At 67.2% G+C, this 54,793-nt stretch carries 56 protein-coding genes and 1 tRNA gene (1 of these 57 cut by a window edge); 29 read left to right on the forward strand and 28 right to left on the reverse strand.

Features of this window, described 5'->3' with window-relative positions; translation table 11 throughout:
- Positions 1-321: autotransporter outer membrane beta-barrel domain-containing protein (locus AC07O0_RS05215; protein ID WP_494620687.1), on the forward strand; the 321-nt coding region annotated here is incomplete at its 5' end.
- 26 nt (positions 322-347) lie between these two features.
- Here AC07O0_RS05215 and AC07O0_RS05220 read toward each other — a convergent pair.
- Positions 348-878, reverse strand: a complete 531-nt coding sequence (locus AC07O0_RS05220) for a dihydrofolate reductase family protein (protein WP_494620689.1) — start codon at positions 876-878, stop codon at positions 348-350.
- A gap of 167 nt (positions 879-1,045) precedes the next feature.
- On the opposite strand from AC07O0_RS05220, the gene AC07O0_RS05225 reads away from it, so the two are divergent.
- Together AC07O0_RS05225 and AC07O0_RS05230 are read left to right on the forward strand one after the other, a co-directional pair.
- The gene (locus AC07O0_RS05225) at positions 1,046-1,699 is read left to right on the forward strand and encodes an alpha/beta fold hydrolase (protein WP_494620691.1); all 654 of its coding nucleotides are present in this window, start codon (positions 1,046-1,048) and stop codon (positions 1,697-1,699) included.
- A 158-nt stretch (positions 1,700-1,857) separates the two neighbouring features.
- Positions 1,858-2,448, forward strand: a complete 591-nt coding sequence (locus AC07O0_RS05230; RefSeq protein ID WP_494620693.1) for a DUF1989 domain-containing protein — start codon at positions 1,858-1,860, stop codon at positions 2,446-2,448.
- Positions 2,449-2,462: 14 nt separating this feature from the next.
- On the opposite strand, the gene AC07O0_RS05235 is transcribed toward AC07O0_RS05230, so the two are convergent.
- The 3 genes from AC07O0_RS05235 to AC07O0_RS05245 all read right to left on the reverse strand — a co-directional run bounded on the left by AC07O0_RS05235 (position 2,463) and on the right by AC07O0_RS05245 (position 6,462).
- A complete protein-coding gene (locus AC07O0_RS05235; protein WP_494620695.1) occupies positions 2,463-3,488 on the reverse strand; it encodes a CorA family divalent cation transporter in 1,026 nt (341 codons plus the stop codon).
- A 159-nt stretch (positions 3,489-3,647) separates the two neighbouring features.
- Complete coding sequence (locus tag AC07O0_RS05240) at positions 3,648-5,279, reverse strand: inorganic phosphate transporter (protein ID WP_494620697.1); 1,632 nt, start codon at positions 5,277-5,279, stop codon at positions 3,648-3,650.
- 190 nt (positions 5,280-5,469) lie between these two features.
- Positions 5,470-6,462: a glycoside hydrolase family 25 protein gene (locus AC07O0_RS05245; protein ID WP_494620699.1), complete on the reverse strand. Its 993-nt coding sequence runs from the start codon at positions 6,460-6,462 to the stop codon at positions 5,470-5,472.
- A gap of 105 nt (positions 6,463-6,567) precedes the next feature.
- Between AC07O0_RS05245 and AC07O0_RS05250 the strand changes: the two genes are divergently transcribed.
- Both AC07O0_RS05250 and AC07O0_RS05255 read left to right on the forward strand, forming a co-directional pair.
- Complete coding sequence (locus AC07O0_RS05250; RefSeq protein ID WP_494620701.1) at positions 6,568-7,287, forward strand: CDP-alcohol phosphatidyltransferase family protein; 720 nt, start codon at positions 6,568-6,570, stop codon at positions 7,285-7,287.
- On the forward strand, positions 7,287-7,856 hold the full coding sequence (locus AC07O0_RS05255; protein WP_494620703.1) for a hypothetical protein: 570 nt from the start codon (positions 7,287-7,289) through the stop codon (positions 7,854-7,856). The genes AC07O0_RS05250 and AC07O0_RS05255 overlap by 1 nt, the downstream gene beginning before the upstream one ends.
- Positions 7,857-7,925: 69 nt before the next feature.
- Here the strand turns inward: AC07O0_RS05255 and AC07O0_RS05260 are convergent, their stop codons facing one another.
- The 4 genes from AC07O0_RS05260 to AC07O0_RS05275 form a co-directional block, all read right to left on the reverse strand.
- Positions 7,926-8,855 (reverse strand): glycoside hydrolase family 25 protein, encoded by a 930-nt coding sequence (locus AC07O0_RS05260; protein ID WP_494620705.1) that lies wholly within the window; start codon positions 8,853-8,855, stop codon positions 7,926-7,928.
- Between the two features lie 115 nt (positions 8,856-8,970).
- Entirely contained in the window at positions 8,971-10,377 is a 1,407-nt protein-coding gene (mgtE, locus tag AC07O0_RS05265; RefSeq protein ID WP_494620707.1) for a magnesium transporter, read from the reverse strand.
- Positions 10,378-10,556: 179 nt separating this feature from the next.
- Positions 10,557-10,641: transfer RNA gene (locus AC07O0_RS05270), tRNA-Leu, on the reverse strand.
- Between the two features lie 123 nt (positions 10,642-10,764).
- Positions 10,765-11,034, reverse strand: a complete 270-nt coding sequence (locus AC07O0_RS05275; protein WP_454027996.1) for a FliM/FliN family flagellar motor switch protein — start codon at positions 11,032-11,034, stop codon at positions 10,765-10,767.
- Positions 11,035-11,170: 136 nt separating this feature from the next.
- On the opposite strand from AC07O0_RS05275, the gene lipB reads away from it, so the two are divergent.
- From lipB to AC07O0_RS05290, 3 genes are all read left to right on the forward strand, one after another.
- Positions 11,171-11,875: a lipoyl(octanoyl) transferase LipB gene (lipB, locus tag AC07O0_RS05280; protein ID WP_494620710.1), complete on the forward strand. Its 705-nt coding sequence runs from the start codon at positions 11,171-11,173 to the stop codon at positions 11,873-11,875.
- Between the two features lie 64 nt (positions 11,876-11,939).
- The gene (locus AC07O0_RS05285) at positions 11,940-12,140 is read left to right on the forward strand and encodes a hypothetical protein (protein WP_494620712.1); all 201 of its coding nucleotides are present in this window, start codon (positions 11,940-11,942) and stop codon (positions 12,138-12,140) included.
- A 114-nt stretch (positions 12,141-12,254) separates the two neighbouring features.
- Complete coding sequence (locus AC07O0_RS05290; protein ID WP_494622348.1) at positions 12,255-13,853, forward strand: carboxyl transferase domain-containing protein; 1,599 nt, start codon at positions 12,255-12,257, stop codon at positions 13,851-13,853.
- Between the two features lie 33 nt (positions 13,854-13,886).
- Here AC07O0_RS05290 and AC07O0_RS05295 read toward each other — a convergent pair whose 3' ends face one another.
- Positions 13,887-14,852: a Bug family tripartite tricarboxylate transporter substrate binding protein gene (locus AC07O0_RS05295; RefSeq protein ID WP_494620714.1), complete on the reverse strand. Its 966-nt coding sequence runs from the start codon at positions 14,850-14,852 to the stop codon at positions 13,887-13,889.
- A 221-nt stretch (positions 14,853-15,073) separates the two neighbouring features.
- Here AC07O0_RS05295 and AC07O0_RS05300 point away from each other — a divergent pair, with 221 nt between their 5' ends.
- Positions 15,074-15,499: a GNAT family N-acetyltransferase gene (locus AC07O0_RS05300; protein WP_494620716.1), complete on the forward strand. Its 426-nt coding sequence runs from the start codon at positions 15,074-15,076 to the stop codon at positions 15,497-15,499.
- 8 nt (positions 15,500-15,507) lie between these two features.
- Here the strand turns inward: AC07O0_RS05300 and AC07O0_RS05305 are convergent, their stop codons facing one another.
- Complete coding sequence (locus AC07O0_RS05305; RefSeq protein WP_494620718.1) at positions 15,508-16,356, reverse strand: LysR family transcriptional regulator; 849 nt, start codon at positions 16,354-16,356, stop codon at positions 15,508-15,510.
- A 111-nt stretch (positions 16,357-16,467) separates the two neighbouring features.
- Between AC07O0_RS05305 and AC07O0_RS05310 the strand changes: the two genes are divergently transcribed.
- A complete protein-coding gene (locus AC07O0_RS05310) occupies positions 16,468-17,778 on the forward strand; it encodes an aspartate aminotransferase family protein (RefSeq protein WP_494620720.1) in 1,311 nt (436 codons plus the stop codon).
- A 27-nt stretch (positions 17,779-17,805) separates the two neighbouring features.
- Here AC07O0_RS05310 and AC07O0_RS05315 read toward each other — a convergent pair whose 3' ends face one another.
- Complete coding sequence (locus AC07O0_RS05315) at positions 17,806-18,258, reverse strand: Lrp/AsnC family transcriptional regulator (RefSeq protein ID WP_494620722.1); 453 nt, start codon at positions 18,256-18,258, stop codon at positions 17,806-17,808.
- 114 nt (positions 18,259-18,372) lie between these two features.
- Between AC07O0_RS05315 and AC07O0_RS05320 the strand changes: the two genes are divergently transcribed.
- Together AC07O0_RS05320 and AC07O0_RS05325 are read left to right on the forward strand one after the other, a co-directional pair.
- Complete coding sequence (locus tag AC07O0_RS05320; protein ID WP_494620724.1) at positions 18,373-19,332, forward strand: nucleoside recognition domain-containing protein; 960 nt, start codon at positions 18,373-18,375, stop codon at positions 19,330-19,332.
- 244 nt (positions 19,333-19,576) lie between these two features.
- Positions 19,577-24,043, forward strand: a complete 4,467-nt coding sequence (locus tag AC07O0_RS05325; protein ID WP_494620726.1) for an autotransporter domain-containing protein — start codon at positions 19,577-19,579, stop codon at positions 24,041-24,043.
- Between the two features lie 31 nt (positions 24,044-24,074).
- On the opposite strand, the gene AC07O0_RS05330 is transcribed toward AC07O0_RS05325, so the two are convergent.
- Positions 24,075-25,160: a Kelch repeat-containing protein gene (locus AC07O0_RS05330; RefSeq protein WP_494620728.1), complete on the reverse strand. Its 1,086-nt coding sequence runs from the start codon at positions 25,158-25,160 to the stop codon at positions 24,075-24,077.
- 172 nt (positions 25,161-25,332) lie between these two features.
- Between AC07O0_RS05330 and AC07O0_RS05335 the strand changes: the two genes are divergently transcribed.
- The 5 genes from AC07O0_RS05335 (at position 25,333) to AC07O0_RS05355 (ending at position 31,550) form a co-directional block, all read left to right on the forward strand.
- Complete coding sequence (locus AC07O0_RS05335) at positions 25,333-26,094, forward strand: SDR family oxidoreductase (protein WP_494620730.1); 762 nt, start codon at positions 25,333-25,335, stop codon at positions 26,092-26,094.
- A 135-nt stretch (positions 26,095-26,229) separates the two neighbouring features.
- A complete protein-coding gene (locus tag AC07O0_RS05340) occupies positions 26,230-26,958 on the forward strand; it encodes a cation efflux transmembrane domain-containing protein (RefSeq protein ID WP_494620732.1) in 729 nt (242 codons plus the stop codon).
- 156 nt (positions 26,959-27,114) lie between these two features.
- The gene (locus AC07O0_RS05345; protein ID WP_494620735.1) at positions 27,115-28,050 is read left to right on the forward strand and encodes a sulfurtransferase; all 936 of its coding nucleotides are present in this window, start codon (positions 27,115-27,117) and stop codon (positions 28,048-28,050) included.
- Positions 28,051-28,058: 8 nt separating this feature from the next.
- Positions 28,059-29,309: a YeeE/YedE family protein gene (locus AC07O0_RS05350; protein ID WP_494620737.1), complete on the forward strand. Its 1,251-nt coding sequence runs from the start codon at positions 28,059-28,061 to the stop codon at positions 29,307-29,309.
- 255 nt (positions 29,310-29,564) lie between these two features.
- Positions 29,565-31,550: an acetyl/propionyl/methylcrotonyl-CoA carboxylase subunit alpha gene (locus AC07O0_RS05355; RefSeq protein ID WP_494620739.1), complete on the forward strand. Its 1,986-nt coding sequence runs from the start codon at positions 29,565-29,567 to the stop codon at positions 31,548-31,550.
- Positions 31,551-31,552: 2 nt separating this feature from the next.
- Here the strand turns inward: AC07O0_RS05355 and AC07O0_RS05360 are convergent, their stop codons facing one another.
- Positions 31,553-32,329 carry a MerR family transcriptional regulator gene (locus tag AC07O0_RS05360; protein WP_494620741.1) on the reverse strand — a complete coding sequence of 259 codons (777 nt, stop codon included), beginning with the start codon at positions 32,327-32,329 and terminating at the stop codon, positions 31,553-31,555.
- Between the two features lie 57 nt (positions 32,330-32,386).
- Positions 32,387-32,968: a helix-turn-helix domain-containing protein gene (locus tag AC07O0_RS05365; RefSeq protein ID WP_494620743.1), complete on the reverse strand. Its 582-nt coding sequence runs from the start codon at positions 32,966-32,968 to the stop codon at positions 32,387-32,389.
- Positions 32,969-33,062: 94 nt separating this feature from the next.
- Between AC07O0_RS05365 and AC07O0_RS05370 the strand changes: the two genes are divergently transcribed.
- Positions 33,063-34,031, forward strand: a complete 969-nt coding sequence (locus AC07O0_RS05370; RefSeq protein ID WP_494620745.1) for a threonine ammonia-lyase — start codon at positions 33,063-33,065, stop codon at positions 34,029-34,031.
- Here the strand turns inward: AC07O0_RS05370 and AC07O0_RS05375 are convergent.
- Positions 34,028-34,867, reverse strand: a complete 840-nt coding sequence (locus tag AC07O0_RS05375; RefSeq protein ID WP_494620747.1) for an aminoglycoside phosphotransferase family protein — start codon at positions 34,865-34,867, stop codon at positions 34,028-34,030. The two genes, AC07O0_RS05370 and AC07O0_RS05375, sit on opposite strands and share 4 nt — an antisense overlap.
- Before the next feature lie 105 nt (positions 34,868-34,972).
- Positions 34,973-35,752 (reverse strand): SDR family NAD(P)-dependent oxidoreductase, encoded by a 780-nt coding sequence (locus AC07O0_RS05380; RefSeq protein WP_494620749.1) that lies wholly within the window; start codon positions 35,750-35,752, stop codon positions 34,973-34,975.
- 151 nt (positions 35,753-35,903) lie between these two features.
- Between AC07O0_RS05380 and AC07O0_RS05385 the strand changes: the two genes are divergently transcribed.
- Complete coding sequence (locus AC07O0_RS05385; protein WP_137881131.1) at positions 35,904-36,341, forward strand: DUF1489 family protein; 438 nt, start codon at positions 35,904-35,906, stop codon at positions 36,339-36,341.
- A 25-nt stretch (positions 36,342-36,366) separates the two neighbouring features.
- Here the strand turns inward: AC07O0_RS05385 and AC07O0_RS05390 are convergent, their stop codons facing one another.
- The 3 genes from AC07O0_RS05390 to panC are packed head-to-tail and all read right to left on the reverse strand — an operon-like array spanning position 36,367 to position 38,540.
- Positions 36,367-36,885 (reverse strand): YcxB family protein, encoded by a 519-nt coding sequence (locus AC07O0_RS05390; protein WP_494620752.1) that lies wholly within the window; start codon positions 36,883-36,885, stop codon positions 36,367-36,369.
- The gene (locus tag AC07O0_RS05395) at positions 36,882-37,685 is read right to left on the reverse strand and encodes a hypothetical protein (protein WP_494620754.1); all 804 of its coding nucleotides are present in this window, start codon (positions 37,683-37,685) and stop codon (positions 36,882-36,884) included. Before AC07O0_RS05395 ends, AC07O0_RS05390 begins: the two co-directional genes overlap by 4 nt.
- 6 nt (positions 37,686-37,691) lie before the next feature.
- Positions 37,692-38,540 carry a pantoate--beta-alanine ligase gene (gene panC, locus AC07O0_RS05400; RefSeq protein ID WP_494620756.1) on the reverse strand — a complete coding sequence of 283 codons (849 nt, stop codon included), beginning with the start codon at positions 38,538-38,540 and terminating at the stop codon, positions 37,692-37,694.
- 87 nt (positions 38,541-38,627) lie between these two features.
- Between panC and AC07O0_RS05405 the strand changes: the two genes are divergently transcribed.
- Positions 38,628-39,377: a VWA domain-containing protein gene (locus AC07O0_RS05405; protein ID WP_494620758.1), complete on the forward strand. Its 750-nt coding sequence runs from the start codon at positions 38,628-38,630 to the stop codon at positions 39,375-39,377.
- Positions 39,374-40,102 carry a DnaJ domain-containing protein gene (locus AC07O0_RS05410; RefSeq protein WP_494620760.1) on the forward strand — a complete coding sequence of 243 codons (729 nt, stop codon included), beginning with the start codon at positions 39,374-39,376 and terminating at the stop codon, positions 40,100-40,102. The genes AC07O0_RS05405 and AC07O0_RS05410 overlap by 4 nt, the downstream gene beginning before the upstream one ends.
- A gap of 17 nt (positions 40,103-40,119) precedes the next feature.
- On the opposite strand, the gene AC07O0_RS05415 is transcribed toward AC07O0_RS05410, so the two are convergent.
- Entirely contained in the window at positions 40,120-41,754 is a 1,635-nt protein-coding gene (locus tag AC07O0_RS05415; RefSeq protein WP_494620762.1) for a serine hydrolase, read from the reverse strand.
- 385 nt (positions 41,755-42,139) lie between these two features.
- On the opposite strand from AC07O0_RS05415, the gene AC07O0_RS05420 reads away from it, so the two are divergent.
- From AC07O0_RS05420 to AC07O0_RS05455, 8 genes are all read left to right on the forward strand, one after another.
- Positions 42,140-42,484 (forward strand): phasin family protein, encoded by a 345-nt coding sequence (locus tag AC07O0_RS05420; RefSeq protein WP_038118787.1) that lies wholly within the window; start codon positions 42,140-42,142, stop codon positions 42,482-42,484.
- Positions 42,485-42,682: 198 nt separating this feature from the next.
- Positions 42,683-43,768 (forward strand): Rieske 2Fe-2S domain-containing protein, encoded by a 1,086-nt coding sequence (locus tag AC07O0_RS05425; RefSeq protein ID WP_494620765.1) that lies wholly within the window; start codon positions 42,683-42,685, stop codon positions 43,766-43,768.
- 270 nt (positions 43,769-44,038) lie between these two features.
- Positions 44,039-44,380, forward strand: coding sequence for an ATP-dependent Clp protease adapter ClpS (clpS, locus tag AC07O0_RS05430; RefSeq protein WP_454028037.1), 342 nt, complete (start codon positions 44,039-44,041; stop codon positions 44,378-44,380).
- A 43-nt stretch (positions 44,381-44,423) separates the two neighbouring features.
- Complete coding sequence (gene clpA / locus AC07O0_RS05435) at positions 44,424-46,931, forward strand: ATP-dependent Clp protease ATP-binding subunit ClpA (protein WP_494620767.1); 2,508 nt, start codon at positions 44,424-44,426, stop codon at positions 46,929-46,931.
- A 4-nt stretch (positions 46,932-46,935) separates the two neighbouring features.
- Positions 46,936-47,211, forward strand: a complete 276-nt coding sequence (locus tag AC07O0_RS05440) for a hypothetical protein (protein ID WP_494620769.1) — start codon at positions 46,936-46,938, stop codon at positions 47,209-47,211.
- Positions 47,212-47,430: 219 nt separating this feature from the next.
- Positions 47,431-48,165, forward strand: a complete 735-nt coding sequence (locus AC07O0_RS05445; RefSeq protein ID WP_494620771.1) for an AzlC family ABC transporter permease — start codon at positions 47,431-47,433, stop codon at positions 48,163-48,165.
- The gene (locus AC07O0_RS05450) at positions 48,162-48,518 is read left to right on the forward strand and encodes an AzlD domain-containing protein (protein WP_494620773.1); all 357 of its coding nucleotides are present in this window, start codon (positions 48,162-48,164) and stop codon (positions 48,516-48,518) included. Before AC07O0_RS05445 ends, AC07O0_RS05450 begins: the two co-directional genes overlap by 4 nt.
- Before the next feature lie 229 nt (positions 48,519-48,747).
- Complete coding sequence (locus AC07O0_RS05455) at positions 48,748-49,293, forward strand: hypothetical protein (RefSeq protein WP_494620775.1); 546 nt, start codon at positions 48,748-48,750, stop codon at positions 49,291-49,293.
- A 113-nt stretch (positions 49,294-49,406) separates the two neighbouring features.
- Here AC07O0_RS05455 and AC07O0_RS05460 read toward each other — a convergent pair whose 3' ends face one another.
- The 8 genes from AC07O0_RS05460 to AC07O0_RS05495 all read right to left on the reverse strand — a co-directional run.
- Entirely contained in the window at positions 49,407-50,249 is an 843-nt protein-coding gene (locus tag AC07O0_RS05460; RefSeq protein ID WP_494620777.1) for a M48 family metallopeptidase, read from the reverse strand.
- 105 nt (positions 50,250-50,354) lie between these two features.
- On the reverse strand, positions 50,355-51,242 hold the full coding sequence (locus tag AC07O0_RS05465; RefSeq protein ID WP_494620779.1) for a sigma-70 family RNA polymerase sigma factor: 888 nt from the start codon (positions 51,240-51,242) through the stop codon (positions 50,355-50,357).
- Positions 51,243-51,252: 10 nt separating this feature from the next.
- On the reverse strand, positions 51,253-51,726 hold the full coding sequence (locus AC07O0_RS05470) for a carboxymuconolactone decarboxylase family protein (protein WP_494620781.1): 474 nt from the start codon (positions 51,724-51,726) through the stop codon (positions 51,253-51,255).
- A 69-nt stretch (positions 51,727-51,795) separates the two neighbouring features.
- Positions 51,796-52,263: a carboxymuconolactone decarboxylase family protein gene (locus tag AC07O0_RS05475; protein WP_100959637.1), complete on the reverse strand. Its 468-nt coding sequence runs from the start codon at positions 52,261-52,263 to the stop codon at positions 51,796-51,798.
- A 64-nt stretch (positions 52,264-52,327) separates the two neighbouring features.
- A complete protein-coding gene (locus tag AC07O0_RS05480) occupies positions 52,328-52,756 on the reverse strand; it encodes an HIT family protein (RefSeq protein WP_494620783.1) in 429 nt (142 codons plus the stop codon).
- A 33-nt stretch (positions 52,757-52,789) separates the two neighbouring features.
- Positions 52,790-54,010, reverse strand: coding sequence for a GNAT family N-acetyltransferase (locus AC07O0_RS05485; RefSeq protein WP_494622350.1), 1,221 nt, complete (start codon positions 54,008-54,010; stop codon positions 52,790-52,792).
- An 11-nt stretch (positions 54,011-54,021) separates the two neighbouring features.
- Positions 54,022-54,771 carry a glycerophosphodiester phosphodiesterase family protein gene (locus AC07O0_RS05490; RefSeq protein ID WP_494620785.1) on the reverse strand — a complete coding sequence of 250 codons (750 nt, stop codon included), beginning with the start codon at positions 54,769-54,771 and terminating at the stop codon, positions 54,022-54,024.
- On the reverse strand, positions 54,771-54,793 hold the 3' portion of the coding sequence (locus AC07O0_RS05495) for a RidA family protein (protein ID WP_494620787.1). Its footprint extends 451 nt past the window's final position; only the last 23 of its 474 coding nucleotides appear in the window; the start codon falls outside the window, past its right edge; the stop codon is at positions 54,771-54,773. The genes AC07O0_RS05490 and AC07O0_RS05495 overlap by 1 nt, the downstream gene beginning before the upstream one ends.

The following is a 54,793-nucleotide window of genomic DNA, read 5'->3' on the forward strand; positions in this document are numbered from 1 at the left end:
TCCGACCAGACGCTCGGCTTCACCACGCTCGGCCTGCGCGCCGAGGCGCAAATCGGGACGATGCCGCTGTTCGCCCGCGCCATGCTCGGTTGGCGCCATGGTTTCGGCGAGCTGACCCCGCAGGCCCGCACGGCCTTCGCTCTCGGCACCAGCCCGGCCGTGGTGTTCGCCGCCCCGATCGACCGCAACGCCCTCACCGCCGAGGCCGGGCTCGACTGGCGCATCTCGCAGGCCACCGCGCTCGGCTTGACCTACTCCGCCGCCATCGGCGAGCGCTCACGCGATCACGCCCTCAAGGGCAGGGTCGAGATGCGGTTCTGAAAACGGAGCAGGCCAAGGTTGTGCGATCAGGCTGGAACGTATGTCAGCCTGATCACGTCCGCGCCGATCCGGTCGCTGGCGACGAAACGGAGCGGTGGCCGGGGACCGGCGAAGAACGGCGTGCCGCGGCCGAGCACGACAGGGTGGAGGTAGAGGCGATACTCGTCGACAAGGCCAAGCTCGGTCAGGCTTTGCGCCAGCTCTGGTCCGGAAACCGAAATCTCGCCGGTCAGCTCGTCTTTCAGCCGGCGGATCGTCGTCTCCAGCTCATCCGCGACAAGCGTGGCGTTGGGGCCGACGGACTTCAGCGAGCGCGACACGACCCATTTTTGCAGGCTCCGCCAGGCCGCCGCGAAATCGCGCCGATCAGGCGTCCACTCGGGATGGTCTTCGTCCCAATAGCGCATGATCTCGTACATGCGGCGACCGTAGACACTGCCCGTCAGGCCGTGCACGTGCTCGATCCAGTGATGGAAGAGCGTGGCATCAGGCGCAAAAGCCTCGTGATCGACATAGCCGTCGAGGGACAGGTTCATTCCGAAGACGAGTTTCGCCACGCCAGCAATCTCCATCCCAGAGTTCTCAGCATAGCCTGAACCGCGGCGGGTCAGGATCGGTCAGGAGCCGCGTGGAGGTGAGCCTCCTTCGCGGACCAGCGTCGTGGTCTTGATGTTGGCCAAAAGGTGCTGAAAGTCCGCGGACGTCGAAGCCAGGGATGATCGCGATGGCCAGCTTTATCCTGATACCCGGCGGTTGGCAGGGCGGCTGGGTCTACCAGAAGGTGGCCGATCTGCTCGCTGCGCAAGGGCACACCGCATTGCCGATCACGCTGTCCGGGCTCGCTGACGAGCCTGCCCCGACGGCCAATCTCGAAACCCATATCAGCGAGGTTGTCGCTGTCGCGAGGGCGCAGCGCGACGAGGTGGTCCTTGTCGGGCAGTCCTATGGCGGAATGGTCGTGAGCGGTGCGGCCGATGCCGTGCCGTCGCAGATCCGGGCCCTGGTCTATGTCGACGCCTATGTGCCTGATGACGGCGACTCTCTCTGGTCGCTGACGACGCCGCGCTTCCGGGATGTCTTCATCGAGGGAGCGAAGGCCGGCGGGCTGACCTGCGCGCCGCCTGCCCATCTCGACCCGCGCTGCCGGCCGCATCCGATCGGGACGTTTCTGCAAGCGATCACTCTCAGCGGACGCTGGCGCGAGGTGCCGCGCAAGACCTTCATCGGCGCGTTCGGATGGGAGGGAAGCCCGTTCCGCGACCTCCATGAACGCTTGAGCCGCGATCCTGAGTGGTCGACCTTTGCCTTCGATTGCGGACACAACGTCGCGCGGCTTAATCCGGAGGCGCTGGTCGAGGTCCTGCTGGCGCAGGTTTGACGCTCGACGACTGCAATCAATCTGCATCAGCGAGAGACGGGGCCCGCCATGGTACGGTTGCCCGCCAGATCAGCGGGCGCGAAGCGGTAGATGGTTCTGCGCCGATCGCTAACATGGCGGTCGGATCCCAACCTGGTTCCGCGAGAGTTGGAGTAGCCATGCCCGAGCGCCAGATCATACCCGCGGCCAGCGCTGTCGGCGTGCGCTTGCGTCAAGGCGAGATATTGCGCGTGATCGACCCTCAGGGAGGCCAGTCGGGAGACGTTTTCGCACTCTCCGCCGACGGGACCGAACGTCTCTCGAACGGCCGAACCTTCGACTATCAAGGCAAGGTTCTGCTTTCGACCGGCGATGTCTTGTGGTCCGACCGCAGCCGAAGGATGCTCACGATCGTTGCCGACGATGTCGGCCGGCATGATTTTCTCTACGCCGCCTGCACGGCTGAGATGTATCAGCTCCAGTATGGTCTGGATGAGCATCCAAACTGCGCCGACAATCTGGGCAATGCCCTGCGCAGCCTGGGGCTCGATCCCGGCCCGCCGCCTACGGCGTTCAACATCTTCATGTGCGCCGACATTGCCGCTGATGGCAGGTTGAGCTTCAGGCCGCCGCCCTCGCGCGCCGGCGCGGCCATCACGTTCAGAGCGGAGATGGACCTGGCAGTGGCGATATCCTCCTGTCCCGCATCGCTCTGCAATGGCGGGCAGCCGCCACGACCACTAGCCTTTGAGATTGTCGCGGCCGCCTAGTTCCCCCTTCGTCGCTAGCGCCCGATCACGCCGCGCCGGCGCAGCAGGAACAGGGTCAGCATCGAGGCGGCGAGGCAGGCGAGGGCGACCAGCGCCGCGCCGACCTCCGACTCGACCCAGGGCAGGCCCTTCACATTGATGCCGAACAGTCCGGTGATGAAGGTCGCCGGCAGGAACAGCGCCGTCAGGATCGAGAGCGTGTAAAGCTGTCGGTTGGTCTGGTTGGCCGAGCGCACGGCGATCTCGTCCTGGAGCAGGCGGGCCCGGTCCTGCACCGACTGGATGTCCTGGCGCAGCGTGTCGACCCGCAACAGCAGCCGCAGCGCGCTGGCCCGCACTGCTTCCGGTGCCGAGCGCCCCGAGGGCGTTTCGGCGAAGCGCCGGAACAGCAGGTGCAGGCCGGCGAGCTGACGGTGCAATTGCACGGCGGTGCGGCGGACGGCGCCGACGCGCTGCGGGCCGTCCTCCAGCCTGTCGAGCAGGATCTGATCCTCGATGCTGTCGGTCTCGTCGGAGAGCCGCACCACCGCGTCGGTGACGTCGTCGATCAGATATTCGATGAGGTGCTCGAACAACTCGGCCGGGGAGCCGATCGGCTCGCCGGCATTGAGGGCCTCGACGGCCTTGCGGACCGATTGCAGCGCCTCGCGCCGGCCGGTCAGCAGGAAACGCTCGCCGACCGCCCAGGCGAGGGTGCCGACGTTGTCGGTGCGGTCGACGATGTCGCGGGTGAGGTCATGGGCGATGCCCCAGACCAGGCTGGCGGAATGGTCGAGCCGCTGATGCGTCTCGCGCGAGAGCAGGAGCTCGCGCGCCGCCGGCGGCAATTCCTTGCGCTCGTCGATCCAGGCCTGCGCCCTGGTGTGGACGAGGTCGAGATGCAGCCAGACGAAGCCCTGCTCCGGCGCCAGCGTCGGTACTTCGTCGCGCGGCATGAGCGTAGGCGTGCCATCCGCTGCGAAGCGATAGGCCCAGACGATGCCGGTCTGCGAATGGAGGTCAGGCCTTTGGGATGTGCGGGCGTCGGTGCGCAAGGTCATGCCAGAAGCCTCGCTTCTGCCCGGCTGGACCGAGCTCGCGCCGCCGATGATGCCGGGCGGATTATCGCCTCGCGCGATATTGCGCAACCGCTTCTGCGGCTGTCGATCTCATACCGCATCGGCGGCGCGAAAGGCCGCGCCGCCGAGCAGGCGTCGTGCTCAGAAGATCTGGCGGAAGAGGATGAACAGGGTGCCCGAGAGCGCGATGGCGCAGGGCAGGGTCAGCACCCAGGCCATCAGCATGTTGCGCACGGTCGACATCTGCAGGCCCGACCTGTTCGCCGCCATGGTGCCGGCGACGCCGGAGGACAGGACGTGGGTGGTCGAGACCGGCAGGCCGAGTACGTCGGCGGCCCCGATGGTGGCGGCTGCTACCAGCTCGGCCGAGGCGCCCTGAGCATAGGTCAGATGCTGCTTGCCGATCTTCTCGCCGACGGTGACGACGATGCGCTTCCAGCCGACCATGGTGCCGAGGCCGAGCGCGATGGCGACCGCGACCTTGACCCAGAAGGGGATGAACTTGGTCGTGTTGTCGAGCGATTCCTTGTACTTCTTCAGCACCTTGCGGTCGGCGTCGTCGAAGACCTTCTCTTCCTTGGCCTCGTTCTTGAAGATGCGGTTGAGCGCTTCCGAGGCGAGGTACATGTCGTTGCGGATGTTGCTCACCGCCTCGGCCGGCATCTTGGCGATGCCGCCTTCGAGTGCCTCGATCTCCTTGACGATGTCCTTGTTCAGCAGTGCCAGCGCCGGGAAGGTGGCGTCGTCGAGCTTCCTCGCGTTGATGTAGTTGGTGACGTTGCTGCGCGGGTTGCCGATGATGTTGTAGCCGAAGCCCTTCTTCTCGAAGACCTCGCCGGCCGCGACCGCCTGGGTCCGGACAATGGCGATCTCGCTGGTCGGAATGGCGCGGTTGAGCGCATAGGCGGTCGGGGCGCAGCCGATCAGGATCAGCATGATCAGGCCCATGCCCTTCTGGCCGTCATTCGAGCCATGGGCAAAGGAGACGCCGGTGCAGGTGGCGATCAGCAGGCCGCGGATCCAGGTCGGCGGCGGCTGGTTGCCCTTCGGCTCGGCATAGAGCTCCGGGTTCTTCACCAGGACCTTGAGCGTCAGGAACAGCAAAGCGGCGGCGCAGAAGCCGAACAGCGGTGAGAGCAGCAGCGACCAGCCGATCTCGATCGCCTTCGACCAGTCGACGCCGGCGGTCTTGCTGTCGGTGAAGAACAGCTGGTTGGCGAGGCCGACGCCGATGATCGAGCCGATCAGCGTATGCGAGGACGAAGCCGGCAGGCCGAGCGCCCAGGTGCCGAGATTCCAGATGATCGCGGCGATCAGCAGGGCGAAGACCATGGCGAAGCCGGCGCTCGAGCCGACGTTCAGGATGAGCTCGACCGGCAGCAGCGAGATGATGCCGAAGGCGACGGCGCCCGAGGCGAGCAGCACGCCGAGGAAGTTGAAGAAGCCCGACCAGACCACCGCGACCTGCGCCGGCATGGCATGGGTGTAGATCACGGTCGCGACCGCGTTGGCGGTGTCGTGGAAGCCGTTGACGAATTCGAAGCCGAGGGCGATCAGCAGCGCGACGCCGAGCAGGATGAAGGGCAGCCAGGTCGTTGCCGGCATCCCCGCGCCGCTGATGTCCTGGTAGAGCGACCAGACGGTGTAGGCGAGGCCGGCGGTCATGATCGCGACAAAGATCAGGCCAGCGATCACCCCGCTCGGCGCGTCGAGCTTCGGTTTTCCGGCCCCGGGCTCGAGGCTCTTGTCCTGATCCAGCGTGATGGTGCTCATCGCGGCGTCCCCACAACTCGGTTGAGATGCGGAGGAAGCTGAGCGGTGTTGCCGACAGTCTGATGACGCCGAGCGTATTCTTTTGGTCTCTGTATGTCTTCGTTTCTCTTAGATAAGCTTAGTTGTACGACTTTTGTCTAATGACTTGGCTTGCCACAAGTCTATGCCCTTGCGTCGCAAGCTGGCCTTGTCAGTCGTCATCGCGTTTTGCCAGCGAACCTGTCGTCGTGGCGTCGCGGGAAGCTGCGCGCGGAATCTTGCCAGGCGGCAGGAATTTCAACGGCGTTCCGCCAGCCGCTTTCGGTGTGCGCAGGCCGGCAGGGCTGGCGGGCGGCTTGGGCGTGGTCGCAACCTTGGGCTCGTCGCCTCGCCATTTGCGTGCGCCGATGTCGAACCGGCCGTCGCGCCAGGCGGCGAACTCGTGCTCGCTGCCGAAGAAGGCGTTGCGGTCGACGTCGCCGCCGATGCCGGGCACGCGGCCGGTGGTGGTGAACTGCCAGAACTCCCATTGCTTGCGCTCATAGCGGTGGTGCAGCGGAGCGGCCGTCGAGCGCAGCCAGTAGGGATGGTCGTTGAACTCGCCTTCCAGCACATCCTCGTGGAAGGTGATGTCGGTATAGATGATCGGCTTCTTGCCGGTGTGCTCCTGCAGGCCCTTCAGCATCTCGCGGATCTTGGCGAGCGCCTTTTCGCGCGGGATCTTCTTGCCGCACTTGCTGGATTCGCCATTCCATTCGACGTCGAGCACTGGCGGCAGGGCGTCCGGGTCACGCGGGACATTGCGCTTGAACCAGCGGACCTGGTCCTTGGCCGGCCGGCACCAATAGACGAAATGGTAGGCGCCGCGCGGCACGCCGGCCCTCTTCGCCTCGGCCCAGTTCTTGCGGAACATCGGGTCGAGATGGTCGCCGCCCTCGGTCGCCTTGATGAAGGCGAAGCGGGTGCCGGCGTCCTTGACCTTCTGCCAGTCGATATCGTCCTGCCAGCGCGAGACGTCGATGCCCTGGATGACGCGGCGGCGCGCGTCGCGCACGCCGGCATGGGGATCGGTGTCGCCCTTCTTGGGATAGAGCGCGAGCGCCGGCTCGGCGCAAAGCGCGCCAAGCACCGACAGCACGGCAAGGCGTAAGCGAAGCTTGTGGGCCGGCCGCGCTTCTGGACTGGTCTCAGCGCGCCGCGCCATGCTTGTCTCCTGTTCGCGAGAAAAGGATAGGCGGCCGCCGGGTTAAGAGGTGGTTAGCATTCGAGCGACCGGCTTCAGACTTGGTTAACCGGCGGGAGGCTGGCGATGGACGGTCAGGAGGGCGAAGACAGGAGCCAGGGCAGCCGGGTCCTGGCCTATGGCGTCCATGTGCTGACGGCGCTCGGGGCCGCGCTCGGATTCCTCGCCTTGCGGGCGGTGTTCGCCGGTGACCTGACGGAGGCCTTCGCCTGGCTGGGCGTCGCCCTGGTGGTCGATGCGATCGACGGGCCGCTGGCGCGGCACTTCGCCGTGACGGAGCGGGCGACGCGATATGATGGCGCGCAGCTCGACCTCGTCGTCGACTTCGTCACCTATGTCTTCGTGCCGGCGGCGATGCTGCTGCGTCCGGAGGTGATGGGCGAGCCCTATGGCGTGATCGCAGGTCTCGTCCTGACGCTGGCGAGCGCGCTCTATTTCGCCGACACCGCCATGAAGACCGATGACTGGTGGTTCCGCGGCTTCCCGGCGGTCTGGAACATCGTCGTGTTCTACATCGTCGCCTTCGCGCCGCCTTCCTGGCTGGCGCTGGCGATCATCCTTGTCGCCACCGTGCTGATGTTCCTGCCGGTCGTGTTCGTGCACCCGGTGCGCGTGCGGCGCTGGCGCGGGCTGACGATGGCGATGCTGGTGCTGTGGGCGTTCGCCGCAGCGGCGACGCTCTGGCAAGGGATGGTGCCGGGCGTTGCGACCAAGGTGGTGCTGACGGTGGCGGCGGTCTACTTTGCCGGGCTCGGTCTGTCGCGGGCGTCGATGAAGCGGTCCTGATGAAACAGATTGCCGAAGCCCCTGTCGGACACACCATGCTGACGCTGCCTCGAGGAGAGGAGCGGGGCATAGAGATCAGCCCGCGCTGGCCGTCATCAGAGGTGAATGTCGATGAGCGCGCTTTCAGGCAGTTGCTGGACGTTCAAGCCAAGCTTCCAGCGCAGGTCCGGCTGATCCTCACGCGAGGGTATGAGGCGCCCCACGCAAAGCTCGGTCATCTCAGAAAGCTATTCCGTGGACTGGGAGTAGGTCTTTTTCGCGCCATGTATTCCAAGCGCCGGGCCGAGATTCCCGAGATCTTTGGCGCGAACGGTCACGACGTCGATGGAACGCATGTCGATGTTTCGATCAGAATCAACGGCAGAAGGCTGAGATTCCTCCGCCTCGGCGTTTTCACTCCGAGGGCCTGGCAAGAAAATGCCGTCAGACAATATCAGCCCTTCGTAGCCATCGTGAAGAACGCGCTGAGGGAATGCGGCTTTCATATCCATCGGAATGAGACGGAAAGCCTCCAGATTCACTGCGATCTGATCGCTTCGTCACATCCTCAGGCGAGCCGGGCGAGCTAGCACAGCTGCCTGTAAGGCCGCCGGGATGTGGTCGTGCTTGCGGGGTTTCTATGCGGCCCCGAAACGGAGTTAGTCCGCTGCCGGCTCGTCCTCGACGACCTCACCGAGCGGTGCCGGCTGGAAGGCAGCTGCGGCCACCGTCCTGCTGGCGCCCGGCATGGTCGCTACCGGCGTATGCTCCGGCCCGGGAGCCGGCTGTGGCGGCACCTTGCGCTCGCGGGTCCAGGTCCTCGTGCCGATGTCGAAGCGGCCCTCGCGCCAGCCGGTGAACTCGCCCTCATTGCCATAGAAGGCGTTGCGGTCAACATCGCCCTTGATGCCGGGGATGCGGCCGGTGGTGGTGAACTGCCAGAAGGCCCAGGGACGGTTGTTGTAGCGGACCTCGGGCTTGGCCGCGGTCGAGCGGATCCAGTAGGGATAGTCGTTGAACTCGCCTTCCAGAATGTCCTTGTGGAAGGTGATGTCGGTGTAGATCACCGGCTTCTTGCCGGTGAGCTGCTCGAGTTCGGTCAGCATCAGCCGGATCTTCTCCAGCGCCAGCGAGCGCTCGACCTTCTTCGGGCAGGTCTTGGAGTGGCCGTTCCATTCGAGGTCGAGCACCGGCGGCAGCGCCTCGGGATCGTTCGGGATGTGCTGCTTGAACCAGACCGCCTGCTCATGCGCTGGGCGGCACCAGTAGACGAAATGATAGGCGCCGCGCGGGATGCCGGCGCGCCGGGCGCCTTCCCAGTTCTTCAGGAAGGCCGGATCGATATGGTCGCCGCCCTCGGTCGCCTTGATGTAGACGAAGCGGGTGCCGGCGGCCTTGACCGAGGCCCAGTCGATCTCGCCCTGCCAGCGCGAGATGTCGATGCCCTGGATCGGATAGCGCCTGGCAGCCTCGACGCCCGGATGCGGGCGGGCATCGCCCTTGGACGGGTAGTTGTCCAAAGCGACGCAGCCGCCCAAGGCCGTCAGGGCGGCGAGCAGCGCGAAAGGGGCCAGGGAAAGGGTTTTCATGCGGCGGGCGGTCATTTCCCGGACAATTGCGGAGAAAGCTTGACGCCCGGTTTACGTTACCGGTTTTTTCGTGGCTGTCGCTTTGAGATTGAGAGCGTTTTCGTTCGAGCTGCGTCTAGGCGAGGCGTAGCAGCAATGTCGCGATGCCGAGGAAGGAGAAGAAGCCGACCACGTCGGTGATGGTGGTTACGAAGGTGCCGGACGAGATCGCCGGGTCGATGCCGGCCTTCTCGAGCGTCAGCGGCACAGCGACGCCGGCAAGCGCAGCGATGATCAGGGTCGCGACCATGGCGAGGCCGATTACCGCGCCGAGCATCGGATTGGCGAACCAGAAGCCGGCGACGAGCGCGGTGATCAGCGCGAAGGCGACGCCGTTGAGCACGCCGACGATCATCTCGCGCCGGAAGAAGCGGCCCATGTTCCAGCCGCCGAGTTCGCCGGTGCCGAGCGCGCGCACCGCGACCGTCATCGTCTGCGTTGCGGCATTGCCGCCCTGGCTGGCGACGATCGGCGCCAGCACGGCGAGCGCGACGAGCTTGCCGAGCTGCTCCTCGAACATCGCCATGACGGAGGCGCTGAGGAAGGCGGCGATCAGGCTGATGAAGCGCCAGCGGAAGCGGCCGAGTGCGACCTGGCGCACCGAATCCGAAATCTCTTCTTCGGCATCGACGCCGGCGAGCTGCTTGACGTCGTCATCGCCGGCTTCCTCGATCACGTCGACGATGTCGTCGATCGTCATGACGCCGACCAGCCTGCCGGCGGAATCGACGACCGGCGCGGCGACGAGGTTGTAGCGCTGGAACATGCGCGCCACGTCCTCGACGTCATCGGTTGCCTGCACGACGCGGCGGTCGTCCTCAACGAGATCGACGACACTGACCGGGCGCTTGGTGCGCAGCAGCCGGTCGAGCCTGACCGTGCCGACGAAATGATGGCTCGGGTCGGCGACGAAGATCTCGAAGAAGCGCTCGGGCAGGTCCTCGGTGTCGCGCAGGAAGTCGATGGTGTGGCCGACCGTCCAGAACGGAGGGACCGCGATCACCTCGGGCTGCATGCGCCGCCCGGCCGAGCCCTCGGGATAGTCGAGGCCCTGCTGCAGCACAGTCCGCTCGGCCGGCGTCAGCTTGTCGAGGATCTCGCGCTTGTCGGCCTCGTCGAGGTCCTCGAGGATGTAGACCGCGTCGTCGGTGTCGAGATCGCGCACGCCCTCGGCGACCGTCTCCGGCGAGAGCTCCTCGAGAATCTCCTCGCGGACGGCGTCGTCGACCTCGGTCAGCGCGGTGAAGTCGAAATCGCCGCCGAGCAGCGAGATCAGCTTCGGCCGCTCCTCGGCATCGAGCGCCTCGATCAGGTCGCCGAGATCGGCTTCGTGGAGTTCCGCGACGAGTTCGCGCAGCGTGGTGACGTCGGAGAGCAGGACGGCCTGCGAGACCTGCTCGACAAAGCCGGCGTCGATCGCGCCGTCCTCGTCGCGGACCTTGCGCTCCAGCGTCTCGCCGGCAGCGGGCTCGGCTTCCACCATGGGTCGCTCCGCGATTCGAGGGCAGGGGCTTCGGGGGCAGGGGATTCGCGACCGGAGACGCTGCGCTCTTGTGTCAGCGCCCCGGCTTCATGGCAACGCGCCACAAGCCAATTCGATGCAATCGCAACGAAAAACGGCGATCCTCGCGGATCGCCGTTTCACGGACCTTCGTCCTAAACTGGTGCGGTCAAGAGGACTCGAACCTCCACGGGTCTCCCCGCTACCACCTCAAGGTAGTGCGTCTACCAATTCCGCCATGACCGCAGCGGCTCCAAGGGCGCCGCGCTGTGGCGGTGAACTCTTGGAGCGGCGCGGGTCTAGCAAATCAGGTTCCCGGCTACAAGAGCCGCGATCAGGAAAATCGTCAGGGCTGTGGGAAGGGGCCGCTCAGGCGGCGTCGGCGACGGTTTCGAGCGAGTAGACGGTCGGCCGCATCAGCATCTCGGTGATCTCGACCGAGATTCGGGTGCCGGCGACGACGACATGGCCCTTGGCGAAGGGGTGGTTGTTGGCGAGAATCTGGACCTCGTCGTTCTCGGTCGCATTGAGCTCGATGATCGCGCCGCGGCCCATGCGCAGCAGCTTGTAGATCGGCATCTGCGCCGAGCCGAGCACCACCGTGAGCTCTACCGCGACGTTGTCGAGATCGGCCTTCAAAACCTGCCTCCGCAGACTTACCTGAAAACAATTCCACGAACTTGCCAGCGGCGCGCAAACCGGCGCATGAGCAGCGGCGAAGCGAAACGGGCGCGGCACCGGTTTCCAAGAGTTGAACGGACAGGGTTAAGGCAAGGTGAAGACGCGCGAGGCGCTTTCGGTCTCGTTCCTGCCGGAGGCGGGTTCGGAGCCGGTCGAATGGGTGATCGCCGACGAACCGGTCGGCTACGAGGCCGCCGTCGCCGAGATGGAGGCCCGCGCCGCGCTGATCGCCGACGGCAAGGCGCGCGAGCGCGTCTGGCTGGTCGAGCACCCAGCGCTCTATACCGCCGGCACCTCGGCCAAAGATGAGGATCTGCTGACGCCGGAGCGCTTTCCGGTGCATCGCACTGGGCGGGGCGGGCAGTTCACCTATCACGGTCCCGGCCAACGCGTCGCCTATGTCATGCTCGACCTGAAGCGGCGCGAGCCGGATCTGCGCCGCTTCGTCTCGGCGCTGGAAGCCTGGCTGATCGGCACGCTCGGAGCCTTCAACATCCGCGGCGAGCGGCGCGAGGAGCGCGTCGGCGTCTGGGTGCGCCGGCCGGAGAAGGGAGCGAATGCCGAAGACAAGATCGCTGCGCTCGGCATCCGCGTCCGGCGCTGGGTCTCGTTTCATGGCATCTCGCTCAATGTCGAGCCGGAGCTGGCGCATTTCGACGGAATCGTGCCCTGCGGCGTCTCCGACCAGGGCGTGACCTCGCTGGTCGATCTCGGCCTGCCAGTGACGATGCCCGAGATCGACAGCGCGCTGAAGGCGCAGTTCGAGCAGATTTTCGGCCCGACGGTCGCCGTTTCCTGACGTTTACCTTGCGTTGACCATCCGCCCGGATGCTTGCCCCGTGACATCAACCATGGGGACGATGATGACGAGGCTCATCTTCGCGGGCTGCCTGGCAGCTCTGCTTTCAGCCTGCTCGACCACCGAGGAGCGCATCGCTGGCGCTGCTGCCGGCGCGGGCACCGGCGCGATCATCGGTGGGCCGATCGGCGCCGTCGCGGGTGGTGCGGTCGGCGCCTTCGCGGCTCCGACCGTGACCGGCTCGGTCAAGCGCATGCGCGAGTAGCGCTCGCCAAATTCACGCACGGCGCATCTGCGCGCCGTCGCCTGTTTGCCTTTTGCGCCCGGCGCGCCATAACCCGAGCAGACAAGTGTCGTGAGGGAGCGCGCCGTGGCGGTCATCGAGAGCAAGGTCGATCTCAACTCGGCCGAGGCGCGCACCAATGTCGCGGCCTGGAGCACGCTGCGCGATCAGCTGCTGGAGCGCCGCGCCACCGCCGCGCTCGGCGGCAATGCCCGCTCGCGCGAGCGCCACACGGCGCGCGGCAAGCTCCTGCCGCGTGAGCGCGTGCTGCGCCTGCTCGATCCCGGCTCGGCCTTCCTCGAGGTCGGCTCGCTCGCCGCCTTCGACATGTACGACAAGGACGTGCACGGCGCCGGCATGATCGCCGGAATCGGCCGAGTGGCCGGACGCGAGGTGATGGTCGTCTGCAACGACGCAACCATCAAGGGCGGCACCTATTACCCGATGACGGTGAAGAAGCATCTGCGCGCCCAGGAGATCGCGCGCGAGAACAAGCTGCCCTGCATCTACCTGGTCGATTCGGGCGGCGCCAACCTGCCGCACCAGACCGAGGTCTTCCCCGATCGCGAGCATTTCGGCCGGATCTTCTACAACCAGGCGACCTTGTCCGGCCTCGGCATCCCACAGGTCGCGGTGGTGATGGGCTCCTGCACCGCCGGCGGCGCCTATGTGCCGGCGATGTCGGACGAGACCGTGATCGTCAGGAACCAGGGCACGATCTTCCTCGGTGGCCCGCCTTTGGTGAAGGCTGCCACCGGCGAGGTGGTCTCGGCCGAGGATCTCGGCGGCGCCGATGTCCATGCCCGGCTCTCGGGCGTTGCTGACCATTACGCTGGCGACGACACCCATGCGCTCGCGATCGCGCGGCGCATCGCCAGCAATTTCAACAGCGTCAAGCGGCCGGACATCGACATCGCCGAGGTGGTCGAGCCACTCTACGGCGCCGACGAGCTCGACGCCGTCGTGCCGACCGACCTCAAGAAGCAGTACGACATCCGCGAGGTCATCGCCCGGCTGGTCGACGGCTCGCAGCTCGACGAATTCAAGCCGCTCTATGGCTCGACCCTGGTCACCGGCTTTGCCCGCATCCACGGCATCCCGGTCGGCATCATCGGCAATAACGGCATCCTGTTCTCGGAGAGCGCGCTCAAGGGCGCACATTTCATCGAGCTCTGCTGCCAGCGCCGCATCCCGCTGCTCTTCCTGCAGAACATCACCGGCTTCATGGTCGGGCGCGAGGCCGAGACGCGCGGCATCGCCAAGGACGGTGCCAAGCTGGTGACGGCGGTCGCCTCGGCGCGAGTGCCGAAGATCACCGTGCTGGTCGGCGGCTCGTTCGGCGCCGGCAATTACGGCATGTGCGGGCGTGCCTACAGCCCACGCTTCCTGTTCGCCTGGCCGAATTCGAAGGTCTCGGTGATGGGGGCCGAGCAGGCCGCGAGCGTGCTCGCGACCGTGCGCGGCGACAATCTCGAAGCGGAGGGCAAGCCCTGGACGGCGCAGGATGCCGAGGCCTTCAAGGCGCCGATCCGCGACAAGATCGAATCCGAGGGCTCGCCCTATTACGCCACTGCCCGGCTCTGGGACGACGGCATCATCCTGCCCTCCGAGACGCGCCGCGTGCTGGCGCTCGCCTTCTCCGCTTGCCTCAACGCCGAGGTGCCGGAGACGCGCTTCGGCGTGTTCAGGATGTAAGGGCGCGGCGGGTGTCCGCCGCGCGCTTCTCCATCAGTTCTTGGTCAGCCCGAGTTCCTTCAGCACGCCGTTGCCGCGCTCGGTGAAGGCTTTCACATAGGCGGCGAACTCCTCCGGCTTGTCCCAGACCGGGGTGATGCCGCGCTCGGCCATGCCCTTGCGGACGTCCTCGCGCGCCATGGTGCGCTGGGCGGCGTCGAACAGGATCTTGCGCCGGTCGGCCGGAATGCCTTTGGGCGCGGCGAGGGCGAACCAGTTCTGATAGGTCCAGTCGAGCCCGGCCTCCTTGGCGCTCGGCACGTCCGGGAAGTTCGGATGGCGCTCCTCGGTCATCAGCAGGATGGTGCGCACGCGGCCCGCTTCCAGCATCGCCTTGGCCTCGATCGGCGAGCCGGTGAAGACCTGGAGGCCGCCGGCGACGAGATCCTGCAAGGCTGGGGCGCCGCCATTGCTCGGCACCCAGCGCACGGCGTCGGGGGCGATGCCCGCGGCCTTCAGGATGCCGCCCGAGGCGATGTGCCAGGAGCCGCCGACGCCGGTGCCTGACGCCATGATCGAGCCTTTCGGGCTGTCCTTCACGGCTTTCAGATAGTCGGCTGCGGTTTTCCATGGGCTGTCGGCCTTGACGGTGATGCCGGCCGGGATCAGCGAGACCCGCGAGAACAGGTCCATCGACTCCGGCGTGAGATCGCCGAGGCCGAGCGACTTGAAGAAGGAGATCTCCGGGCTGGCGCCGCCGATGGTGTAGCCGTCCGGCGCCGCATTCGCGATCGCGCTATGGCCGGTGATGCCACCGCCGCCGGTGCGATTGACGACGTTAACCGGCTGCTTCAGCTCCGCCTCCAGCCCGTTGGCGAAGATGCGCATCACCGAGTCCATGCCGCCGCCGGCCGCCCAGGGCACGATCAATTGCACCGGCCGGTCCGGGAAGGCGATGGCCGGCGCCGCGCCGATGGCGAGCGCGCCCAAGGCCAAAGCGAGCTTGCGGAAACCCTTCATCGTACTCCTCCCTCACTTGTCATTGCTTCTTGCATGCAAGGAGTAGAGCGCCCCCGCCGTCCCGACAAGAGTGTATGCGGAATTTTGTATGCAGGATATCGCCGCATTTCCCTGCATGGCAGCGATGGCCTTGTCGCAATGGCGGTCGTGCTCTGCCAGCGATAGGAATTTCGCCAGCAAGAGCAGCGGTTTGTGCTGCCGACGGCGCGGGGAGAGCAGCTATGGTCGCGGTCAGGCGTCTGGTTCCAGCCGAGTGGGCACAGGCCTTCGCGATCGTCACGCAATTGCGGGGCACTCTCGATGAGGCGGAATTCCTGCGGCGCGTGCAGCGGCAATCCTTCTCCGGCTACGAGCTGGTCGGCGCCTTTCGCGACGGGGCGCTGGTCGGCGTGCTCGGCATGCGCCCGGTCCACACGCTGGCGCGCGGGCCGCATCTGCATGTTGACGATCTCGTGGTCGACGAACGGGTCCGCAGCGGCGGCATCGGCAAGGCATTGCTCGCCTTCGCCGAGGAGGATGCACGGGCGCGCGGCCTTACTGCAGTCTTCCTCGACGCCCGCCGCGAGGCGATCCCGTTCTACGAGCGCGAGCGCTACGCCTTCCACGCCGCCCCGTCGATGAAGAAGCTGCTGGGCGAACAGACCTAGGCTGGCGGTCAGAGGCGCGGCAACTCGGCCCGAATGTGAGCGCCCAGCGCCGCGGCGGCGGCGGAAGGGCGCTGGTCGGCGAACTCGACGGCGATGCCGATCGCGGGAAGCGGCGGCAGGCCGGTTTCGACGACATGAAGATCTGGCGGAACGGCCGTGCGGGTCAGCACGCTGATCGCATGGCCCGAGCGGGCGATGGCGATCAGACCGGCGAGGCTGTTGCTGGCGAAGGCGATGCGATAGCGCCGGCCGACCGCCTCCATCGCCTCGCAGGCCGCGCGATAATCGAGGGTCAACGGGGCGGAGAGGGCCAGCGGCAGGCTGGGGTGATCAAGGATCGGCGGCTCGGGCTCGTTGGCGACCCAGACGAAGCGCTCCTCGCGGATCACCTCCCGGCTTGTGGCATCGGGCAGCGAAACCAGCGCCATTTCGATCTGGCGGCGATGCAACAACGGCCGCAACTCCGAGGTCGGGGCGCAGACCATGCGCAATTCGACATCGGGGTGCAGCGCACAGAAGCCGCGCAGCAGGTCGGGCAGGAAGGCGATCGAGTAGTCTTCCGGGCAGCCCAGGCTCAATGCGCCGCGTAAGCCCGCGCCACGCATCTCGGCGAGAAGCTCGTCATGGCTGGCAAGGAGCGTCTCCGCATGGGTCAGAAGCTTTTGGCCCGCCGCGGTCGGCCTTACGCCCGAACCGCTGCGGTGCAGGAGCGGCTGGCCGATCATGTCCTCGAGACGCTGCATCTGCATGCTCAACGCCGATTGCGTGCGCCCGACCTGGACCGCAGCGAGGCTGATCGAGCCCGTCCGTGCCACGACGGCGAAGTTTCTGAGCAGAGCGAGGTCGAGCGTGGTCATGCCATCAATCTTATCTATATCCGATTGAAGAAGTATCAATTTGCCTGCTGTGGCAAGGGGCTATAGCGCTCTGGAACGGCGATTGCTTGCATGCCCCCGAAAGGAATTCCGATGTCGCTCAATGCCGATGCCGCCTTCTGGGCCAGCGCCAACACGCATCTGACGCGCTATGGGCCGAGCTTCGAGCAGATCATCGTCGAGCGGGCCGAAGGCTCCTTCGTCTACGACGCGGATGGCCGCGGCATCCTCGACTTCACCTCTGGCCAGATGAGCGCCGTGCTCGGCCACACCCATCCCGACATCGTCGCGACCGTCGACCGGCAGATGCGGGCGGTGGCGCATCTGTTCAGCGGCATGCTCTCGCGCCCGGTGGTGACGCTGGCGGAGCGGCTGGCGGCGCTCGCGCCCGGGCTGCCGCGCGTGCAGCTGCTGACGACGGGGGCGGAGTCGAACGAGGCTGCGATCCGCATGGCCAAGCTGGTCACCGGCGGCCACGAGGTCGTCGCCTTCGCCCAGAGCTGGCACGGCATGACGGGGGCGGCGGCGTCCGCAACCTACAGCGCCGGGCGTCGCGGCTACGGGCCGGCCGCAGCCGGCTCCTTCGTGATCCCCGCACCGAACTCCTATCGCCCGCGCTTCAAGCATGCCGACGGCAGCAATGACTGGCAGGCCGAGCTCGACGATGCCTTCGAGCTGATCGACCGGCAGTCGACGGGTGGCCTCGCCGCCTTCATCGCCGAGCCGATCCTGTCGAGCGGCGGCATCCTCGAATTGCCGCCAGGCTACCTCGCCGCGCTGAAGCGCAAATGCGAGGAGCGCGGCATGCTGCTGATCCTCGACGAGGCGCAGACCGGCGTCGGCCGCACCGGCCATATGTTCGCCTTCCAGCGCGACGGCGTGACCCCGGACATCCTGACGCTCTCAAAGACCCTCGGCTCCGGCCTGCCGCTCGCAGCGGTGATGACGACGGAGGCGATCGAGCAGCAGGCGCATGAGCGCGGCTTCCTGTTCTACACCACCCATGTCTCCGATCCGCTGACGGCGGCAGTCGGTGTCACCGTGCTTGACGTCGTCGAGCGCGATGGCCTGGTCGCCCAGGCGCGCGAGCGTGGCGAGCGGCTGAAGCAGGGGTTGCTCTCGTTGCAGCAGCGCTACGAATGCGTCGGCGATGTTCGCGGGCGCGGGCTGTTGCTGGGGCTTGAGATCGTCACTGACCGCAAGACCAAGGCGGCGGGCTTCGAACTTGGGGCGCAGATCATGGACGAGGCGATGCGCCGCGGCCTCAGCATGAACATCGTCAAGCTGCCCGGCATGGGCGGCGTCTTCCGGATCGCCCCGCCGCTGACCGTGTCCGAGGCCGAGGTCGACCAGGGCCTCGCGATCATGTCGGACGCCATCGAGGCAGCGAGCCGCCTGCAGTAGGGTCGCGATCGGAGGCGACGGCGATGCTCACAGCGGGATCGCCGTCGTCTCCTTGGCGGTCTTGTTCACGACCATGGTGTAGTAGCGCGTCACATTGCTGTCTTCGCCGAACAGCAGCTCGCACAGCGCCGTCACCTCATCCATGTCGGCGACGCGCAGCATCAGCATCACATCGGTCTGGCCGGTGACGCCATAGGCCTGGACGACCGCCGGCTGGCGCGCCGCCAGCTCGAGGAAGCGCCGCCGGCTCGGCTCGTCATGCCGGGCGAGCTCGACGGCGATGATCACCTTCAGATTCTTGCCCGCCTTGACGGGATCGAGGATCGCGACGGTGCGCAGGATCAGCCCGGCCGCCTCCAGCCGTCTTATCCGCCGCAGGCAGCTCGACGGCGCGAGGCCGACCTCGTCGGCCAGTTGCGCATTGGTGCGCGAGGCGTCGGCCTGGAGCAGGTTGAGCAGCTTTCTGTCGATGCGATCCATCGCGATCATCCCCTCCAATCGCCGTGCAATAAAATTGCACGAAGTCGACGATTTTGACCACCGCCGCGCATGCATCGACGCTAGCGTCCGGGCGTCAATCGAGGACTGCCGCCGATGCCGCTTCAAACCCAGTTTTACCGGAAGACGCTGGAGACGCTGACCGTCTACCGTGAGCTGGTGGTGATCATGGTGCCGATTGCCGTGGCGACGCAGGCCCTGACCGAATTCGGCGTCATCAAGGCGATCTCGCCCTGGCTGGCGCCGGCGATGCAGCTCTTCGGCCTGCCGCCGGAGCTGGCGCTGGCCTGGCTGACCGGATTGCTGGTCGGGATGTGGGGCGGCGTGATCGTGCTGTTCACGCTGGTGCCGACGATGGCGCTCAGCAGCGCCGACATGACGGTGTTCTGCAGCCTGCTGCTGATGGCGCATGCCATACCGGTCGAGCAGCGCATCGTCGCCCGGGCCGGGCCGAGTTTCTGGGCAACCACGATCCTGCGCATCGCCGGGGCGATGGTCTTCGCGATCCTCCTGCACCAGCTTTTCGCCGCCACCGGCTGGCTGTCGCAGCCGATGGCCCCGGTCTGGACGCCCGCGGCGGGCGAGGGCGGCTGGATCAGCTTCTTTTTCGGGCTGGCCAAGACGCTGGTCGTGATGCTCGCGATCCTGCTCGCTCTGACCTGGGTGATGGAGCTGCTCCGGATCGTGGGCGTGCTCGACGCACTCTACAAGGCGCTCGCCCCGCTGTTCCGGCTGGTCGGCCTGCGCCAGGAGGCGCTGCCCTTCACCACGGTCGGCCTGCTGCTCGGCATCTCCTACGGCAGCGGGCTGATGCTGGCGGAGGTGCGCCGGCAGCCGATCGAGCCGCGTCAGATCTTCCTCGCTAGCGTCTTCATGGGCTTCGCCCATAGCCTGATCGAGGACACGCTGGTCGTGGTCGCCCTGGGGGCGGATCTGACCACAGTCCTGCTCGGGCGGCTGGCGTTCGCGATCGTGGCGACGGCAGCGGTTGCCTTTGTCCTGGAGCGGTTTGCAACGCCGTCCGCCGTGCCGGGCGACTCCGTGAGCCGGCCCTGAAAGAGATGCCATGAGGGCGAGGCGCCGCGGGCGATATCAGGCAGGATTCCGGCTGCCGCCATCGCAGGCACGGAGCACTGTGCAGTAGATTCGCCACACAGATACAATTTGGCGGGTTGTGAACAGCGGTTCATTGCGTTGGTCGCGCAGTGACGTAAGGTTCCGGGCGCGAACCGGGGCGGGGCGGGTGCCAATCAGACTGACTATGCGGGCGGGCCTGAGGGGGCTGGCGGCGGAGACTGCCATGCGCCGGCGGGCGAGTGCGGCCTGCATGGCGGGGAATCCCGTGCCGGTTGGCCGTGGCGACAGCGTGTCCGCCTGGCGCCTCTATATCGGGTTCTTCTCGATGCGGCTCGCCGCCGTCTCGCTCCTGGCCTTGCTCTCTGCCGTCCCGTTCTCGCCAGCGGCTGCCAATGGCGGCAGCGGTGGCAATAGTATCGGCAACTTCGGTATTGGCGGCGCAGGCGGCAGCGATAATCCGACGGGCGCCGGCGGCGCCGGCGGCGACGGTACAGGCAGCTTCAGTGGCGGCGGCGGTGGTGGCGCCGGCGCCGTCACCGGAGGGGCCGGGGGCTTCAGATCTTTCGGAAGTGCCGGCTCCGGCGAGGGCGGTGCCGGCGGCGTCCACGGCTCGGTCGACAGCGGCCTGCCCGCTGGCAGCAGCACGGGCAGCGCCGGCGGCGCCGGCAGCTATAGCGGCGGCAGCGGCGGCGGTGGCGGCGGCGCCGGCGGCTATGGCGCGGTGGTCACCGGTGCGGGCACGACGGGGACCGTCTCCGGCACGATCACCGGTGGAAATGGCGGCGCGGGGGGCGGCAGCGGCATCGACTATGGCGGCTCCGGCGGCTCCGGCGGCATCGGCCTCTTCTTCAATGACGGCGGCCTGGCGACGACGCTGACGATCGACGGCACAGGGCAGGTCCAGGGCGGCAATGGCGGCGCCGCTGGGATCGGCAGCGCCGGCAACGGCAACCACGGCGCCGGCGGCGCCGGCATCGTCGGCTCTAACCTCGCCATCACCAACAACGGCACGATCGCGGGCGGCCTCTCCGGCGACGGCACGACCCGGGCTGCCGCGATCCGCTTCACCGGCGGCGCCAATTCGCTGACCTTCGGCAACGCGACCTCGGGCCTGACCGGCGACATCGTCGTCGAGACCGGCACGCTGACCTTCGACCAGCCGACCTACGTCAACGTCGACAATGTGATCAGCGGCGCCGGCGCCGTCGTCAAGACCGGTGTCGGCACGCTCGTGCTCTCCGGCACCAACACCTATAGCGGCGGGACCACGATCACCGTCGGCACGCTCTCGGTCTCGGCCGACGCCAATCTCGGCGACGCTGCGGGCGGGGTGACGCTCAACGGCGGCACGCTGCTCGTCAGCAGCTCCTTCACCACGAACCGGACGGTGACGCTGGGCACCGATGGCGGCGCGATCGATGTCGCTGGCGGGCGCTCGCTGCTGATCTCCAGCACCGGCACAATCACCGGCACGGGCGGCCTGTTCAAGACCGGGGCCGGCACGCTCGCGATCCAGGGCACCAGCAACTATTCCGGCGCGACCCTGATCTTGCAAGGGCGGCTGGTCGCCAGCTCCTCGACCGCCTTCTCGGCGAACTCGGACTATACGATCGGCACCGGCGCAGTGCTCGAGGTCAGCGACGTTCCCGGCATCTTCGCCACGGTCGGCTCGCTGACGGGCGCCGGCGCCGTCGAGATCGGCAATGGCGCGACGCTGGTGACCGGCTCGACCAATCGGACCACGACCTTCTCCGGCACGATCACCGGCAACGGCTCGCTCGAATTCACCGGCTCGGGCACGCAGATCCTGACCGGCAGCGTCACTCTCGGCGGCGACCTCTCGGTCTGCTCCTGCGGCACCGGCCAGCTCGTTCTGAGCGGCGGCAGTTCCACCATCGGCGGCGACATCATCGTCAATGGCGGCACGCTCGCGGTCGAGCAGGGCGCCACGCTGTCGAACGGAGCCGGGGTCCTGCAGGTCAGCGGCACCGTGCGTGTCGATGGGACGGGCTCGACTTTGACCACCGGCATCGTGCTGGTGCAGGGCTTCGGTGGCACGACCGCGCTGGTCGTCTCGGGTGGCGGCGCGCTGACCAGCAGCGGCGGCGCCGCGCTGATGGGCTTCGGCGGCAGCGCGAGCGCGCTGGTGACGGGCGCCGGCTCGCTCTGGAGCGTCGGCGGCGGCGGGCTCTCGATCGGCGGCGGCTTCTCGACCGACCCGATCTCAGCGACGGTCGCCGAGGGCGGAGAACTCAGGCTCACCTCGGGCGACCTCGAGATCGATGCGCTCGGCACGCTCAACATCGGCAATGGCGGCCGCGCCGGCCTGCTCACCATCAGCGCCGGCGCCATCCTGAACGAGGGTGCGATCGTCGCCGATTTCACCGATACGGCGACGCTGGCCTACGATATTTCCGGCTCGGGCTCGCTGACGCAGCGCGGCAGCGGCGTCCTGACGCTCACGGGCAGCAATACCTATACCGGCGGGACCACGATCGCGGGCGGAACGCTCAGCGTCTCGTCGGAGGCCAATCTCGGCGATGTCGCCGGCGCCCTGACCCTGAATGGCGGCGTGCTGCGGGTCACCGGGACGGCCTTCAACCAGACGGCGCGCAATATCGTCTTCGGCGCCAATGGCGGCGGCTTCGACATCGCCGATGCCGGCAATACCTTCACCGTGACGCAGTCCTTCTCGGGCAGCGGGTGGTTCAGCAAGGCCGGCGCCGGCACGCTCGTCCTGACCGGCACGCACAGCTATTCCGGCGCGACCACGGTCTCGGGCGGTGTGCTCCGGGCAGCGCGGGCCGGCGCGTTCTCAGGCAACTCGGCCTTCACGGTTGCGGCCGGCGCGCGGCTCGACCTCGCCGGCTTCAGCCAGAGCATCGGCTCGCTCGCCGGCGCCGGCGCGGTCACGCTCGGGGCGGGCACGCTGACCGCCGGCTCGGACAATACGTCGACGACCTTCTCGGGCACGATCACCGGCAATGGCGGGCTGACCAAGGCCGGCACGGGGACGCTGACCTTGACCGGGACGAGCAGCTATTCCGGCGGCAGCCGTGTCCAGAGCGGCAAGCTTGTCGTCAACGGTTCGGTGGCCAACTCGATCGTCACGATCGATGGCGGCACGCTCGGCGGCTCGGGCACGGTCGGCGGCATCGTCGCCAATGGCGGCGGCACGGTCGCGCCGGGCAACTCGATCGGGACGCTCACCGTCACCGGCAATGTCTCGTTCGCCGCGGCCTCGACCTATCAGGTCGAGGTCAACGCGGCCGGCCAGGGCGACAAGATCGTCGCCTCGGGCTCGGCGACGCTGTCGGGTGGCACGGTCCAGGTGCTGGCCGAGAACGGCAACTATGCGGCCGCGACGAACTACACCATCCTCACCGCCTCGGGCGGGGTGACGGGTCGGTTCAGCACGGTGACCTCGAACCTCGCCTTCCTGACGCCCTCGCTCGGCTATGACGCGACCAACGTCACGCTGACCATGACGCGCAACGACACCGGCTTCGGGCCGGATGGCGGCGGTGGCACGAGTGGCAACTACATCGCCCAGACCCGCAATCAGGGCTTCATCGCCAATGCCGCCGAGGCGCTGGGCGTCGGCAATCCGGTCTATGACGCGCTGATCTCGGCCACGGCGGCCGAGGCCCGCGCCGGCTTCGACCTGCTCTCGGGCGAGGCGCATGCCCAGGCGGTCAGCGTCATGATCGACGAGAGCCGGCTGGTGCGCGACACCATTCTCGGCCATCTGCGCGGTCCGCTGCTCACGCCGGCTCCCGGTCAGGTCGCAGGCGCCTTCAGCGCCGGTCTTCCGGGCAGGAAGGGCGCGATCACGATGCCCGCGCCGATCCCGCAGCCGCGCTATGCCTTCTGGGGCGAGGCGTTCGGCAGCACCGGCAACACGGATGCCGACGGCAATGCCGCCAGCATGAGCCGCCGCAGCGGCGGCGCCCTGCTCGGGGCGGACCTGATGCTCTACGATGCGCCGGGCTCGTCGCTGAAAGTCGGCGTCGCCGGTGGCTACAGCCAGTCGCGCTTCGATCTCGATGCGCGCCTGTCCTCCGGCAAGCTCGAAAGCGGCCATGCCGCGCTCTATGCCGGCGCCCGCTTCGGCAGCCTGCGCTTCGACGCTGGTGCCGCCTATTCCTGGTCGGAGAGCGACATCCGCCGCCAGGTCGCGATCCGCGGCTTCGGCGACTTCTTGCGCCTGCAGCGACCGGGGCAGGTGCTGCAGGGTTTCGCCGAGCTCGGCTATGGCTTTGCCTTCACTGGCTTTGCGCTCGAACCCTTCGCCCAGCTGGCCTTGATCCGGGTCTCGACCGACGCCGGCACCGAACAGGGCGGCGCCGCGGCACTGCGGGTCCTCTCCTCCGAGCAGACGCTCGGCTTCACCACGCTCGGCCTCAGGGCCGAGGCGCAAATCGGGACGATGCCGCTGTTCGCCCGGGCCATGCTCGGCTGGCGCCATGGTTTTGGCGAGCTCACCCCGCAGGCCCGCACCGCCTTCGCCCTCGGCACCAGCCCGGCGGTGGTCTTCGCCGCCCCGATCGACCGCAACGCCCTCACCGCCGAGGCCGGCCTCGACTGGCGCATCTCGCAGGCCACCGCGCTCGGCCTGACCTACTCCGCCGCGATCGGCGAGCGCGCCAGAGACCACGCCCTCAAGGGCAGGATCGACATGCGGTTCTGAGGGGGACGCGAGGTCCGGCCTCGCGATCGGCTCACCCCAGGCTGAACGCCTCATGCACCGCGCTCTGCACGCCGCCGCCCATGACTGGGCCGCCGCCGGCCACATGGATGGCGTCGCCGACCAGAGCGGCGCCGAGGCCGTGGCGCGGCGTCAGCATCGGGGCGAACTGCTCCCAGCCGTCGCTGGCGGGGTCGTAAGCCTCCATCTGGCCGAAGACGCGGTTGGTGCCTTCGCCGCCCATGATGAAGACCTTGCCGCGATAGAGCACGGCGCCATGGCCGGAGCGGGCGGTCGGCAGCGGGTTGCGCGGCGCCCATTTGTCGCTCGCCGGGTCATAGGCGTGGTGCAGGTTCGAGTTGGTGTGGAACGAGTCGACGCGGCCGCCGATGACGTGGATCAGGTTGCCGATGGCCAGCGTTCCGGTGTGGTCGCGCGCCGTCGGCAGCGGCGTGCGCTCGCTCCAGGCATCGGCCTTGGGATCGTAGACGCGATGCCAGTTGACCGAGGTCTTGCTCTCGGTGGTGTCGCCGATCGCGCCACCGATCGAATGCAGCACGCCGTTCAGGCCGACGATCGCGGCCGAGCCGATCGGGCGGGGCAGGGGGGCGATCTCGGCCCATTTATCGGCCTTCGGATCGTAGACGAAGCAGCGCGGATGCGGCTTGCGGTTCTGTTCCAGGAAGCCGCCAATGGCGTAGAGCTTGCCGTCGAGAAAGGCGACGCCGACATGGTTGGCGCCTTGCGGCAGCGGAGCGCCGTCGCTCCATGTGTCGGCCTTGGGCTCATAGACATGGTGATAGGGCCGGTCGGTGCGCTGCTCGCCATAGCCGCCGACGATGTGCATGCGGTCGTCATGCGCCGCCGCCCAGGCCATTTCCGAGCGCGGCAACGGCAGCAGGGCCTTCGCGCCCCAGCGGCCGGGATTGGCGGCCTTGGGCGCCGGTGAATCGAAGACGTTCTGCGAGGCGGCGAGCTCGGGCTTGCCGATGCGGCCGGGCTGGTTCAGCCGCTCGTAATGGCCGCCATGCTGTTCGTGGCCGGGCTGCTGGGCGAGCGCCGGAGCTGCAAGGCTCGCTGCTCCGGCGGCGATCAAGCTGCGGCGGTTCAGGCTGGTCATGACACGTCCTCCCTCGCTAGAACTGTAGGGCAGACGTTGCGTTAGGAAAATGATGGCGTCAGGCAAGGGAAGCTGCGGGACGGACTTGCGGGAAAAGCGGTTCCGTATACTGCATGCGCTGCTAAGGTGCGGCACCTGAAACGGTTTAAATCACGGTAAGGCGAGGAAGCGCATGTCTGGGCATAACAAGGTCGCGATCATCACCGGTGCCGGCTCGGGCGTCGGCCGGTCCGTCGCCATCGCCTTTCTGAAGGACGGCTACCGCACCGTGCTGGCCGGGCGCCGGGTCGATGCGCTGGAAGAGACCATCAAGCTCTCGGGCGTACCGGCCGCGCAGGCGCTGGCGGTCTCGACCGACGTGACCGACAAGAAATCCGTCGAGGCGCTGTTCGCCGCCACCAAGGCGAAGTTCGGCCGCGTCGACGTGCTGTTCAACAATGCCGGCGTCAATGCGCCGGGCGGCGTGCTGCTCGAGGACCTCTCGCTGGAGGACTGGCAGAGAGTGGTCGACACCAACCTGACCGGGCCGTTCCTGTGCACGCAGGAGGCCTTCAAGGCGATGAAGTCGCAGGAGCCGCGCGGCGGGCGGATCATCAACAACGGCTCGATCTCGGCGCAGGTGCCGCGGCCGAATTCGGCCGCCTACACCGCGACCAAGCACGCCATTTCCGGCCTGACCAAGACCGCCTCGCTCGACGGGCGCAAATACGACATCGCCGTCGGCCAGGTCGATATCGGCAATGCGCTGACCGAGATGGCCAAGAAGATGACCACCGGCGTGCCGCAGCCCGACGGCTCGATCAAGGTCGAGCCGGTGATGGATGTCGATCATGTCGCCACCACCGTCCTGCACATGGCCGGCCTGCCGCTCGAGGCCAATATCCTGTTCGTCACGGTGATGGCGACCAAGGCCCCGCTCGTCGGGCGCGGCTAAGGGGTAAACTCTCGCAGTGCCGGCGCCGTGAGCGGCGATCCGCTGTCGTCCTGGTCGGGCCAGTCCCGGCCAGCGACGGCTTGCGACGAGCATAATTTGCGCGACACTGTCCGGGCCGGCTCGGGAGTGCCTCGCTTGTCAGCCTTCGATGCCTCGGAAAGGTCGGAAGACGTGGATGGTCGGCACAAGGCCGACCATGACGGGGAGGGCGCTCGGACCGGGAGCGAGCCCGGCCATGCCGCGCCGATCGATGCCAAGGTCGGGCGCGCCTATCGCCTGACGATCTGGGGCATCGCGCTCGGCATCCTGATCTTCGCCGGCAATGTCGTGCTCTGGGCGCTGGCGATCGGCAACAACCAATTGTTCAAGGACGGCGTCGACTGGGTCTACGACGTCGCGCTCTACGGCATCGCCGCGCTGGTCTTCGGCCGCGACGAGCGTGCAGAAAAGGTTGCGGCGCTCGGCATCGGCGCGGTGATGGCGGTCGCGGGCCTGCACACGCTCTACGACCTCTGGGACAAGATCCTGCGGCCGCGGCCGATCGAGCTCTTCACGCTCGGCTTCTCGGCGGCGAGCGCGATCCTGATCGCCTATCTGATCATCGGCGTGCTCTGGCGCTTCCGGCGCGAACCCAACCCGGTGATCAAGGCGACCTGGCTGTCCTCGCGCAACGATGCGATCTCGACCACCGGTTTTGCGCTGCTCGGCCTCGCCGCGCGGCTATCGCCGGTGCGCTGGCCGGAATATCTGTTCGATGTCTTCGTCGCCTTCCTCTGCTTCCAGGCGACCTGGGCGATCTGGCGCGCGACCAGACAGTCGCAGGATCGAACCAAAGTCGAAGCAAAGGGAGAATATTCTCCCTAGACCAAGGTCGTACGACCCAGTTCTTTCGCCTTGATGGCAAACAAAAAAATCCTGTCCGGCTTCTCCGGCAAGCCGCGTGGCGAAATCATGGCAGCTCCTGCAATTCATGCCGAAGGGTGCCGATATCCCGGCCCTTCGGCGCCAAGGAGCGCCAGAATGTCCGTCCTCTCTTTCATCCGCCGCGGTGCGGCCGTGCTGGCTGCGAGCCTTGTGCTCAGCGGCGCGGCGTTGGCCCAGACCGGCCCGCTGGTCTCGACCGATTGGCTGGAGAAGAACCTCAACGATCCCAAGGTCCGGATCGTCGAGGTCAGCGTCGAGCCCGGCATCTATGAGCGCGGCCATATCCCCGGCGCGCAGAACATCGCCTGGCACACCGATCTGGTCGAGACCGTCTCGCGCGACATCGCCGGGCCGGAGAAATTCCAGGCGCTCGCCCGCAAGCTCGGCGTCGACAAGGACGTGACCGTCGTCCTTTACGGCGACAACAACAACTGGTTCGCCGCCTGGGGCGCCTGGGTGTTCGACATCTACGGGCTGCGCGACAACGTGAAGCTGCTCGATGGCGGCCGCAAGAAGTGGGAGCTGGAGAAGCGCCCGGTCGCGACCAATCCGGTGCCGGTGAAGGCCTCCAACTTTACGGTGGGCGAGCCGAACAAGGCGCTGCGCGCCCGGCTGACCGACGTCGTCGCCACCGTCGAGAAGACGTCCGAGGCGCGCGTGCTCGACATCCGCTCGCCGGACGAATTCTCCGGCAAGATCATCGCGCCAGCCGGCTTCCAGGAACTGGCGCTGCGGGCCGGCCATATCCCCGGCTCGGTCAACGTGCCGTGGGCGCGCGCAGTCAACCAGGCCGACGGCACGCTGAAATCGCCTGAGGAGCTGAAGAAGCTCTATGCCGAGGTCGGGATCGACGGCTCCAAGCCGGTGATCACCTCCTGCCGCATCGGCGAGCGCTCGAGCCACACCTGGTTCATCCTCTCGCGCGTGCTCGGCTACCAGGCCGCCAATTATGACGGCTCCTGGACCGAATACGGCAATGTCGTCGGCCTGCCGATCAGCAATCCGGCCGGCACCGTCTGGGGCGGCAAGTAAGCCCCCTGATGAGCATCTCGGACGATAGCGGCGCGCTGGACTATGAGCTGGCGCGCCAGCAGGCGGGGGCGGAGCCGGTCAGGCTGCCGCCCCTGCGCTACATCGCTGCGGCTGTGGTCGCTGCCGCGATTGCAGCCTCGATCTACCTCGTCGGGCGCCATGGCGATCCGGCACCGCAGCTCCAGCTCTCGCTGATCTTGGGCGCGGCCTTCGGCTTCGTGCTGCAGCGGGCGCGCTTCTGCTTCTTCTGCATCTGGAAGGATTGGCTCGACCGGCGCGATCCGCGCGGGCTGCTCGGCATCCTCACTGCGCTGGCGGTCGGGCTCGCCGGCTACACCGTGATCTATGGCGCCTGGCTGCCCGATCCCACGGGCGCGCGCCTGCCGCCGACGGCGCATATCGGCCCGGTCGGCCCGGCGCTGCTGCTGGCGGGGCTCGCCTTCGGCGCCGGCATGGCGATCTCCGGCTCCTGCATCAGCGCCCATCTCTACCGGCTGGGCGAGGGCTCGCCGACTTCGCCCTTCGCGCTGATCGGCGCCGGAATCGGCTTCATCCTGGGCTTCCTGAGCTGGAACGAACTCTATCTCCTGACGATCTCGGACTCGCCCGTGCTGTGGCTGCCGCGCCAGCTCGGCTATGGCGGCGCGCTGCTGGCAGGGCTCGCCGGGCTCGGCGCGGCTGCCTGGTGGCTGCTGCGGGCTAGCCGGCCGAGCGAGCAGGGGGCAGCAACTCGTGTGCGGCTCGATCCGGTTGCCGCGGTTTTCCTGCGGCGCTGGCCGGCTTGGCTCGGCGGGCTCTTCGTCGGGCTGATCGGCGTCGCCGCCTACCTGCGCCTGTCGCCGCTCGGCGTCACCGCAGAGCTCGGCTCGCGCTTGCGCCAACTTGCGACCCAGCTCGACTGGCTGCCGGCGCGGCTGGATGGGCTCGACAGCTTCCGCGGTTGCGCCACGCTGATCCGCGATGCACTGCTGACGCCGAACGGCCTCTTCGTCGCTGGGCTGGTCGCGGCGGCCTTCGCTGCGGCGCTGGCGGCGGGAGAGTTCAAGCCAAGGCGGCCGACAGGCGGGCATATGCTGCGCGGGCTGGTCGGTGGTGTGCTGCTCGGCTGGGGCACCGTGTTCGGGCTCGGCTGCACGGTTGGCACCTTGCTCTCGGGTATCTCGGCCGGGGCAGTCTCGGGCTGGGTCTTCGCGTTCGGGTTGATCTTGGGGACGACGGTGACGCTGAAGCTCGGGCGGCGGTTCAGGCTGCTGGAGTGAGTGCGGAGCCACGCCGTCTTTCCGGGTCAGGCCGCAGGCCCGAGCCCGGAACCCAGAGCCGATGCGCATGGTCGTTAAGGCTCGGAGGTGGGACTGCCCAACTGTGGAGCGGCATCGGTTCTGGGTTCCGGGCTCTTCGCTGCGCGAAGCCCCGGAATGACGAGGAGGTGCAAGCGCCCATCCGCACCCTGCGCAACAAGGCGCAGACAAGGGCTTCGGCTGGGCTATAACGGGGCATCGGTTCGAGGATGTCCCATGTCGATTGCCGCCAAACTGCCCTCCATCCTGATCGCCAATCGCGGCGAGATCGCTTGCCGGGTGATCCGCACCGCCAGGCGGCTCGGCCTGCGCACCATCGCTGTCTATTCGGACGCCGATTCGGAGGCGCTGTTCGTCGAGATGGCGGACGAGGCCTACCGGATCGGCCCGGCGCCGGCGCGCGAGAGCTATCTCGATGCGCAGAAGATCCTCGCCGTGGCGAAGGAAGCCCGCGCCGCCTGCATCCATCCGGGCTACGGCTTCCTGTCCGAGAATGTCGAATTCGCCGAAGCCTGCGCCGCCGCCGGCATCGTCTTCGTCGGCCCACCGGCTTCCGCCATCAGCGCCATGGGCCTGAAGGACGCCGCCAAGGCGCTGGTCGAGAAGGCCAATGTCCCGGTCGTACCGGGCTATCACGGCGCCGAGCAGGGCGTCGATTTCCTGGCGAAGGAGGCCGAGCGCATCGGCTATCCCGTGCTGATCAAGGCGGTCGCCGGCGGCGGCGGCAAGGGCATGAAGAAGGTCGACCGGCCCGAGGATTTCGCCGACGCGCTCTCCAGCGCCCAGCGTGAGGGCAAGAACGCCTTCGGCGATGCGCGCGTGCTGGTCGAGAAATACGTGCTCTCGCCGCGCCATGTCGAAATCCAGGTGTTCGGCGACAGCCATGGCAACGTGGTCCATCTCTATGAGCGCGACTGCTCGCTGCAGCGCCGCCACCAGAAGGTGATCGAGGAGGCGCCGGCGCCGGGCATGACGGCGGAGGTGCGCGCCGCTATGGGCAAGGCGGCGACGGAAGCCGCCAAGGCAGTCGGCTATGTCGGCGCCGGCACGGTCGAGTTCATCGCCGATGGGCGCGACGGTCTCAGGGCCGATCGCTTCTACTTCATGGAGATGAACACCCGTCTCCAGGTCGAGCACCCCGTCACCGAGGCGATCACCGGGCTCGATCTGGTCGAGCTCCAGCTCAAGGTCGCGGCCGGCGAGCCGCTCGGCTTCACCCAGGAGGATGTCCGCGCCGAGGGCCATGCCGTCGAGGCGCGCCTTTATGCCGAGGATCCGGAGAAGGGCTTCCTGCCCTCGACCGGCAAGCTCTGGGCGCTGCAATTCCCGCAAAGCGAGGACATCCGCATCGACACCGGTGTCGAGGCCGGCGATTCCGTGACGCCGTTCTACGACCCGATGATCGCCAAGGTGATTGCCCATGGCCGCACCCGCGACGAGGCGCTCGACCATCTTGCCTTCGCGCTCGGCGAGACCATCGTCGCCGGGCCGCGCACCAATCTCGCCTTCCTGAAGAAGCTGGCCGAAGCCGAGGGCTTCCGGAAGGGGCCGTTCGACACCGGCTTCATCGAGCGCAATATCGAAGCGCTCGGGGCTGAGCCGCAGCCGCTCGATGCGGCGGCGGTCGCGGCGGCCGCCCTGCAGCTCGAGGAGGAGCGCCAGGTGGCGCTGCTCGACCTCGCCGTCGAGCGGACCGGCGATGAGGCCAAGTCACCATGGCTCGACGCCGACGCCTTCTCGATCATGCCGCGCCCGGCGCTCGGCCTGCCGCTGCTGGTCGATGGCGAACGGGTCGAGGCGAAGATCGAGTGGAATGGCGACGATGCCCGCGTCTCGCTGCCGGGCCATCCGCTGCCAGAGGGCGAGCACGAGGTGACCTTGGCCCGCGCCGAGGGCGGGACTTATCTGGCGCTGCACCGCGGCCGGCAGACTTCCGTCGCGCTGTTCGATCCCTTCAGCGTCGATCTTAACGCGGCGGCGGGCGCGGGCGGGGTGATCAAGGCGCCGATGCACGGCAAGCTGATTGCGCTCTTCGTCACCGCGGGCGAGGCGGTCGTGAAGGGCCAGCGGCTCGCTATCGTCGAGGCGATGAAGATGGAGCATGTGCTGACCGCCCCGCGCGACGGCACCGTCACCGAGCTCGGTGCCGAGCCGGGCGCGCAGGTGGCGGAAGGTGCGAAGGTGGTGGTGCTCGGGGAGTAGCGTCAGCGCTCGCCCGACCTCAACGTCGTCTCGGCGTAACAGGCCATGGCCTGCGCCAGATAGAGGCCGAGGCCCGGCCGCACCGCCTCGAAGGTGGCACGGAAATCGGGATGCTCGACATAGAGGCGTCCGAGCCCGGCATAGGCCTCGGCTGTCGGCGTCCAGCTTCGGCAGACCCAGGCATGGTGCCGGGCGGTCAGTGCCTGTGCTTCAGGCGCGGCGGGCGGTACCCGGCGTTCGGCGAGGCCGGCGAAGGCTGCATGTAGCGTATCCATCTCGTCGACCATGGCCTTGCGACCGCTGGCGTCGAGCGCGGCCATACGGCTCTTGGCGTCGATGAAGGCGGTCTCGGCCTCCGGACCGAAACGCGCTCTCAGTTCGGTCTCCCATTCCGCCTGCTTCTCCGCCGAGAACCCGTCGAAGAATTTGTCGTCCGCCATGTTCGTCTCCTGTCTCAATGTCTCGACCGTGCGGTCGATGGTGCGGATGAGACGGCGGTAGCGAGCGATGTCGGCGCCGAGCCTATCGCGATGGGCGAGCAGCGCCGCTTCCAGCGCGAAGCCGGGATCGTCGAGGACACGCCCGATCGTCGCGAGCGGGAAACCGAGCTCGCGATAGAACAGGATCTGCTGCAGGCGCAGCAATTCGGCCTGGCCGTAATAGCGATAGCCGTTCGCGCCGACCTCGGCCGGCGCCAGCAGGCCGATGGCGTCGTAATGGTGCAGCATGCGCACGCTGACCCCCGACGCCTTCGCCATCTGCTTGACCGTGCGCCGCATGTGGCCCGTCTCCCTACCGTCTCGCGTCGACTTATCGGGGCTCACGCGGTGTGAGGGTCAAGGCTTTGGCCTCGGCGCGAAGCGGTAGTGGATCAGGTCCATGACCACGGCTTCCTCAGCCGTGCGGTTGCGATAGCCGTGCCGGCGGTCGGCAGGGAAGCGCAGCGATTGCCCTTGCCGGAGATGTTGCCACTCCTCCTCGATCAGCAATTCGACCTCGCCGTGCTGGACGGTGATGTGCTCGACGACGCCGGTCTCGTGCGGCTCCGAGATGCTTTCGAATCCGGGCGCAAAGGTGAGTTCGTAGAGCTCGAAGCCGAACCGCGCCTCGTACCGAAAAATGAGAGCCCGCTGCATGCCCTCCTGTGATGGGCGCACGCGCAGTTTGGCGGCGTCGCGCATGAGCAGGACATCACCGCTCCCCCCATCGGCCTCCAGCAATGCGGTCATCGGCACGCCCAGGCCCGTGGCGATCTTCCAGAGTGTCGCGATGGTCGGCGCGGATTCGCCGCGCTCGATCTGGCCGAGCATCGCCTTGCTGACGCCGGTGCGGGCCGCCGTCTGATCGAGACTCCAGCCGCGCTCACTCCTGATTGATTTCAGCAGCTTCGGCGTGTCGACGGGGCCGATGGACTTCATGGCGGATGTTCTCAGTTTTGTGCGTTATTGCGCACGGTTAGTTTGTACGTTAAAGCGCACGCGCCGTCGTATCACCCTATTGGAGGCTTGTCCCATGCAGCCAAACACCAGGCTCGATCTCGACCGCATCCGACAAGGGAGGCGAGAGATCTCCCCGGTCTTCCGGGACACGCCGCAGTTCAGATCTCCGACGCTCGGCGAACTGCTGGGCTGCGAACTCGTCATCAAGCTCGAGACGGCGAACCCGATCGGCTGCTTCAAGGGGCGTGGCACCGAGGTCGCGATGGCGCGGCTCGCCGGAAGCGCCGGTCCCAAGGCCGCGGTCTGCGCCAGCGCCGGCAATCTCGGGCAGGCGCTCGCCTATAGCGGCCAGGCGCACGGCATCGACGTCAGCGTGATCGCGGGGAAGGGCGCCAATCCCGGCAAGATCGAGCGCATTCGCCGCCTGGGCGGAGTGGTCGAGCTGGTCGAGGGCGATATCGAGAATGCCCGCGAGCGCGCCCGCGAGATCGCGGCACGTGGCGAAGCCTTCCTGATCGAGGACAGCGAGAATCTCGATACCTGCGAGGGTGCCGGCACGATCGGCCTCGAACTCGCCGAGGGTTTCGATCGCATCGACACCGTGCTGCTCGCGCTGGGCGGTGGCGCGCTGGCGACCGGCGTCGGCCATGTCTTCAAGGCCCTGTCGCCCGCGACCGAGATCGTTTGCATCCAGCCCAAGGGCGCGCCGGCCCTAGCCCTGTCCTGGCGCACCCGCTCGGTCGTGACCACCGAGAGCACCGACACCATCGCTGACGGCGTCGCCGGGCGGTTTCCGATACCCGAGGTGCTCGACGACCTGCTCGCCGTCGCCGATCATGTCCCGCTGGTCGAGGAAGCCAGTATCGTCGAGGGCATGCGATTGCTCTACCGGCATGCCGCCCTCGTCACCGAGCCTTCTGCTGCGCTCGGCATCGCCGCGATGCTGGAAGATCCCGAGCGCTATCGCGGCAAGCGCGTCACTACGGTGATTTGCGGGGCGAACGTCCTGCCCGATATGTTCAGCGCCTGGATGCAGAATTAGAGGCCTCCCAGCGCGACGATCGCCCTCTCCGCCACGGCGAGGTTGATCTGCGCCAGCGGGTCCTCGTCTTCGTCGAACCAGGCGGTCGAGAGCCCGCACCAGGCCAGGATCCATTTCAGCAGGCGCTCGCGCTCCAGCCCCGACTTCGCCAGTACGATCTCCAGCCGGCGCTCGAAGCGGCCGGGCACGGTCGCGACCGGCGGTTGCGGATCGGCGAGATCGGGGTCGCAGAACAGGATCGTGTATTCGAAGGCGCGGTCACCGATCACGCATTTCGGATCGATGGCGAGCCAGCCTCTCGCCTCGAAGTCGAGCACGTTGTCGTGGTGCAGGTCGGCATGCAGCGGCAGTATCTCGCGCTGCGCCGGCAGGAGCCCGTTCGCAGCCGCAGCCGAGTGGGCGAGGATGCCGCCGTGCTTGGCGGCAGCTGGGAACAGGTCCTTGAACCAGGTCTCCAGCGGGATCAGGCCGGAGGGCGCCGGGCCGCGCGGCTTCTGCAGGGCGGCGATGGCGTCGCAGAGGATGACGGTCGCCTCGTCGTCGCCCGCCGCGCCGCTACGGGCCATGGCGGCCAGCGAGCGGGAACCGGTGGCGCGCTCGATCAGCATGGCGCTGCCATCGTCATTGCGGGCGAGCAGGCGAGCGGCGCCGTCGCCGGCCCAGTAGTCGAGCGGGAGATGGCCGAGCCGCTCATGTTCTCCGTCCGGGAGCTTCAGCATCGCGGGCTCGCCATGCTGCAGCACGGGCAGCAGGTGGCTGCCAGGCGTCCTGATCGGCTCGCCGGCAGGTTCGAGGGTCCAGCGGGTCAGCCAGGGCGAAAAGGCATTGGTCGGCATCGTCGGTCGTCGTCAGTCTCGGTTGATGGGCGAAGCGATCCGGGAGGGTTCGCCCTGCCATCCCGGATGCCTTGTCGCTGAGGTGTCGTGCAATTGCGTCGCGAGTTAGTCGGCGGCGCGGCCACGGCCCATCAGCGGGTACTGCTCGACCTCGTAGATCTGGCCGGAGACATGGCCGCTCTCCTCCGAGAGCCAGAAGGCGGTGTGGGCGGCGATCTCGGCCGGCTGCATGATCTGGCCGAAGGGCGCGAATTCGAGCGGTACCTCCTTCTCCCAGCCCGGCTTCTTGCCCTCGCGCTGCTGTGTCGCGTCCTCATTGGCGGTGAAGGTCCAGCCGACATTGAGCTGGTTGACCCGGATATGCTCGCGCCCGAGTGTGTTGGCGAGGTTGCGTGTCATCGTCATCAGCGCGCCCTTCGACATCGAATAGACGGTGAGGTTGGAGTTGCCGCACCAGGCATTGATCGAGCCGACGGTCAGGATCGCGCCGCCGGATTTCTGCAGGCGGAAGGCGCGGATCGCGGCCTCGGCGCAGAGCAGAGGCGCGCGGGTGTTGATCGCGAAGATATGGTCGAAGAAGGCGCCGGTGGTTTCGCCGAGCACGCCGCGCGGATAGATGCCGGCATTGTTGACGAGCCCGTCGATGCGGCCGAAGGCTTTCCGCGTCGCATCGACCAGCGCCTGGGCCGTCGCAGGCTCGGCGAGGTCGCCGATCGCGCCTGAAGTCGCGGGGCCGAGCTTGCGGCAGGCAGTGTCGACCTCGTTCTGCTCGCGGCCATGGATCAGCACCTTGGCACCCTCGGCGATCAGTCGCTCGGCCATGGCGTAGCCGATACCGGTCGAGGAGCCGGTGACGAGAATGGCCTTGCCTTGCAGTCCGCGCATATCGTGTCTCCGTTCGGGTCGGTGGTCTTAGTAACCCGCGCAGGCGGCGCCGTCATGGCCGCGCCCTCGCGGGTCACCCCGGCGCGGCGCGGTTGTGGAGAAAGGCCGCAGGCTCTGGCGAGGCGCCCCGGCGAGGATTAGGTTGCCCGCCATGCCGCTCCATATCCTCAAGCTCTGCGTCGGCGCCGAATCGATCAGCGATCTCGAAGAGTGGATCGCCGAGCGGCAGGCGCAGCGCCGCGCCCGCGGCGAGCCCGCGGAACAGCTGCACACCACCCGCATGGTGCCGAAGCGGATCGAGGAGATCGTCAACGGCGGCTCGCTCTACTGGGTGATCAAGGGCCAGGTCTCGGCGCGCCAGCGCCTGATCGACATCCGCCCCTTCACCGATGGCGAGGGCATCGGCCGCTGCCATCTGGTGATGGAGCCGGTGGTGGTGCCGGTCGAGCCGCGCCCGTTCCGGCCGTTCCAGGGCTGGCGCTATCTGCAGGACAAGGACGCGCCGCGCGATATCGATGGCCGCAGCGGCGATCTCGGCGTCATGCCGGAGCAGATGCGGCGCGAGCTGGCGGAGCTGGGGCTGCTGTAGGAGAAAGCGACTATCCGTTTGCTGTTCAGACTGCCGCGAGTACCTGCTGCAGGTCCGCGATCTGCTCGGCCGTGAGCGCCCGCTTGGGCAGGATCTGATAGTTGTAGTCCGACAGGAAGAACAGGAAGAGGTGCTTGTCCTCGCGGATCTTCATGTAGTCGCGCCAGGCAAAGCGATTGTGCACGCCCGGCTGCTCGGCCTCATAGGCTTCCTCGTCCCAACCGGCCGAGACCGGTAGGCGTACGAGCTTTTCCTGCTGGAACCGGCGGCGGATGACGAGCGGGCTGAGCGCGAGCGGAAGGCCGAGACTGGTGCCGAGGATGGTCGCGGTGATGACGAGCGCGAGCGGCCAGAGGTGGCCGCGCAGCGCGGGCCAGGGCGTCCCCGCGGCAAGGAAGAAGCCGATGACCACCGCCATCGCAATGCCCCAGAGCACCACCATGCGGACAATGGTTTTCTTCTCGCGAAACGCGCTGAAAGCGTGCAGGCGAACGGCGCGGCGCAGGTCGAGTTCGTCGAGTGTGAAGGTCGCTTTGCGATTCATGTCAGGCTCGGAGCGCCGAATTGCATCCGTGGCGTGCAGCGCTGGGAGCGCACCATGACCCGGCCAGTTGTTTCCGACATCGGCACGAACTCCTGCGCGTAGTACGACCAGTTGTACAATGTCGGTTGCTGCGCCGACCCAATGACCAGGACAGCGTGAAAAGCGAACTGAAAATCGCTTGACCCCCCGCCATTTTCGACCGGGGCCTGCATGCGCAGGCCCGCCAGCTGACGCCAGCTGCTCATCTCGCCATAGACTCCGAGCGGCTGCGTTGGAACCTGGATGCAGAAAGGTCGCCCGTTCGCGATCGAGGTCGCGCTTCGCGAGACGATCAGGACGTTGAATGCCGACCATGACAGCAGGATCAGGGTTGGCCCCGCGAGTGCGAGCAGGACAACGGTTTCCACGCCAAAGCGCTTCGGTGTCCGATCGTTCTGTCGAGAAAAGAAAATGATCGCGGGCAGGTTCACCGTGACGGCGATCACGATCCCAATGAAGCCGGCGCTGCTTTCCAAGGCCAAGGCGCCGATCGAAACCAGCAGCACCAGGAGGAGGTGGGCGAGGAGAGCAAACCCGACAACCTTCGACACCCGCGGCAGGGTCGCGCGGCTGGCGACAAGCGCGCATGCGGCTCCCAGTGGAAGCAACAGCAGGACAACCGCTACGGCAATCGCGCCGGCGTTCCAGCTCTGATAGGAAACCGGATGGATGCCCCATACGGCTAGCCCGCTGATCAGCACCAGCCAACCGCACCACAGCAGGACTGCGGAAAGAGCCAGAGCATGGCGCAGCGTCAGCACGCCAGTTCACACCCCGATATTGTCGATCAGCCGCGTCCCGCCGATCCGCGCTGCGATCAGCAGCCTAATCGGGCCGTCGGCATGCGAGGTCACCGGTGCCAGCGTGTCGGCATGGCGGGCTTCGAGATAGTCGAGCTCGAAGCCTGAGGTGATGATCTCGGTCTGGGCATCGGCGACGGCCTGGAAGAGCGGATCGTCGTTGCGGATGCGGGCGGCGAGCGCCTGCATCACCCTGTGCAGCGTCGGCGCCAGGGCGCGCTCCTGCGCCGAGAGGTAGCGGTTGCGCGAGGACATGGCGAGGCCGTCCGGCTCGCGGAAGGTCGCGAGCGGCACGATCTTGATGCCGAGATCGAGATCGCGCGCCATCCGCGTCACCACCTTGAGCTGCTGGTAGTCCTTCTCGCCGAAGATGGCGAAATCGGCCTTGCTCTGCGTGAACAGCTTGCAGCAAACCGTTGCGACACCTTCGAAATGCGTCGGGCGGAAGCGATCCTCCAAGCCGACGGCAGCCGGGCCGAGGAGTAGCACGCGGCTGGCGAAGCCGGGCGGATACATCTCCTCGACGGCAGGGAAATAGATCGCGTCGGCGTTGACGGCTTCGAGCTGGGCGCGATCGCTGTCGAAGGTGCGCGGGTACTTCTTGAAATCCTCGTGCGGGGCGAACTGCGTCGGGTTGACGAAGATCGAGACGATGACGCGGCGGGCATGCTTCTGCGCCTCGGTTACCAGCGCGATATGGCCCTCGTGCAGAGCCCCCATGGTCGGCACCAGCGCGACCTTCTCGCCGGCGGCATGCCAGGCCGCGACAGCCTCGCGCATCGCCTTGACCGTCTCGAAAACCGCGACCTGCGACATAGCGCTTCTCCCTGAGGCTGCTGGACGGGTAGCAAATACGGGCGGCCCGGCCAATATCTTCGGGATGAGCGAATCCCGGCGAAGAGCATGACGCGCGAAGACGGCAAGTCGGTGGGCAAGGCGGGCGAGACGCGCCCGGCCGAGAATGCTGCGCGCTCGAAGCCCGGCGAGATCGACCGCTTCCTCACCGCAGCCAAGCAGCTGGCGCCGCTCGCGACCGGGCAGGCCGGGCGGCTCGTCTTCGCGCTCGATGCGACGATGAGCCGACAGCCGACTTGGGATCTCGCCTGCTCGCTGCAGGGCCAGATGTTCGAGGTCGCAGCCCGGACCGGCGGGCTCGCGGTCCAGCTCGTCTATTTCCGCGGCTTCGACGAATGCCGAGCTTCCGGCTGGCTCGGCGAGCCGCAGCGCCTGACGGGGCTGATGAACAGGATCGACTGCCGCGGCGGCCAGACGCAGATCGGCCGCGTGCTCAAGCATATCCGCGATGAGGAACGGCAGGTGCCGATCCGCGCCTTCGTCTATGTCGGCGATGCGATGGAGGAAGATGTCGACAGGCTCTGCGCGCTCGCCGGCGAGCTCGGCCTGCGCGGCATCAAGGGCTTCGTCTTTCAGGAAGGTTCGGATCCGGACGCCACAGCCGCCTTCGCCGAGATCGCACGCCTGACCGGCGGGGCACATGCCCGCTTCGACGTCGGTGCGCCGAACTCCCTGCTCGACCTGCTCCGCGGTGCGGCGGCTTATGCCAGTGGCGGGCGCGAGGCGTTGCTGAAACTCGCCGGCCAGAACGCGGCGGCACAGAGGCTGCTGACGGCAATGGAGGGCCGTAAATCGTGACGCTGCTCTACGGCATCGCCACGCTGATCCTGCTCTGGTGGCTGGTGAAGCTCTTCGCCGGTGCCGACCCGAAGAAATTGGTCAGGCTCGGCAAGATCGTCGGCGGCGTCGCCTCGCTGGGCGTTGCGGCGCTGCTGATGCTGCGCGGCCGGCCCGATATGGCGATCTTCCTCGGCGGTCTCGGCGCCTGGCTGCTCGGCTGGAGCGCCTATGGTCCGGGCGGCCTCAGGATGCCGGAATGGGCGAGGGACTGGGGCGGCACCGGCTCGGCCGGGCGTTCCAAGGTCGCCTCGGCCTTGCTCGAAATGGAGCTCGACCATGACAGCGGCGGCATCAAGGGCAAGGTTGTCGCAGGCAGCTTCGCCGGGCGCGATCTCGACGATCTCAAGCCCGCCGAACTCAGCGCGCTGCTGCGCGAATGCCTCGCCGGCGACCCCGATGGGGCGCGCCTGCTAGAGGCATATCTCGACCGCCGGGCGCCCGGATGGCGTGAAGACGCTGATCGTCACCGCGACGCGGGGCAGCGCGGCCCGGCGCGCTCGGGCGCGATGACGGACGAGGAGGCCTACGAGATCCTGGGGCTTCAGCCGGGGGCGGGCCAGGAGGCGATCCGCGAGGCCCATCGGGGCCTGATGAAGCGCATCCATCCGGATGCCGGCGGCACCAGCGGGCTTGCCGCTCGCGTCAACCAGGCCAAGGATACCTTGCTGAAAAAGCATGGCTGATCTCCTTTCCCGATCGCTCAGCTGCGGGTGGCGAAGCAGGCGAAGCCGCCGCGCTTGAGCTGGGCGCAGGCCTTCTCGGCGTCCTTCGACTCCTCGAAGCCGGCGAAGCGGGCGCGGAACAGAGTGGCGCCACCCTTCTCGACCTTCTCGGTGAAGCCGGAGGCGTCGGCGAGCGAGCCGGAAGCCTTGGCGCGGGCCCGGGCCAGAATGTCCTTTGCCTTGGCCTCGTCGTCGGTGGCGCCGAGCTGGATCACCCATTTCGAGGCGATCGCAGTCTTCTCGGCCGGCTTGGCCTCGGGAGCCTTGGCTTCAGGCGCTTTGGCAACCTGAGCCACCTTGACCGGCAGCGGCGCCGGCTCGGGCAGGCGGGCCTCGAGCTTCTTCGGCATCGGCTGGACCTCGTCCCTGGCAGCCGGCTCGGCGACCTTGGCGATCGAGGAGGTGACATCGACATTCGCCGGCGGACGCAGGACCTTGCCCTCGGCTGGCGGAGCGCCGATCGACCAGCGCATGGCCGACGGCGTCGTCGTCGCGGCGACCGGGCGCATGTTAGAAAGGGCGAGTGCCTGGGCGCTGCCGCTGAGGGCGCGCGGCGGCGGCATCTGGGCGGTGGTCGTCGTCGCGGCATAGGCGCGGGCGGCGGCCGGAACCTCCGGCTCGGCGCGCGGACGCGGCACCGGGATCGGCGCGGGAGCCGGGGCCGGTTCAGGCGCCTGGGCGACCACGGCCGGGCGAGCCGGCGGCTCGGGAACCGGGGCGGGAGCGGGCGCGCGATAGCGCTCCTGCTGCGGCTCGGAGGCCTCGGCGATCATCGGCGCGCTGCGGCCGCCAGTGCTGGCGCGGGGCAGGCTGGCGAGGACGAGATCGGACATGATCTTGTCGCGCGAGGCGCCGGAGCGGCCGCCGAGCACAATCGAGACGATCTGGCGGCCTTCGGTCTTGGCCGAGGTCATCAGGTTGAAGCCGGAGGCGCGGGTATAGCCGGTCTTGATGCCGTCGACGCCTTCGATGCGGCCGAGCAGGCGATTATGCCCGCGGATGGTGCGCGAGCCGTACTGGAAGGAGCGCATCTGGAAGAGCGGGAAATAGCGCGGAAAGCGTTCCTGGATCGCTCGGGCCAGGATGGTCAGGTCGCGCGCCGTGGTGATGTTCGGCGGCGAGTTCGGCAGGCCGTGCGGGTTGTAGAAGCGGGTCGAGTCCATGCCGAGCGAGCGCGCCTTGCGCGTCATCTGCTCGGCGAAAGCCTCTTCCGAACCGGCGATGGCCTCGGCGACCACGACCGAGGAATCGTTGGCCGAGAGGGTGATCATGCTCTTGATCGCGTCCTCGACCTCGATGGTCGAGCCGGCGCGCAGGCCGAGCTTGGTCGGCGGCTGCGAGGCGGCGTAGGACGAGACCCTGAGCTCCGAATTCATGTTGAAGCGGCCGCGCTCCATCTGCTCGAAGAGCATGTAGAGCGTCATCACCTTGGTGAGCGAGGCCGGGATGCGCGGCGCATCCTCGTTGACGGCGTGCAGGGTGCGGCCGGTCTTGGCGTCGACGACCATCGCCGCATAGGGCGGGGCGTAACCGCCCGAGACATGGCGCCGCTTCTTGCGGGCCGCTTCCGCGGGGGACACCGTCGCGGCCAGCACGACGGCAACAGCACTCACCACCCCGACGACTGCGAGCCAGCGCCCGCGTCGGGACCCAACGCAACCAGAAGCCATGCAACTCGCCTCAACTTAACCCACCCGTCCGTCGCAGGCTTTGCAGCGTGGCGCGAAGGACACAGACGAGGAGGTTAGGCGGATGCGGTTACGGAGCGGTTAAGCGCCAAAAAGCCTTCTGCGAAGCTGTCAGGTTGCAAACCGTTGTCGGTACACGCCGGGGTGCCCTGCGTTTGGTGCATTGCAATGCGATGTTGACTTTTATGTTGCGGTGCACAATATGAGGAAGCGCCCCGGTGATGGACCTCTTCATCTGACCTTGGGGGCACAGAACCCGGGCCATTCCGGCTCGTCAGCAGAGGCGGCGCCTGCGAGCGTCGGAGGAACCATGATCCAGCAGTTCGAGACCATCCAGAAGGCTTCCAAAGAGAACGTCGACGCCGCCCTGAAGGCTTTCGGCGCCACTTCGAAGGGCGTGCAGGCTCTCGCCGTCGAGACCACCGACTACGCCAAGAAGTCGTTCGAGGCCGGCACGGCCGCGATCGAGAAGCTTGCCGGCGTCAAGACGCTCGACAAGGCGATCGAGATCCAGTCGGACTACGTCAAGACCGCTTTCGAGGGCTATGTCGCCCAGGTCACCAAGATCGGCGAGCTCTATGCCGCGATCGCCAAGGACGCCTACAAGCCGTTCGAAGGCATCGTCGCCAAGGCCGTCCCGACCCCGGCCAAGTGATTTCGGCAAGCGGCTGACCTCGCTCAGCCGCAGCTGATTCCCAGACGATTTCAAGAAGCCCGGCCTCGGCCGGGCTTCTTTGCGTTTGCACGCTGTGCTTCCGCGATGCGCGTCGCGGCAATGCTGTTGCAACTGGCGGGCGGCTGCCTGCGCCCGTCGCCATTCATCGGATGGCGGTTAGGTGAGCCAGGAGCCGCAATGAGCAGTTCGACGATTGCCGTGGATGCATCGACCGCCATCGAGGCGCCGCCGGCCAGCGAATTTCGCGAGCCGCCACGGGAGGCCTGGTATTGCGTCAGGAGCGCCGGCAGCCTGGCGACGGGCGCGATGGCGAGCGTCACCGTCCTCAGCGAGCAGATCGTCATCGGCCGCACGAAGCTCGGCGAGCTCTTCGCCCTGCGCGACCGCTGCCCTCATCGCGGCGCACCGCTGTCGCAGGGCCAGTTCGATGGTGTCGCGATCACCTGTCCCTTCCATGGCTGGCGATTCGGAGCAGATGGCCGTTGCCGGGCGATGCCGACGCTGGTCGATGGCGACGTCACCGATCCCGGTCAGGTCAAGGTCGGCGATTTCCCGATCCGCGAGAGCGACGGCATCATCTGGCTCTATCTGGGCGCGCGACCGGACCATGCACCGCCGGTGCCTGCGCTGGCGCTTACAGGCAAGACGCGCTGCCGGGTTGCCGTCTCGGTTCTGGTCGAGGCCTCCTACGATCTCAGCGTACTCAGCCTGATCGATCCCGGCCATGTCGGCTATGTCCATAATTCCTGGTGGTGGCGGCCGACTGCGACGGCGCAGGAGAAGATCAAGGATTTCGAGCCGCTGCCCTTCGGTTTCCGGATGAAGGCGCACAAGGCGGCGGCGAACTCGCGCGGCTACCGGCTGCTCGGGCGACCACAGACCGAGGTCGACTTCCTGCTGCCGGGCCAGCGCATCGAGCGGATCCGCATGGGCGAGCGCTCGATTGTCAACGCGACCTTCGCCACGCCGATCGATGCGCGCCGGACGCTGCTCACCAATGTGCTGCTGTCGGACCTGCCGCAGCTGATGCCGCTTTCGCCGCTGATCAGAATGGCGGCGCGAGCCTTCCTGCGCCAGGACCAGCGCATTCTCGAACTCGCGCAGCAGGGGCTCGAGCGCAAGCCGACCATGCTGCTGCTGGGGCAGGCCGACCGGCTGGCGCAATGGTATTTCCGCCTGAAGCGCGACTATGCCACGGCTCGGCGCGAGGGAGCCGCTTTCACCAATGTGCTTACCCCCGAACGGCTGCATTGGCGGACCTGAGGACAACCGCAGCTCGGCAAAGCTCTGGGAAGCCCGGCTATTCCAGCCGGGCTTTTACTTTGTCCGCTTCAAAAAGGTCTCTTGGCTGTGGCCTGCCGCCGGAACGGGCTGGCGAAGCTGGGGAGACGTCTGTAAATTCGAGAGCGAAGCACTATCTTGATGTCAGCCTTCGGGACGGACACCTTGAGCCAAGCAACCACGACGCCGATCGATCAGGACCTGCCAGCCGGCACTGCGCCGAGCGGGAACGCGTCCGGTTTTGCGCCGCGTCTGGCGTCGAAGCCGCGGGCGCCGTCCGGCCCGACCGACAGCGATCGATCCGGTACCGGGACTGCCGTCCTGACCCGGACCCGGACGCGCAAGCCCAATCTCTATCGCGTGCTGATCCTCAATGACGACTACACGCCGATGGAGTTCGTGGTGCACGTTCTGGAGCGGTTCTTCAACAAGGACCGGGCCGAGGCGACGCGCATCATGATGCACGTCCACCAGAACGGCGTCGGCGAATGCGGCGTCTTCACCTACGAGGTCGCGGAGACCAAGGTCACCCTGGTGATGGACCTCGCCCGCAAGCACATGCATCCGCTGCAATGCGTGATGGAGAAAAAGTAGCTTTGAACATCATCCTCTCGAAACTGGATTGGGAGCGCTGACCTTGCCGAGCTTCTCGCGCAGCCTCGAACAGGCGCTTCACCGGGCCCTCGCGCTCGCCAATGAACGCCACCATGAATATGCGACCCTGGAGCACCTGCTGCTGGCGCTGGTCGACGACCAGGACGCCGCCGCGGTGATGCGCGCCTGCAGTGTCGATCTCGACACGCTGCGTCGCAACCTCGTCGACTATATCGACGCCGAACTGACCAACCTGGTCACCGACGGACGTGACGATTCCAAGCCGACCGCCGGCTTCCAGCGCGTGATCCAGCGCGCGGTGATCCATGTCCAGTCGTCCGGCCGTGAGGAGGTGACCGGGGCGAACGTGCTCGTGGCGATGTTCGCCGAGCGCGAGAGCCACGCCGCCTACTTCCTGCAGGAGCAGGACATGACCCGCTACGACGCGGTCAACTACATCAGCCACGGCATCGCCAAGCGCCCCGGCGCGAGCGAGAGCCGGCCCGTGCGCGGCGCCGAGGAGGAGCCGGAGCAGCGCGAACAGCGCAGCGAGCAGGCCCAGGACGGCGAAAAGGACAAGAAGAAAAAGGAAAGCGCGCTCGACGCTTACTGCGTCAACCTCAACCGCAAGGCGAGGGACGGGCGCATCGACCCGCTGATCGGCCGCGAGGCGGAGGTGCAGCGCACCATCCAGATTCTCTGCCGCCGGCAGAAGAACAACCCGCTGCTGGTCGGCGACCCCGGCGTCGGCAAGACCGCGATCGCCGAGGGCCTGGCGCTCAAGATCGTGCGCGGCGAGGTGCCGGAGGTGTTGGAGGACGCGACCGTCTTCTCGCTCGACATGGGCACGCTGCTCGCCGGCACGCGCTATCGCGGCGATTTCGAGGAACGCCTCAAGCAGGTGATGAAGGAGATCGAGCAGCACCCGAAGGCGATCATGTTCATCGACGAGATCCACACGGTGATCGGCGCCGGTGCGACCTCGGGCGGCGCGATGGACGCCTCGAACCTGCTGAAGCCGGCGCTGGCCTCGGGCACGCTGCGCTGCATCGGCTCGACCACCTACAAGGAATACCGCCAGTATTTCGAGAAGGACCGGGCGCTGGTCCGGCGTTTCCAGAAGATCGACGTCAACGAGCCGTCGGTCCCGGACACGATCGAGATCCTGAAGGGGCTGAAGCCCTATTTCGAGGAGTTCCACAAGCTGCGCTACACCAACGACGCCATCAAGGCGGCGGTGGAGCTGTCGGCGCGCTACATCCATGACCGCAAGCTGCCGGACAAGGCGATCGACGTGATCGACGAGACCGGTGCCTCGCAGATGCTGGTGACCGAGGCCAAGCGCAAGAAGACGATCGGCGTCAAGGAGATCGAGGCGGCGGTCGCGACCATGGCGCGCATCCCGGCCAAGACCGTCTCCAAGGACGATGCCGAGGTACTGCGCAATCTCGAGACCACGCTGAAGCGCACCGTCTATGGCCAGGAGAAGGCGATCGAGGCGTTGTCCTCCTCGATCAAGCTCGCCCGCGCCGGCCTGCGCGACGGCGAGAAGCCGATCGGCTGCTACCTCTTCGCCGGCCCGACCGGCGTCGGCAAGACCGAGGTCGCCCGCCAGCTTGCCTCCTCGCTCGGCGTCGAGCTCGTGCGCTTCGACATGTCGGAATACATGGAACGTCACACCGTCTCGCGGCTGATCGGTGCGCCTCCGGGCTATGTCGGCTTCGATCAGGGCGGGCTTTTGACCGACCAGATCGACCAGCATCCGCATTGCGTGCTGCTGCTCGACGAGATCGAGAAGGCCCATCCCGACCTGTTCAACATCCTCCTGCAGGTGATGGACCACGGCAAGCTGACCGACAACAACGGCAAGCAGGTCGATTTCAGGAACGTCATCCTGATCATGACCACGAATGCCGGCGCTGCCGACATGGCCAAGAACGCCTATGGCTTCACCCGCCAGAAGCGCGAGGGCGACGACACCGAGGCGATCAACAAGCTGTTCGCGCCGGAGTTCCGCAACCGGCTCGACGCGACGATCTCGTTCGGCCACCTGCCGAAGACGGTCGTGGCCCGCGTCGTCGACAAGTTCGTGCTGCAGCTCGAGGCGCAGCTCGCCGACCGCAACGTCACCATCGAGCTCTCGGACGAGGCGCGCGAATGGCTGGTCGAGAACGGCTATGACGAGGCGATGGGCGCAAGGCCGATGGCCCGCCTGATCCAGCAGACGATCAAGACGCCGCTGGCCGACGAGGTGCTGTTCGGCCGGCTGAAGAATGGCGGCGCGGTCAAGGTCGTGGTGATCCAGTCCGAAACCGGCATCAAGGTGCTCGGTCTCGAATTTCCCGACGGGCCGGTCAAGCCGAAGCCGGAGAAGGACGTCGCCACTGCTGCGGAGAAGCGCAAGCGCAAGCCGCGCGCCAAGACGCCGGGCAAGGCCAAGGTGGCCACGTCCGGCAGCTCCAAGCGCGGCCCGAAGCCGGATGCCCCGGTCGAGGCGCCCAAGGCGCGCAGCGTCCGTACCGTCCCGAAGGTTCCGCTGACCAAGGCCTGATCCGGTGTTTTTCAAGCGCAAGTCAGAAAGCGTCTGGGCGCAGGAGGGAGAGGTCGCTGCGCAGGCGGCCGCTCCAGCGCCGAAGGAGAAGCTCGGCTGGTTCGAGAAGCGGGCGCGCCGGCGGCGTCGGCGCATCGTCTTCGAGGAAGTGCTGGGCTGGATCCTGGTTCCGGCCTTTCTCTATCTCCTGTATCTCGGCTATCGCGCCGTCGGCGGCGTGCCGAAGGAAGCGATCGACTTCTTCCAGGAGCTGATCGGGCTCGCGATGAAGAGCCTCTGATCCGCCTTGCGCCGAACGCAGGGCGGGCGCGCAGCCTGATGGCTGTCATGCGGCAACCGTAATGCGCTTAAACGAAAGGGCCCGCAGCCGCTGCGGGCCTTTTTTCCTATCGCTCGGTTCGATGGTTCGATCTTCACGCCACCCGCACTTCAGCCGCGGCAGAGCTGTCCCGCCCGGGATTGCGCTGGCAGCCACCGGATGTCGCAGAGCGATGGCGCCGTGACCGAAACAACGGGCAATCAATGGCTGCGGCCATGGGCGCGCGGCTTTCGCGACGCCGTGATGCTGCCGGCCTGGGTGGTCGGATTGTCCCTGATGGGGGTCGGCACGCTGGCGCGCGATGTCGGCTATCCGGTCGAGGCCGCGGTCCTCTCGACGATCCTGGTCTGGGCCGGTCCCTCGCAGGTGCTGTTCTTCGCCTCGATCGCCGCTGGCGCGGCCTGGAGCGCGATCGCGCTCGCCATTGGCTTCGCCTCGCTGCGGTTCCTGCCGATGACCGTGGCGCTGCTGCCGCTGCTGCGCCGGCCGGGGCAAAGCGTGGCCCAGCAGATGCTGATCGCCCATTTCGTCGCCGTTACCGCCTGGGTCGAGGCGCTCCGGCGGCTGCCGCATATCCCACCCGAGCAGCGGGTCGGCTATTTCTTCGGCTTTGCCAATGCGCTGATCGTCGTCAGCTCGCTCTGCACCTATGCGGGCTTCTACCTCGCGGGCATCGTGCCGGCCCCGGTCGCCGCCGGGCTGCTCTGTCTGACGCCGATCTTCTTCCTGTCTTCGATGATCGCGGGGATCCGCGGCCTTGGCGACATGGTCGCGATCGGGCTTGGCCTTGCCCTCGCGCCGGCGGCAGGCTGGGCGATCGGTGGCGGCTTCGACCTGATCGCGAGCGGTGTCGTCGGCGGCAGTATCGCCTTCCTCGTGCAGCGCCGGCGCAAGACGCCGAAGGCGGGCGAATGACGCAGCCGATCGTCTTTCTCGACGGGCCATGGTGGCCCTATCTTGCGCTCGTGCTGTTTGCTGTGCTGCCGACCGAGATCTGGCGCTGGCTCGCGGTCGCCTTCGCGCGGCGTCTCGACGAGCGGTCACCCTGGCTCGAATGGGTGAGACTGGTTGCGACCTCATTGCTGGCCGGCGTTGTCGCCAAGCTGGTGCTGGCGGCCCCAGGAGCGCTCGCCGGCGTGCCGCTGGCGATCCGGCTGGCGGCGCTGGCCGTCGCCGTCACGGTGGTGCTCTTCTATCGGAGCAAGGTGATGCTGGCGGTGATCCTGGGTGAGGTGGTGCTGATCGGCGGCGCCTGGTGGCTGGTCTGACAACCTGGGCGCGAAAGCCGGCCAGATCACAACAAGCAGCCCGGAGGGGCCCCGCGCGTCGTGAGCCGAATCGCAAGGCGGTCCTGGTTTTTTCAAGGAGAGACGGGCTGCCGAGCGGGCGGGTTCGACCTGATCCGCTCCAGCCCCGTTGAGCGAAGCCAATCTGCGAGGGAGCCGTGCCGGGGCATCTCCGGGATGAGCAGCGTCCTTCGTCCATTTCGAGGTGCCTATGAACAAGGTCTATTGCTGGTATCCGAAGCTGCCGAATGTCGGCCACGCGTCCCTCGACATCTCGTTCGGGGCGGGGGGCGGCAAGGCCGAATATGTCAGCTGGTGGCCGCGCGGCCAGGGCGACAAGGGCAATCCCGGCGCCAAGCCGCTGAAACCGGCCGAATGGTTCGGCGCGGCAACGCCGAACTTTGCTCACGATGTGCACGCAGAAGGGCGACAGCCGGACAAGGCGGTCGTCATCGACTGCCTCGACGAGAACCGCATGCGTGCGCAATACCGGGAGATGAAGAAGGACCTGACCTACAACATGACCATCCAGAACTGCGCCTCCGCCGTGGCGAACGTGCTTCTGGCCGGCGGGGCCTGCCTCAGCTTCGACTGCCTGAACTACGCGAAGAAGGCGGTGTGGACACCGGCGGAAACGCTGACCTTCGCGCTGCTGATCAACAGCGAGGCGCGCACGATCAAGGCGGGGATCGCCAAAGGGTTCAAGCCGGTGATGCAGTGGACGATGCCACCCTTCGGCAGCAGCCGCGGCTGGTGAACGAGGAAAGTTCGGCAGCGGTTTTCCTGACAGCGTGCAGGTCCAATCCGGTCACATGAAAAACCCGGCGCGAGCTCTTCGCGCCGGGTTCTTTTTTGTCAGCCGCCGTTCGCTCAGGCGAGGCGGGGGCGTAAGCCCGGCTGGACCGCAGCGCCTGCGCCCTGCTGCGAGCGATACCACTGCGTCACCGCCTCGACGCGGCGGGTGTGGCGCGGATAGTGCGAGACGATCTTCAGGAAGAAGCCGGCGATGCCGGGGACCATCTGCTCCTGGCTCTGGAAGGCGTCGGGGTTCATCTGGGCGTTCAGCCTGGCGCTGCCACAGGCCAGCATCTGCAGGCCGGTGCGGGCGGCCTGGAGATCGCGGGCGACGAAGGCGCCGATGCGGTCGCAGGTCAGCTCGCGGCCGCGGGAATAGGCGGCGCCGAGGAACGGGACGATGTGGCCGGGGAAGCGCAGATAGCTCCAGGGCTCGTCGAGATGGCCGGCGACATGGTGGCCGAGCTCATGGCCGATGACGAAGCGGATCTGCTCGTCATTGTCGGCGTCGAGCAGGGCCGAGGTCAGCCAGATATAGCGCTGGCGGCCGACAAGGCGCAGCGCCATCGCATTCAGCACGCCGCTTGAGTTGTAGACGAAGGTCTGCGGGATCTCGCGCAAGCCGAGCGCGCGGGCGCCGTCCTCGACCATGCGATGAATGTGCGGGAACTGGTCGGGGCCGACCATGACGAAATGGCCGACCATGTAAGCGCGGGTGAGGGCACGCGCCCAGTACGAAACCAGCCAGAAGGTGAAAAAGTAGATCAAAGCGAGCATCGCGGCGTAAAGCTGGCCACGGAGCAGGCTGAGCACGATGAAACCGATCACCAGCGCCCAGATCAGGGTGCCGACGGCGAGCATGATGCTGCCGTAGAGCTTTTCCTTCGAGTGCTTCACTTGGGAAATATCAAAATTCATGGCGCAAGGCTCCTATGCGGATACAAATCAGCTAGCGAGGCTGCCTTTGCCCACATTTGAGCCATAATCGCATCAGTGGTGCGACGAGGAATGGGCTGGCGGCGGTTACTCCGTAGCCAGCGAGATATGGCGGAGCTTGTCGGGATTGCGCACGACATAGATCGCGTGGACGAGTCCGTCGCGGATGTCGAGGGCGGTGGCCTGCAGGGTCTCGCCGCGTTCGAGGCTGAGATAGCCGGGCATGCCGTTGATCAGCACCGGCTTGTAAACAGTGGTCGATTTCTGCTGGCTGATGACCTTGCGGGCGATGCCGGCGAAGAAGCGCAGGACACGGTCGATACCGTGGAGCACGTTCGCGACCGCGAGCACCTTGCCGCCGCCGTCGCTGTGGAAGGCGACATCCTGCGCCAGCAGGGCCTGCAGGTCACTGGTGTCGGCGTTGTGGGAGGCCTTGAAGAAGGCCTCGACGAAGCGCTTCGCCTCGGCCGGGTCGACCTTGTTGCGCGGCGGCATGTCGATGCGGACATGCTCGCGGGCGCGCTTGGCGAGCTGGCGGCAGGCGCTCTCGCTACGATCGATGGTGCGGGCGATCTCGGCGAAGTCCAGCTCGAAGACGTCGTGCAGCAGGAAGGCGGCGCGCTCGAGCGGCGTGAGCCGTTCGAGCGCCAGCATCAGCGCGATCGGGGCGTCGAGCTGGGTGTCGACATCGGATTCCCCGGCGCCGATCTCCTCGACCAGAGGCTCCGGCAGCCAGGCGCCGACATAGAATTCGCGCTTGCTGCGGGCGGATTTCATCTGGTCGAGACAGAGACGCGTGACGGTGCGGGCGAGATAGGCGCGCGGCGCCTCGACCTCGCCCTGCGGGACGTCGCGCCAGCGCAGCCAGGCCTCCTGGACGATGTCTTCGGCATCGCTGACCGAGCCGAGCATGCGATAGGCGAGGCGGGTCAGGAAACGGCGATGCGTCTCGAAGATGTCGTCCGGGGCGGTCATGGTGGTTGCCTCAGGCGGCCGTCGCGTCGGCCTTGGCCGGCCGGTCGTGGGGATGGGCCGAGCGGAAGCCGATGGCGATGCGGTTCCAGGTGTTGATCGCGCCGATCAGCAGAGTGAGCTTCACGGTTTCCTCCGGGCTGAAATGGCGCAGCACCTCCTCATAGGCCTCGTCCGGCGCATGGGTCTGCGAGATCAAGGTCAGCGCATCGGTCCAGGCGAGGGCGGCGCGCTCGCGCGGGGTATAGAGCGCCGACTCGTGCCAGGCGTCGAGCAGGAACAGGCGGGCCGGGCTCTCGCCCTCCTTGATCGCATCGGCAGAGTGCATGTGCAGGCAATAGGCGCAGCCATTGATCTGCGAGGCCCGCATCTTCACCAGATGGATCAGGCTGTGCTCGAGTCCGCTTTCCTTGATCGAGGCTTCGAGCGCGATCATCGGCTTCATGGTGTCGGGGGCGGTGACGTAGGGATTGAGGCGCTTGCTCATGATGGGGCTTTCGTGCTGGGCGGTCAGGCCCGGCACGCTGGCGCCGGGCAGCTGGCAACGAGGTTGAACTCAGGCCGCGGCCTTCTCGCGGCGACGATCATTCGGATGCAGCGTGCGGAAGCCGCAATTGATCCGGTTCCAGAGATTGATCATGCCGATCGCGACCGAGAGGTCGACGCAATCCTTCTCGTCGAAATGCTCGCGCAGTTCGGCGAAGGCCTCGTCGCTCGGGCTACGGTCGACGAGCCGTGTCAGCTCTTCGGTCCAGCGCAGGACGGCGCGCTCGCGCGGGGTGAAGAGCTCGGACTCCTCCCAGGCGCTGAGCAGGGCAATGCGGATCTCGCTCTCGCCGGCCTTGCGCGCGTCGGCGATGTGCATGTGCAGGCAATAGGCGCAGCGGTTGATCTGCGACGCCCGGATCTTCACCAGCTCGAGCAGGCTGTGCTCCAGCTTCGACTGGTTCACGTAGTCCTGCAGGCCGAGCATGGCCTTGTAGGCGTCGGGGGCGGTCTGGAAGCCATTGAGGCGCTGGGTCATCGTCATCTCCATCAGGTGGTGATGAAGACAGGACGAGGCGGCCAGCGCCGGCGTGACATGCTCCTCAAATATTTTTCAGCGCGTCGCGAATTTTTTCTGCCGAGGCCGAAAGCTCGTCCTGGCTCGCCTTGTAGGTGGCGGGCGGGCGCAGCGCGACGCCCTCATGGCGCGGGATGACATGGACGTGCAGGTGGAAGACGACCTGACCGCCGGCGCTTTCGTTGAACTGTTGCACGGTGATGCCGTCGGCGGCGAAGGCCTTCATCCCCGCGCGGGCGATGCGCTGGGCGATTCCCGCGACATAGCCGAGATCGTCCGCATCGATGTCGAGGATGTTGCGGGCCGGGTTCTTCGGGATGACCAGCGTATGGCCGGTCGCACGCGGCATGATGTCGAGGAAGGCCAGCGCCCGATCGTCCTCGTAGACGCGATGGGCTGGCAGTTCGCCGCGCAGGATCTTGGCGAAGATGTTGCTGGGATCATAGGCGGTCATCGCGCAGGTTCCGGTCGTTGGTGGCCAGGGGAGTCAGCTGTCGCCAGCCTTGCGGAAGGGGCTCTCCTGCGCAAGCGCAGCCACTGCAGAGCCGATCTCGCGCCGCTCGCCGGGCAGATAGGCGGCGACGGCGCGGGCAAGGCCGGGATCGGCGAGGAGATGGGCCGAGCGGGTGATCACCGGGCGGTAGCCGCGGGCGAGCTTGTGCTCGCCCTGGGCGCCGGCCTCGACGCGGATGAGCCCATGCGCGATCGCATAGTCGATGGCCTGGTGATAGCAGAGCTCGAAATGCAGGAAGGGGTGGTCCTCGATACAGCCCCAGTTGCGGCCGTAGAGTGTATTGCCGCCGCGGAAGTTGATCGCGCCGGCAATGTTGCGGCCGGCGCGGCGGGCGAGCACCAGCACGACGCGTTCGCCCATGCGCTGCCCGATCTCGGAGAAGAAGCGGCGGTTGAGATAGGGCCGGCCCCATTTGCGCGAGCCGGTGTCCTCGTAGAACGAGTGGAAATCGTCCCAGACGCTCTCGGTGAGGTCCGAGCCGGAGAGCACCGCGACCTCGATGCCGGCTGAGAGCGCTTCGCGGCGCTCGCGTTTCAGCGCCTTGCGCTTGCGCGAGGCGAGCGTGGCGAGGAAGTCGTCATAGCTGCCGAAGCCTTCGTTGCGCCAATGGAACTGGATGTCGTGGCGTTCGAGGAACCCTGCCTCGAGCAGCGCCGCCATGTCCCTGTCCTGCGCGAAGGTGACGTGCACGGACGAGCCGCGGACCTGCTCGCGCAGCGCCTCCAGCCCGGCGATCAGGGCCTCGCGCGCCTCGGCTGCATGCGGTCCGTCTGCAACGAGTAGGCGCGGGCCGGTCGCGGGCGTGAACGGAGCTGCGACCTGGATCTTCGGATAGTAGCGGCCGCCGGCGCGCATATAGGCCTCGGCCCAGCTATGATCGAAGACGTATTCGCCCTGGCTGTGGCCCTTCACGAAGGACGGCGTGGCGGCGATCAGGCGATCATCCGCATCCTCGACCAGGAGATAGGCCGGCGACCAGCCGGTGCGGCCGCCGACGCAGCCGCTCTCTTCCAGAGCGCGCAGAAAAGCGTGCGAAACGAAGGGGTTGTCCGGGTCTGCTTGAGAGATTGAATCCGCTTGCTCGGGTATCGATTCAAGCGGCCGGCCGGCGCCTGGATTGGCGCAGGCGTCCCAGGCCGCGGCCGGGACGCTTTTCAGCGAGGTGGCAACGCGGACCCTGAGAGTGTCGCGTATGCCGGTTTCGCTCAAGGCAGGAAGCCCTCGAAGACCATCTGGTCGGCATGTGCGGCGGCGCGGGCGCGGTCCTCCGGCGTGCGCACCGTCCAGCTCATCAGCGGCAGCCCCAGCGCCTTGCGGCAGAGGAAGGGCGCGGCGCTCGGCAGGTCGGCGACCTTCCAGGAGATGAAATCTGGCCGGCTCTCCTCGAAATGCAGGAGGTTGGCGAGCGCGTGCTTCTGGCCGGCGGAGAGATGGTCGTAGTCGGCGTAGGCATACTCGTTCATCGCGACGATGCCGCGGGCGAAATCCGGGGCGATCTCGCGCAAGGCCGCGACGATCACCGGATCGAAGGATTTCAGCACGATCGGCTGGCCCTTGTGGCCGGCGAGGATCTGCGCGGTCCGCTTCGCCAGCCGCAGATCGCCGTCGAAGCGGCTCTTGACCTCGATCACCAGCGGCGTCTTGCCGCCGATGGCGTCGAGGAAGCCGGTCAGCGTCGGGATGCGGTCGCTGGCGCCCTTCAGTCCGATCTGGGCCAGTTCGACTGCCTTGCGGCCATCGACGCGGCCGCTCTCGGCGGTGAGCCGGTCGAGGACGAAGTCATGGAAGACGATGGCGTCTTCATCCGCACTGAGCTGGACGTCGCATTCGATCGCGAAGTTGCCGGCGATCGCGCCCGCGGCAGCCGAGAGCGAGTTCTCGATCACGCCGCCGGCGGCATCGTGCAAGCCACGATGCGCGATCGGGCGGGCGGTAAGCCAGGCTTCAGCGGCCATCAGGCGATCTCGAACATGGCTT

Source organism: Allobosea sp. GW821-FHT10B12, assembly GCF_059415545.1.

Bases quoted from the DNA above. Each gene is read 5' to 3' on its own strand.
- AC07O0_RS05225 (WP_494620691.1), top strand. From the start codon at position 1,046: ATGGCCAGCTTTATCCTGATACCCGGCGGTTGGCAGGGCGGCTGGGTC.
- AC07O0_RS05230 (WP_494620693.1), top strand. From the start codon at position 1,858: ATGCCCGAGCGCCAGATCATACCCGCGGCCAGCGCTGTCGGCGTGCGC.
- AC07O0_RS05235 (WP_494620695.1), bottom strand. From the start codon at position 3,488: ATGACCTTGCGCACCGACGCCCGCACATCCCAAAGGCCTGACCTCCAT.
- AC07O0_RS05240 (WP_494620697.1), bottom strand. From the start codon at position 5,279: ATGAGCACCATCACGCTGGATCAGGACAAGAGCCTCGAGCCCGGGGCC.
- AC07O0_RS05245 (WP_494620699.1), bottom strand. From the start codon at position 6,462: ATGGCGCGGCGCGCTGAGACCAGTCCAGAAGCGCGGCCGGCCCACAAG.
- AC07O0_RS05250 (WP_494620701.1), top strand. From the start codon at position 6,568: ATGGACGGTCAGGAGGGCGAAGACAGGAGCCAGGGCAGCCGGGTCCTG.
- AC07O0_RS05255 (WP_494620703.1), top strand. From the start codon at position 7,287: ATGAAACAGATTGCCGAAGCCCCTGTCGGACACACCATGCTGACGCTG.
- AC07O0_RS05260 (WP_494620705.1), bottom strand. From the start codon at position 8,855: ATGAAAACCCTTTCCCTGGCCCCTTTCGCGCTGCTCGCCGCCCTGACG.
- mgtE (WP_494620707.1), bottom strand. From the start codon at position 10,377: ATGGTGGAAGCCGAGCCCGCTGCCGGCGAGACGCTGGAGCGCAAGGTC.
- AC07O0_RS05285 (WP_494620712.1), top strand. From the start codon at position 11,940: ATGACGAGGCTCATCTTCGCGGGCTGCCTGGCAGCTCTGCTTTCAGCC.
- AC07O0_RS05295 (WP_494620714.1), bottom strand. From the start codon at position 14,852: ATGAAGGGTTTCCGCAAGCTCGCTTTGGCCTTGGGCGCGCTCGCCATC.
- AC07O0_RS05300 (WP_494620716.1), top strand. From the start codon at position 15,074: ATGGTCGCGGTCAGGCGTCTGGTTCCAGCCGAGTGGGCACAGGCCTTC.
- AC07O0_RS05305 (WP_494620718.1), bottom strand. From the start codon at position 16,356: ATGACCACGCTCGACCTCGCTCTGCTCAGAAACTTCGCCGTCGTGGCA.
- AC07O0_RS05310 (WP_494620720.1), top strand. From the start codon at position 16,468: ATGTCGCTCAATGCCGATGCCGCCTTCTGGGCCAGCGCCAACACGCAT.
- AC07O0_RS05315 (WP_494620722.1), bottom strand. From the start codon at position 18,258: ATGGATCGCATCGACAGAAAGCTGCTCAACCTGCTCCAGGCCGACGCC.
- AC07O0_RS05320 (WP_494620724.1), top strand. From the start codon at position 18,373: ATGCCGCTTCAAACCCAGTTTTACCGGAAGACGCTGGAGACGCTGACC.
- AC07O0_RS05325 (WP_494620726.1), top strand. From the start codon at position 19,577: ATGCGCCGGCGGGCGAGTGCGGCCTGCATGGCGGGGAATCCCGTGCCG.
- AC07O0_RS05330 (WP_494620728.1), bottom strand. From the start codon at position 25,160: ATGACCAGCCTGAACCGCCGCAGCTTGATCGCCGCCGGAGCAGCGAGC.
- AC07O0_RS05335 (WP_494620730.1), top strand. From the start codon at position 25,333: ATGTCTGGGCATAACAAGGTCGCGATCATCACCGGTGCCGGCTCGGGC.
- AC07O0_RS05345 (WP_494620735.1), top strand. From the start codon at position 27,115: ATGTCCGTCCTCTCTTTCATCCGCCGCGGTGCGGCCGTGCTGGCTGCG.
- AC07O0_RS05350 (WP_494620737.1), top strand. From the start codon at position 28,059: ATGAGCATCTCGGACGATAGCGGCGCGCTGGACTATGAGCTGGCGCGC.
- AC07O0_RS05355 (WP_494620739.1), top strand. From the start codon at position 29,565: ATGTCGATTGCCGCCAAACTGCCCTCCATCCTGATCGCCAATCGCGGC.
- AC07O0_RS05360 (WP_494620741.1), bottom strand. From the start codon at position 32,329: ATGCGGCGCACGGTCAAGCAGATGGCGAAGGCGTCGGGGGTCAGCGTG.
- AC07O0_RS05365 (WP_494620743.1), bottom strand. From the start codon at position 32,968: ATGAAGTCCATCGGCCCCGTCGACACGCCGAAGCTGCTGAAATCAATC.
- AC07O0_RS05370 (WP_494620745.1), top strand. From the start codon at position 33,063: ATGCAGCCAAACACCAGGCTCGATCTCGACCGCATCCGACAAGGGAGG.
- AC07O0_RS05375 (WP_494620747.1), bottom strand. From the start codon at position 34,867: ATGCCGACCAATGCCTTTTCGCCCTGGCTGACCCGCTGGACCCTCGAA.
- AC07O0_RS05380 (WP_494620749.1), bottom strand. From the start codon at position 35,752: ATGCGCGGACTGCAAGGCAAGGCCATTCTCGTCACCGGCTCCTCGACC.
- AC07O0_RS05385 (WP_137881131.1), top strand. From the start codon at position 35,904: ATGCCGCTCCATATCCTCAAGCTCTGCGTCGGCGCCGAATCGATCAGC.
- AC07O0_RS05390 (WP_494620752.1), bottom strand. From the start codon at position 36,885: ATGAATCGCAAAGCGACCTTCACACTCGACGAACTCGACCTGCGCCGC.
- panC (WP_494620756.1), bottom strand. From the start codon at position 38,540: ATGTCGCAGGTCGCGGTTTTCGAGACGGTCAAGGCGATGCGCGAGGCT.
- AC07O0_RS05405 (WP_494620758.1), top strand. From the start codon at position 38,628: ATGACGCGCGAAGACGGCAAGTCGGTGGGCAAGGCGGGCGAGACGCGC.
- AC07O0_RS05420 (WP_038118787.1), top strand. From the start codon at position 42,140: ATGATCCAGCAGTTCGAGACCATCCAGAAGGCTTCCAAAGAGAACGTC.
- AC07O0_RS05425 (WP_494620765.1), top strand. From the start codon at position 42,683: ATGAGCAGTTCGACGATTGCCGTGGATGCATCGACCGCCATCGAGGCG.
- AC07O0_RS05450 (WP_494620773.1), top strand. From the start codon at position 48,162: ATGACGCAGCCGATCGTCTTTCTCGACGGGCCATGGTGGCCCTATCTT.
- AC07O0_RS05455 (WP_494620775.1), top strand. From the start codon at position 48,748: ATGAACAAGGTCTATTGCTGGTATCCGAAGCTGCCGAATGTCGGCCAC.
- AC07O0_RS05460 (WP_494620777.1), bottom strand. From the start codon at position 50,249: ATGAATTTTGATATTTCCCAAGTGAAGCACTCGAAGGAAAAGCTCTAC.
- AC07O0_RS05465 (WP_494620779.1), bottom strand. From the start codon at position 51,242: ATGACCGCCCCGGACGACATCTTCGAGACGCATCGCCGTTTCCTGACC.
- AC07O0_RS05470 (WP_494620781.1), bottom strand. From the start codon at position 51,726: ATGAGCAAGCGCCTCAATCCCTACGTCACCGCCCCCGACACCATGAAG.
- AC07O0_RS05475 (WP_100959637.1), bottom strand. From the start codon at position 52,263: ATGACCCAGCGCCTCAATGGCTTCCAGACCGCCCCCGACGCCTACAAG.
- AC07O0_RS05480 (WP_494620783.1), bottom strand. From the start codon at position 52,756: ATGACCGCCTATGATCCCAGCAACATCTTCGCCAAGATCCTGCGCGGC.
- AC07O0_RS05490 (WP_494620785.1), bottom strand. From the start codon at position 54,771: ATGGCCGCTGAAGCCTGGCTTACCGCCCGCCCGATCGCGCATCGTGGC.